Raw genomic sequence first — 44,523 nt, 5'->3', positions numbered from 1 at the left:
CGGCTGATCGAGGCGATCCGCCACCGGGAGAACCCCGCCGCCTCGGAAGCGCGCACGAGCGCCCTGGCCAAGCTCTGAGCGGATCGCTCCCGCGCGATCCGGGCGGGAGCCATCCCCAGGAGATTCAGCGGCCCCGGCTCGGTCACCCGTGCCGGGATGTAGAAGCATCGCGATGAAGACGATGCACACAGAACCGAGGAACAGGCCCATGCAGGTCGATGCCCGCCCGGATCGGGATCCGAACCGGCTCACCCTGTACATCATGGTCGGCTTGGTCCTCGGGATCATCTGCGGCTATGCCTGCCATGCCCTGGCTCCCGATGCCGCCGCGGCCAAGACGATCGCGGGTTACTTCTCGGTCCTGTCCGACGTCTTCCTCCGACTCATCAAGATGGTGATCGCGCCGCTCGTCTTCGCGACCATCGTGTCCGGCATCACCAGCCTCGGCGCCTCCGGGGGAGCCGTCGGGCGGATCGCCGCGAAGGCGCTGGGCTGGTTCATCTCCGCCTCGCTCGTCTCTCTGTTCGTCGGCCTCGTCATCGCGCATGTCGTGCAGCCGGGCCACGGTCTCGGCCTCGCGGTGCCGGAGGTGGGCACCAACCCGAACATCCAGGCCACCGGCCTGACGCTGAAGGGCTTCGCCTCGCACCTCGTCCCGAGCAGCATCGTTGAGGCGATGGCCACGAACGAGGTGCTGCAGATCCTGGTCTTCTCGACGTTCTTCGGCTTCTCCCTTGCCGGCCTGAAGGGGACGGTGGCCGGCACCATCGCGACCGCGATCGACGAGCTGGTCCCGGTGATGCTGCGCTTCACCGATTACGTGATGCGGTTCGCCCCGATCGGCGTCTTCGCCGCGATGGCCTCCGTCATCACCACGCAGGGTCTCGGCGTCCTGATCACCTACGGCAAGTTCATCGGGGCGTTCTACCTGGGGCTCGCGTTGCTCTGGGCGGTCATCATCGCGGCCGGGAGCGTCGTGCTGGGCAAGTCGATCGGCCGGCTCCTGCGCTTGTTGCGCCAGCCGATGATGATCGCCTTCTCGACCTCCAGCAGCGAGGCCGCATTCCCGAAGATGATCGAGCAGCTGATGCGGTTCGGCGTGTCCGAGCGCATCACCGGCTTCGTCCTGCCGCTGGGCTACTCGTTCAACCTCGACGGCTCGATGATGTACCAGACCTTCGCGGCTCTGTTCGTCGCCCAGGCCTACGGCATCGACATGCCGCTCTCGACCCAGATCACCATGCTGCTGGTGCTGATGGTGTCGAGCAAGGGGGTGGCCGGCGTGCCGCGGGCATCCCTGGTCGTCGCCGCCGCGACCCTGCCGATGTTCGATCTGCCGACCGCCGGCCTCGCGCTCCTGATCGGCATCGACCAGTTCCTCGACATGGGGCGGACCATGACGAACGTCATCGGCAACGGCGTGGCCACGGCGGCGGTGGCGAAATGGGAGGGCGAGCTCTCCGAGGGACCGGTCATGCCGGAGGCGCGCGAGCCCGCCGTCGCTGCCTGACGCCGGTCGCATCTCCCAACAGCAGTCGAAGGCTTTCACCAAGCGACGCCGGGCGTGCGGGTCACCCTCGGCGCGGGACTCTGTGCTGCCCGAGACGGAACGAACAGCATCGGGTTGGCGGCGCTCGGGCCGTCTGACTTCGGAGCCGCGAGCATCAGGCCGGTGTGCAGGCCGCACCGATCAACGGGAAGGTGTGCGCTCGCAGCGTCCCGGTTTATGACACGGCCCGACCCGCCGGCTGCGGCTCGGCGGCCGCGGAGGTCGCCGGGCCGGAGCGCCGACCAGCCAGGACCCTCACGATGACCCGGCAAGCCCCCGCGATCCACGGACGGCCCCTCGACGCGTGGCTCGCCACCCATCCCCTGATCGGCGACCTGATCGCCGGCCGGGAGACCGCGTGGTTCAACCCCGGCATCGCGCCCGCCGCGACCGGGCTCGCCGATGCCGGGCTCACGATATCCGACGTCGAGGATGCGAGCGCGCGATTGACGCGCTTCGCGCCGCTGCTCGTTCGGTTCTTCCCGGACCTCGCCGCGACCGCGGGGATCATCGAATCGGACCTCGTCGAGGTGCCGGCCTTCGCGGAGGCCCTCCGTCGGCGCTACGGCTATGCGGGCGGGGGCCGGCTTCTGCTGAAGAAGGACAGCCACCTGCCGGTCTCGGGCTCGATCAAGGCGCGCGGCGGCATCTACGAGGTGCTCAAGCGGGCCGAGACCCTGGCCCTCGGGGCCGGGCTGATCGCGGTCGGCGACGATTACGCGGCGCTCGGCGAGGACAGCGTGCGCGCCTTCTTCGGGGATTACAGCGTCGCGGTCGGCTCGACGGGCAATCTCGGCCTGTCGATCGGCATCATGAGCGCCAAGATCGGCTTCCGGACCACGGTCCACATGTCGGCGGATGCCCGGCAGTGGAAGAAGGATCGCCTGCGCGCCTCCGGGGTGACGGTGGTCGAGCATACCGGCGATTACGGGGCCGCCGTCGCCCAGGGCCGTGCCGAGGCCGAGGCCGATCCGAACTGCCATTTCGTCGATGACGAGCACTCCAAGGACCTGTTCCTCGGCTACGCGGTCGCGGGCCTGCGGCTGAAGCCGCAACTCGCCGCCCTCGGCGTGCCGGTCGATGCGCAGCATCCGCTCTTCGTCCACCTGCCCTGCGGGGTCGGCGGCGGTCCGGGCGGGGTCGCGTTCGGGCTCAAGCTGGTGTTCGGGGATGCGGTTCGCTGCCTCTTCGCAGAGCCCACGCCCTCGCCCTGCATGCTGCTCGGCGTCTATACGGGCTTGCACGACGAGATCTCGGTCCAGGATTTCGGGATCTCCAACGCGACCGTCGCGGACGGCTTGGCGGTGGGGCGGCCATCGGGCTTCGTCGGCCGGGCCATGCAGCGCCTCGTGGATGGCTATCTGACGATCACCGACCAGGAATTGCTCGACCTCCTGGCCCTGCTCAAGGCCAGCGAGGACCTGATGCTGGAGCCCTCCGCCGTAGCGGGCGCACCCGGCCCCTCCCGGATCGTGGCCGACGCCGCCTATCGCGCCCGCTTGAACCTCGACCGCGACCGCTTGGACGCCGCCACGCACATCATCTGGGCTACGGGCGGCAGCATGGTTCCCCCGGAGGAGGCGCACAAATACCTCCAGGGCGCCGGCCAGGCGGCAGCACGCTAGGGACACCCGGCTCAGTGCCGGTGATCGGCGAGCAGGCGGCACGGCGTTCGGAACGGAGAACGCCGACATCGACCGGCAGGGGCGGGTTCTGACGGTCCGCCGGTTCGCGCACGCAGACGACGGATGGCCGGGATGATCCGCTCGGCAGGGGCGATAGCTCCGCGAAGAGTCCCGGATGAGCCCTCGTACCCCTGCGCTGACCGTCGGTGACGTGCCGAGCCGGCTGGGCCGCGTGGTTCCGGGATGCTCGCAGGCTCGCAGGTCGGGATCGCACCTGGCCGTGATCGGAGCGTCGCGGCGGCGGTCCGAGGAATGCGCGATCGCTGAGGCGGACCAGGTCCGGCCGGCGATCGGATTCCGCCGACGCTCATCGCCCCGCGGGCGCCGGGGCCGTCTCACGCAGCCATGCGACCACGGCTTCCGTCCCGGCATCGCGCCTGCCCCCCTCGGGCAGGATCAGCGAGAGCGGCGGACCGCGCAGGGCAGCCCCATCGATCGGTGCCAGCAGACGCCCGTCCCCGAGGGGCGCCTGCAGGAGGCTGCTATGGCCGATCAGGATGCCGGCCTCCTCGATCGCCGCCTCCACGGCCATGCTGTAGAGCGAGAAGGTCGATCCGCGGCGGGCGTCGACCTGCCTGCCGCCGGCATGCCTCAGCCATCGTGCCCAGTCGTTGCGCCATCGCGCATCGTGCAGCAGCGTCATGTCGGCCAGGCCCGCCAGATCCAGGCTGCCCTCTCGGTCGGCCAGGAGTTGGGGCGCGCAGACCGGAAACAGCTCGTCCTCCACCAGCGTCTGGGTGCTGCAGTGGGGGACATCCGCGTCCGCGAAGAACAGGCCGAAATCGAAAGGGTCCCGGGCGAAGTCGGGGGGATTCTCCAGCGCGACCACCGAGAATGCGAGGTTCGGGAACGCCTTGCGCATCGCCCCGAGACGGGGCGAGAGCCACAGCTGCGCCACGCACGGGAGGGCCGCGATCTGGACCTCCTGGCGATCGGCATGCCGACGGAGCTCGTGCGCCGCGCCGGCCAGGGCATCGAACGCCGCGACCAGGCGCGGCAGCATCGCCCGGGCCTCGCTCGTGAGCTGCAGGCCCCGCGCCTTCCTGTGAAACAGCGGCTTGCCGACCCAGTCCTCCAGCGCGCGGACCTGCTGCGCGATCGCGGCCGCGGTGACGCAGAGTTCGTCCGCCGCGCCGACGAAGCCCTCGTGGCGGGCGGCCGCCTCGAAAGCGCGCAGGGCGTTGAGCGACGGGAGGGACGGCCGCGGCGGCGAGAGGGACATCGAAGGCCTAGCTGAGCTTGGTCTCGCCCGCAGGATATTTCGTTTGCGGGCCCTCGGCAAAACCCCCATCCCGGGGGCGATCACGGATCGCGGAGCGGCGGTCGCCGGCACGCCCTCGGGGCGCCGCGACGGATCGCCGACCCGCATCCTCCCCTGTTCCCGCGCAGCATGGGCTTGGCGACATGACATACCTCCACAAGGGCTACTTCACGGAAGGGCTCGACGCCGATCCCGAGCTCGCCGCCTCCATCCGCGGGGAGCTGCGCCGCCAGCAGGAGGGGATCGAGCTGATCGCGTCCGAGAACATCGTGTCCCGCCTCGTGCTCGAGGCGCAGGGCTCGGTCCTCACCAACAAGACCGTCGAGGGCTTCGCCTTCGCACGCTATTACGGCGGCGCGGAATTCGCCGACGCGGTCGAAGACCTGGCCCTCCGGCGGGCCAAGAAACTCTTCGGCGCGCGCTTCGCGAACGTGCAGTCGCATTCCGGATCGAACGCCAACGGCGGCGTCTTCCTCGGGCTTCTGAAGCTCGGCGACACCATCCTGTCGATGAACACCGCCGCCGGCGGCCATATCAGCCACGGCCACCCCGCGACCTTGACCGGGCGGGACTACAACATCGTCCGGTACGGCGTGAATCGCGAGACCGAGCTCGTCGACCTCGATGAGCTGCGCAGCCTCGCCCGTGAGCACAAGCCCCGGATGATCATCGCGGGCGGGTCCGCCTACGCCCGGGTCCTGGACTTCGCCGGATTGCGCGCGATCGCCGACGAGGTCGGCGCCTACCTGGTCGTCGACATGGCCCATTTCGCCGGGCTGGTGGCCTCCGGCATCTATCCCGATCCGCTGCCGCACGCGCACGTCGTCACCTCGACCACCTACAAGTCCCTGCGCGGTGCGCGCGGCGGCCTGGTGCTGTGGAACGACGCGGCGCTGAGCGACAAGATCAATTACGGCATCTTCCCGGGCGTCCAGGGCTCGGTGATGCTGCACATTGTGGCCGCCAAGGCGGCCTGCTTCGGCGAAGCCCTCCGGCCGGAATTCAAGGGCTACAACCAGGCGGTGCTCGACAACGCTCGTATGCTCGCCGCCACCCTGGCGGAAGCCGGCATCCGCCTGGTCGCCGGCGGGACGGATTGCGGGCTGATGCTCGTCGATCTCGTCAACCAGGGCATCACCGGCGACATCGCCGCGAAGGCGCTGGAGCATGCGGGGCTGGCGGTGAACAAGAACCAGATCCCATTCGACGAGCGCCCCCCGGAGGCACCGTCGGGCCTGCGCCTGTCCAGCAACGCCGGCACCGCGCGCGGCTTCGGGGCCGAGGAGTTCCGGGCAATCGGCACCTGGATCGCCCAGATCGTCAAGGCCCCGTCCGACGAGGCCCTCATCCGCTCGATCCACGGGCAGGTCTCGGATCTCTGCGCCCGCTTCCCGATCTACGCCTGATCAACCCGGCGCCCCGCGGCGTGCGAATCCGGGGGGCGCCGATCAGGGCCAGCGGTTGCTTCACGATGCGAGGTCAGCGCCCGACGACGCTCCGGATCGTGAAGCTGGATTGGATCCGGGACACGCCGGGCAGCTTCGATAGCACGGATCGATGGAGCCGCTCGTATTCCCCGGCATCGGCCACTCGGATCTTCAGCAGGTAATCCGAACTGCCGGTCATGAGGTAGCAATCCTGGATGTCCGGGCAGTGGCGGACGTCAGCCTCGAACCGGTTCAGGTCATCCTCCCGCTCCCGCTCCAGCATCCGCAGCCTGCACAGGCAGACGGACAGGCGATGCCGTTCGCTCGGAGCGGGACAGGCCGCTCGTGCTTGTCGGGCCGCCATATTCCCGGAGCCGGTCGGGGACGGCGCTCTCGGAGGAGAGCGGCCGGACCTCGTTGATCTGCACAATAAGGACCGCTTGCGCGTCCAGGCGCTCAGCGTTGCGATCGCCGCAAAGCGCTTAAGTTCGATCCGGAAGCCATCGTGCCAGCCGATCGCGCTGGCCGCCGCGGCACCGAAGCGTGGAGGCGCCCCCAAGCGCGATACACGGGCTTCGATGGCCGCCAGGACGTGACGGTGCGGAAGTGACCGACGGGCCTGAAGGCCTGGCCGACCTTCTCCGTAAACCCAGGCAGCGGCTCACACCCAATCCACACCGCCTACTCTGAGAGAAACAACCCACCCGGGCATGAGCCGTGCAACCATTCTCGGCTTCGCCTCGGAATCACTCGAGCCTGGTCGATCAAGCGATCCCCGCGATGGCGATGCCGAGGTTCTTCGGACCGCGCAGGGAAGCGCCGGCCCGGTAGGGCGGTGGATCGTCGAGGAGCCGCGGCGCGACGAGGCGCCGGCACAGGGTGACCAGGGCGATCTCGGCTTCGATGCGCGCCAGCGGCGCGCCCACGCAGTAGTGTAGGCCGCCGCCGAACCCGAAATGCTGGTTGTCGTTCCGGTCGGGATCGAACCGGTCCGGCTGCGTGAACCGCGCCGGATCGCGGTTTCCGGCCGCGAGCATCAGGACCACCGGGGATCCGGCCGGGATCGTCGCGCCCGCCACCGCGATGGCGCCGAGCGCCTTGCGGGTCCGGAAATGGACGGGGGGCTCGTAGCGCAGGATCTCCTCGATCACGCGGGGCGCCCGCTCGGGGTCGGCCTTCAGCTTCTCGAGCTCGTCCGGATGTCGGAGCAGCGTGAGCATCCCGTTGGTGATGAGGTTCACGGTCGTCTCATGGCCCGCGACGAGGAGCAGGATCGCCGTGGAGATCAGGTCGATGTCGCCCATGGCCGGCCTGCCCCGGCCGCCGCGGGCGGCGAGGCCGCTGAGCATGTCGTCGGCCGGATGGCGGCGCTTCTCGCGGATCAGCCGGCGCATGTAGTCCGAGATCGCGTCGAAGGTGGCGGCGATCTCGCGTCGTCCCGCCTCGTCGTGGCGCGCGTCGGGCTCCAGGGCCGTCGCGAGGCGTGTCGCCCAGGCATGGAATTGCCGCTCGTCGGCCTCGGGCACGCCGAGGAGTTCGCAGATGACGGCCACCGGCAGCGGATAGGACAGGTCGTCCACGAGGCAGACCGTGTCGCGGCCCCGGCACTTGTCGATCAAGGCATCCACGAGCGTCGCGACCTTGGCGTGGGCATCGCGCACCCGGGCGATCGTGAACTCCTTCATCACGAAGCCGCGCAGGGTGTCGTGGTCGGGCGGATCGCGGAAGATCAGCGGACGGTGGGCGTTCACCACGCGGTTCCGGATCGGGTTGAGGATCCAGTCCTTCAGGGGGTTGCCCGTGGCGGGCCGACGCGAGGGCGGCAGGTCTTCCGAACTCAGCCGAGGATCGAAGATCAGGCTCTTGAGCGCCCCATGGGTGCTGACGAGGTAGCTGCCATCCGCCTGCCGGGACACAGGTGTCTCGCGCATCCTGGCGTAGAGGGAATAGGGATCCGCCCGGTTTTTCGGGTCCAGCACCTGCGCGAAGAGCGTCTCGTCAGACATGGCTAGCCTCCAGCGCCGGCGCGGCGCGATGGGCAGGGGGCCGCGCCGCGGGGAAGCCCGGCTCCAGCCGCTCGACCCGCGGCTGGTCGATGGCATCGGGAAACGGAGGAAAGCGCGCCCCGGCGGCGACGGCCTCGGCATAGGCGGGCAGCCAGCGCGCCTCGTCGAAGGAGACGGCGGCAATGCTGCGACCGGCCTTGCCATACACGGCTAGGAACCGGTGCGAGGCCCGCGATCCCTGGACGACCGCGAGTGCATCCGCCCCCGCGGTGTGGCCGGCGAGCTTGATGTTCAGGCCGAACTGGCTCGACCAGAAAGCCGGCAGATGCCGGTAGGGCTGCTGGGCGGAGGGGGCGGCCATCATGTTGGCCGCCGCGTGCCGGGCCTGGTCCACCGCGTTGCCCCAATGCTCCACCGTCATCGGACGGTCGCCGTAGAGCGGGTTCGGCCAGCGCGCGACGTCGCCGGCCGCGTAGATGTCAGGGTCGGGCTCCCCCGCGATGGAGATCGCGCGGCAGGCTCCGTCGCAGGTCAGGCCACCCGCATCGGCGGCGAGGCCCGCCGCAGCGAGCCAGCCGGTGTCGCGCGTGGCGCCGAGGGCGACGATGACGAGATCCGTCTGGAGAACCTCTCCCCCTGCGAGGTGCGCGCGGCGGACCTGCCCGGCCTCGCCCGAGAGTGCGCGGACCGTCGTCTTCGGGCGGAAATCGACCCCGGCGCCGCGCATCCGTTCGGCGAGGGTGGCACCGATCGTGGTTCCGAGCAGGCGGGCGAGCGGCGTCGGGTTGGGATCGACGAGCGTCACCGCCAGGCCGAGGTCGCGGCAGCACGAGGCCGCCTCGCAGCCGATCAGGCCGCCGCCAACGATGATCACCCGGTTCGGCCGACACGCCAGCGCGCTCCACAGGGCGCGGGCATCCTCCAGGGTCCGGATCGTAAAGATCCCGGCCAGATCGGCCCCCTCGCCGGGCCATGTCCTCGCCCTCGCGCCGATGGTGATCAGGAGTTTCGCATAGGGAAGTGTCGCGCCGTCGGCGAGGTGCAGCACCCGGCGCTCCCGGTCCAGCGCGACGGCGGGCCGCCCGAGCCGCCACTGCGCCCGCAACCGGCTGAGCTGCGGAAGCGCGGTCGCCTCTGGGGGAAGCTCGCCCGCAAGGACGTGCTTGGACAGGGGTGGCCGGTCGTAGGGCCGATGCGGCTCATCCCCGACCAGGGTCAGGGGCCCGTCATAGCCGCGGTCCCGCAGCGCCTCCGCGCCCCGCAGCCCGGCGAGGGAGGCGCCCACCACCACGATGCCCGGTCGCTGAACCTCGGTCACGGTTCGCCCTCCTCGGAGAGGCCGGCGGGCTCGATCTCGATGGCGCGGACGGGGCAGGCCTGCTGCGCCCGCTCGATCTGCGACCGCTTCGCGTCCGGTGGCGCGGGGTCGTAGAACAGGATCTCGTGACCGCGCAGCTCGAAATGCTCAGGGGCGGCGTAGCAGCACTGCGCGTAGCCCTGGCAGCGATTGAGATCGACGACGACACGCATTCAGGGCCTCCAAAAAACCGTGCGGATGACCGGTCGATCGGGCGCCACACCGGCGCGAGGACCGGAGCGGCTCATGTCCAGGCTCGCAGACGGCCCGAGTCCAGCGCTTCCCGGGCGCAGCGATAGCCGAGCTCGGCCGTCGTCTCGAAGCTCGACCATGCCCGCAGGTCGACCCCGGCCAGGGCGGGCTTGAGCAGGACGGCGGCGCGGGTGACGGCTGCCATGGTCTGGGCGTCGCTCGACACCATGGCGGAGCGCAGGAGCAAGTGGGCGATGCCGGGGAGCTGGTCCGAGATGCCGAGGAAGCGGCGGAACGCCCGCGCGCCCCGGCCCTGCCGCGGCATGACCTGGAAGGCGGTGTCGCTGCCGACATCCACCGCGAGGACCGGCCCGCGGTCGAGATCGGCCATCACGTCGGCGGGCAGGTTGTTCATCATGCCGCCATCCACGAGGATGCCGTCCGCACTCGCCACCGGGGGCAGCAAGCCGGGAATGGCGATGCTGGCGCGGATCGCCCGGTCGAGAGGGCCGGCCCAGTGGACCATGGCCGTGCCGGTGCTGAGGTTCGAGGATACGCAGAAGAACGGGCGCCAGAGATCCTCGACGCGGGCATCCCCGAACCGCGCGGCCAGCCCGGCATCGACCTTGGCCCCGCGCGTCAGGGCGTGGAACGGCAGGGTGTAGTCGTCGAGGGGGTTGCGCCCGAAGGACGCGACCGTGTGGGTCTCGATGGCGTCGAGGCTCCAGTCCAGGGCGACGCTGGCGGCCAGGATCGAGCCCATGCTGGTGCCGCCTACGAGATCGATGTCGAGCCCCGCCTCGAAGAGCGCCCGCAGGACGCCGAGATGGGCGAGGCCGCGGGCCCCGCCGCCGCCGAGGACGAGGGCGCGGGCATGACCGGACGCGATCCGGGCCAGCCGGGCGAAGTCGCCATCATGGTTCTCGCGCGCCTGGAGCCGCAGGGAGAACGGGAGCGCGGCGACATCCGGATGCAGAGGGCGCGGAAGGCGCGCCCCGGCGGGCTGGGCCACCGCGAGGTCCATGCGGATCCAGTGGGAGCGAATCGAGGCTAAGTAGGCCGCAGCGCCGGGCCTCGGCGGCGCGCCGGGCTCGGCCAGCAGCAGGACGTGGTCGGCATGGCGCAGGCAGAGCTGGCACCATCGGCAATCGATCTGGTGGGCGACGAAGACCGTGCGGTCGTGGGCCTGCTCGTAGCGGTGGAACCAGGCCTCGTCGGCCTCGGGCGGCCATTCGGAGAGGCAGCCGGTCCGCCCCGGCAACGCGGCATCGAGGGCCTGCGCAAGCCGCTCGCCGAAAGCCGTCGCCTGACAGCCCTCGGTCGCCGCCAGGACAGCGAAGCTTCGCGGCGCGTGGTTCAGGGTCACGCCCGTATGGGCGGTGCGCAGCTGCGCGGCCAGGATCCGGGCGAAGTAGAGCAGCGTCCCGGGGTGGGTGGCGATCAGATCCGCGAACGCCGCGCGGGAGAGGCGCAGGAGGTGGGTGTCGCGCAGGGCCGTCGCCGTGATCGAGCGGGGCTCGCCGGTGAGCAGGGCAAGTTCGCCCACGGTATCCGGTGGTGACAGGCGGGTGAGGCGGCGAACGCTGCCGTCGCGCGGGTCGCGGGTCGAGAGGCCGACTGCGCCGCTGACCAGCGTGTAGAGCGCGTCAGCCTCATCCCCCTCCTCGAACAGCGTCCGCCCCCCGGCGACGGCGACCGAAGTCATCCGCGCCCGGATCGCGTCGGCTGCGTCCTCATTGAGGCTGACCAGGAACGGGATCTCCGGGCGCCCCGGGGTGATGACGGCCGGGACAGGCACCGGGTCGCAGATGTCGAGGCGTTCGGTGCTCATCGGCCGGCGCGCCTCAGCAGGTGATCCGCGAGGATCCCGAGCGCCGCGCTGCTGCCGACGCGGCCGAGGCCGAGGCGCAGGCGATCCGTGGGGATCGACGCCAATGCCGAGTGCCACAAGGTGGAGGGCAGCACGAGGACGCCGTCCTCGGACGCGAGGGTACGGGCGAAGGTGGTCGCCCCCTCCCGCCCGCGGAATCGGGGACAGGCGAAGGCCAGGTTGGTCGGCTCATCCGGATCGAACAGGTCCGGGTAGCGGTCGAGCAGCCTCCGCAGGCGGCGATGGTTGCTGTGCCCAATTCCGCGGGCGCGGCCGGTCAGGCGCGGTTCGGCCCGCAACGCTACATGCGCCAGGATCTGGCTCGGCACGGCGAGGCAGCTCGACAGCAGATTCTTGGCCGCGAGGATGCGGTCGAGCAGCACGCGGTCGCGACAGGCGGCCCAGCCGACGCGCAGGCCCGGAAGCCCGAATCCCTTCGACAGCCCGTTGATGGAGATCCCGCGCTCGTACAGGTCGACGACGGGCGGGACGGCGCGCTCTTGATCGAGATCCGTCTGGCGGTAGACCTCGTCGTTGACGAGCCAGAGCCCGTGCCGGCGGCAGAGCTCGATCAGACCGTCCAGGGTCGTCAGATCCAGCGCCGCACCGGTCGGGCTGTTGGGGAAATTCATCAGCACCAGCCGGGTGTTCGGTCGAATGGCCGCCGCGAGTCGGTTGAGGTCGAGCTTCCAGTGCCGGTCCGGGTGAAGAGCGATGCCATCGGCCGCGCACAGCCGCGTTACGACGAGTTCCGAGGGCTGGTAGATAGGCACGACCACCACCGCGTGGTCTGCCGGACCGAGGAGCGCGCTCAGGACGCAGGTCACCGCTTCCTGCGCGCCTGCACTGACGAGCGCGTCGTCCGCCTCGAGCCGGTGGTAGCGGGCGGCTACGGTGGCGCGCAGCCAGGAGGCGCCGCGCGGTTCGGCGTAGCCGAGATCGGCCTCCCGCCAGCGCAGACGATCCTCCGGGCCGGCAAGGCGTAGCAACGCGGTGAGCGTCAGCGGTTCCGAATCGGATGCGGCGAGGGCGTGGTGCGCACAGCCCGACCAGCGGTCCAGATACGCCGCCAAAGCGAACGTACGCGACGTAGCGATCCCGTAATCCTGCCCTGTGTCGGGGACGGCCTCCTCCGTCCGGGTGCCGGCCCACAGGCCCGGTCCGGCGTCATCTTCGAGCGCCATCGCCAACTCACGCTCCCCGCACTGGCCCTGCGGCGACGCGCAGGTAGGTCGCGCCGATCCGCGTGGCGGCCCGCAGCGTGCCACCGAGCGAGCCCGCGACCTTCGAGGATCCACCCAGCCGGCGCCGGTAGGGCATCGGCACCTCGCGGATGCGCAAGCCCGCACGCGCGGCCTGCATCTGCATCTCGATGTTCCAGCCGTAGGTCAGCTCGCGCAGGTCGAGACCGCGCAGCGCCGCGCGGTCGATGGCGCGGAAGGCGCACATGTCGGTGTACCGGACGCCGTAACGCAGGCCGATGCCGAGGCCGGCGAGGCGGCCGGCGAGCACCTGGTGCCAGAGCATTGATCCGGGCTCGCGGCTCCCAAGGGTGCGCGAGGCGAGGACGAGGTCGTGGCTGCCGGCGAGCACCGGCCCGGCGATCCGGTCGATCAGATCGCCACGATCGGCACCGTCCCCGTCGAGGTAGACGATCACCCGCGAGGCCGGGTCGGCGGCGGCCGCCCCAAGGGCGCAGGCCCGGCCGTAGCCGCGCACGGCCTCGATCACCCGGGCGCCCGCGGCCCGGGCAATAGCCTGCGTCCCGTCGGTCGAGCCGCTGTCGGCGACGATGATGTCGCCCGCGTAAGCCGGGGGGATCTCGCGGATCACCACACCGATCGCCTCGGCCTCGTTCAGGGTCGGGATGACGATGCTGACCGGATGCATCGCTCAGAGGCTCCAGCGCAGGCCGCAGTTGCGGCACGGCATCGGCGGCGCGTCGGAGAGGAGTTCGGAGCGGAAATCGCGATAGGCCGCGCCGTTCCAGATCTCCCGGAGCGTGGACTGCGTCGCGTCGCCCAGCGTGTAGTTGGCGTAGCCGCGCATCGAGAACGGCGCGATGCAGCAGGGCAGCGCCCGTCCGTGGGCGGTGACGTACATCAAGGACCAGGGTCGCCGACAGGTGGCCCAGGCGCGGTCCTCCTGCTGCTTCAGGCTGATCCCGGGCTCGGTCGCGCCCGAGGCGTCGAGCGTCACACCCAGCGCGCGGCCCAGAGCCTCGGCCTCCGCGATCGCCGCAGCTTCCTCGGTCTGCGCGCTCTCGAACAGCGACAGGTCGGCGCGTGCCATGCCGTACCCGGCCTCGTCGAAGACGAGGCGCTGCAGGTGCACCTCGGTCACGCCCATCTCGGCCGCGAGTCGGACGAAGGCCGGGAGCTGGTCCACGGTCTCCTTGAGGCCCGTCAGCCAGAGCGAGACCCGGGGCGTCGTGGCGCCGGACGCCTTCTGGAACGCGACGAACCTGCCGACGTCGCGCACGATCCGGTCGAAGAAATCCTTGCCGCGCACCCTGCGGTACGAGGCCCGGTCGGCAGCGTCGAGGGAGACGCGCAACTCGTCGAGCCCGGTATCGATCAGCTCCCGGAAGCGCTTCGGCTGCATCAGGGTGCCGTTGGTGTTGAACAGGACGTAGGTGCCGCGGTCCTTCAGGTAGCGGACCATCCGCGGCAGGTCCTTCACCAGCATCGGCTCGCCGACCCCGTGGAGCACGACCCGGGCGACGTTCGGCACCTGGTCGACGATCCGCGTAAACAGCGCCCAGCTCATGTCGGCCGGGGGTTCCAGGGCCTCGAAGGTGCGCGGGCAGGTCTCGCACAGCAGGTTGCAGCGGTTCGTGACCTCCAAATAGAGGCAGACCGGCGGCGCTACGGCCTCGGAGGCGCGGTCGGCGCCGATCGCCTCGAAGTAGCGGCGCGGATCCTTCAGGGCGGGTGAGGCCGTCATCGGGCGGTTCCTTGCGGGAGGGAGGCCTGAGGCGCGGTGCGGGTCTGCCACAGCGCGCGGACGGCCAGGACGAGGGCCGGGACGAAGACCAGCGACGGCCAGAGGAAGCGGTCGTTGAACGGATCGATCAGGAACAGGATCGGCGCCGCGCCGAGCCAGATCAGGGCCGGGGCCGGGGCGACCACCGCGGGCAGCGCCAGCCAGGGATAGTACCAAGCGTAATGCGGGCTCGCCGCGCAGGTGGTGAGGGCGGCCAGGAGCCCGGCATCGCCGCACAGCGCGACCGCGTCGGGCGCGGGTGCCCGGTCACGGCCGAAGGCGATCCAGAGCGCGAGCGCGGCGAGCGTCAGGCCGGCGCAGACCAGATAGGTCCGCAGCAAGCCCGGAAGACCGAGCCCCAGATGGCCGAGCCCGGCGAGCAGCCAGTAGCCCGCGCCGGTCTCGTACCCTTCCTCGGCCCCGTAGCCCCCGGCGAAGCCGAGCACGTCCCGGCCGGCGCCGAGATAGGGCAGGTAGAGGACGGCGATCACGGCGGCCCCGATGAGCATCGGCCGCCACAGCCGGCCACCGCGCACGAAGGCCGGCGCCACCGCGACGGGCAACAGCTTCACCAGCGTCGCCGCGCCGAGCAGCGCACCCGCGAGCCCGTACCGACGGCGGGTGCGAGCCAGCAGCGTGAGGCCGAGGAGGCCGATCGCCACCGCATCGACATGCCCGTCGCAGGCGAAGGACCACAGGGCCAGCGGGTTCCAGGCGTAGATCAGGATGCGGGCCGACGGCAGGCCGGCGCCCCGCAGGATCGCGAGCATGGCGAGCACGCCCAGGGCCTCGAAGCCCAGCATCGCCAGCTTCATCCCGGTGACGCCGTGCGAGACCTGGCCCACGGCGGCGAAGACCATTTGCGCCGCGGGCGGGTAGATCGTGCGTGCGTAGTCCTTGCGGTTGATCAGCGGGTAGACCGCCGCATCGCGCAGCCGTTCGAGAGCCGGATCGGCCGGGATGTAGCGGTAGGGGTTGATCCCGGCAGCCTGGACCTGCCCGTCCCAGACGTAGCGGTAGATGTCGCTCGACAGGAACGGCGGCGCCGGCAGCAGCGCGGCCCGCATCGCCACGGCGAAGCCGAGGATCGTCCACAGGGCCGCGGGCGGCAGCCGCTCCCGCAGCACCAAGCGCACGGCGAGGAGGTAGATTCCGAGACCAACCGCGACCACGCCGACGAAGACGTTGGCGCGGGCCACGGAGCCGACCGTGTCGGCGCCCGGCACGTGGATCGCGAGCGCGCCGACATTCACGACGAGCAGCCCGAGACCGAGAGCCGCGAGCCGGTGCGCGGGGCTGGCGAGAAGCCGGGTCATGCCGGCACGGCCTCCGACGTCTCCGTGAGCCGCGCCAGGACCGCGCGCGTCGCCGGCGCCGCGTAGCCGGACGTATCGGCGCAGAGCTGCGCGAGCGAGGCCGCGTCGTCGATGTCGTACCAGGGGTCCAGCTCGACGAGGGCGAGGCCGATCTCGTGCGCCCGGGCGCGAGTCGCGGCCGCGACGGTATCGGTGCTCCAGGCGATGTCGGCGAAGAGGCGGGCATGGGCCTGCTTGAGGCCGAGGATGTAGTAGCCGCCGTCGTCGCAGGCGCCGAGCACGGCCCTGTCCCCCGGCGCCAGCAGGATCCGGGCGGCCTGGACGAGGAGGCGCGTCGGCAGCGTCGGGATGTCGGCGCTGAGGACGCAAGCCGCTGCATGGCCCTCCGCGAGCATGCCTCCGACGGCCTGCAGCAGGCAGCGGCCGAAACCCTCGACTGCCGCCGGGGCCGGGATGTCGCCGTCCGCCGGGACGAGCTGTGTTCCGATGACCAGATGGGGGCTGACCAGCGCCTCGGCGCCGCGCGGCGCGTAGGCCGCGTAGGCGGCGATCGGCGCGGAGCGGGCCGCCTCCAGGATGTTGGCGGTCGTGTCGCGCAGGAAGGCACCGCTCAGGAGTGCGGCCTGGTCGGGCGTCAGCGGCGGGCACAGCCGCGTCTTGGAGCGGCCGCTGCGCGGCGCCTTGGCCATCACGCCGATCGCGCAGGTGGCGGACGATCCGGACGTCGGTCCTGGTGCCATCTCCAAGATTCCTCCGTGATCAATGGAAGGGCCGGACGATCCCGAGGCGGAGCGTCTCGTCTGGTTGAACCGCGGTGGCCGAGCCGGGCGCGAAGGCCGGCAGCGCGTGCAGGCGCTCCGGCGTCAGGCCCATGAGGGCGACGTGCTCGCCGAGCAGCGCCACCGCTTCGGCCGGCACGGCCACGAGGCGGGATCCGACCCCGCTCCAGGCGACCGGCTGGAGTCCGAGCCAGGTCAGCCCGAGGACGCCGTCGAGGCGCACGATCACGTCGGCGCCGCCGTCGTTGCGGCGGACGAGCCCCGTCACGCGGCCGAGCACGGGCTGTGATTCCTCCGGCTGAAGCAGGAGGCGGCCGGGGAGATCGCCGACGCGCACAGGCTGGGGAAACCGGCCGGCCGCGCGACCCGCCATCTCGGGGGCGGTCATGCCGGGCTTCGGCATGTGGTCGGGGGCCGGCGAGGGACCGGCCGTCTGCGCCTGACCCGGCCCGGCGAGGGCCAGCGTCAGCAGGACGACGCCCCGGGCGCACCGGATCGCGCGGGCACTCATAGGCCGGCGAACCAGTTGAAGCCGCGATTCTCCCAGTAGCCGCCGGGATAGGTGTTGGTCACCTCGATGGCCGTGATCCATTTCGGATTCTTGAAGCCGAGCTTGACCGCGGTGCGCAGGCGCAGCGGGTACCCGTAGGGGTCCGGCAGCTCCGCGCCGGCATAGCGGGTGGCGAGCAGCGTCTGCGGGTGCAGCGCGCTGGCCATGTCGATGCTGCTCGGGTAGTCGTCGGCCGTCTTGAAGGCGACGTACTTGGCGGTGAGGTCGGCGCCGACGCGCTCCAAGAAGGCGCGGAGCGGCACGCCCGACCACTGCCCGATATAATCCCAGCCCTCCACGCAGACGTGGCGGATGATGATCTCGCGCTCGGGCAATTCCGCGATCTGCCGACGCGTCCAGGGCCGCTTGTCGGAGATCAGACCGGCGAGTTCGAGCCGCCACGCCGCGCCGTCGATCGGCTTCACGTCCTCGACGTCGTAGTAGGCGTTGAAGCGCGGCGGCTTCAGGACCTGGGAGGCGGGATACTCGGGCGCGAGCTTGCGGGGATCGAACAGGGCGGCCTGGACGCCGTCGTTGAAGTCCGAGACCGCGCGCAGCGCCCGGCCGACCGCGGTCGTGTCGGTCACGTCGCAGCCGGTGAGCATGGTGAGCGCGCCCAGCGTCAGGCCGCCGCGCAGCAGACCGCGCCGCTCGATCCGCCGGACCAGGGGGCGGTGGTCGTCGAGGATGCCGGGATCCGGCACCGTGCGGGGGCGGAACGGCGACCTCATCGCGCCGCCTCCCGGGCCACGGCCGGGAGGGCCGGCTGGCGGACCGGGCCGCCGGTCAGCATCGCCCATAGCGTGCGCGGCACGAGCAGGGCGAGCACGACGTGGATGGCAAGGAAGCCCGCCAGCACCGCCATGCCGGCGAAGTGGACGAGGCGCGCGCCCTGGAAGCCGCCGAGCAGCGCGACGAGGCCGGAGAACTGGACCGGCTTCCAGATGGCCAGCCCGCTGACGACCTGGCTGATGCCAGCCAGGATGGCGACGATGTAGAGGATCTTCTGGACCGCGTTGTAGGTCGTCAGGTCCTCGTGCGCGAGCTTGAGCCGCAGCGTGTCGCGGACCGTCTGCACGATGTCGCTCGGGCGGATCGGCAGGAGGCGCTCGCGCAGGCGCCCGGTCGCGACGCCGTAGACGAGATAGGCGCCGCCATTGGCAACCAGCAGCCACATCGCGGCGAAGTGCCAGAGCAGGCTCTCGGCGGCCCAAGACCCAAGGCGGATCGCCTTGGGAAAGTACACGCCGTGAATAATGACGGAATCGTCGTAGATGCCCCAGCCGGAGCCGATCAGCACCACCATCGCCACGGCGTTCGTCCAGTGCATGATCCGCACCGGCCATGGGTGCAAGCGACGCCTGGATCTGATCGCGTTCATCTTCATGATAGCGGGCGCCCTTCGTGTGTTTTGATCCAATACGTGGTCGTACATTGATGAATTATGGGATCGACAAGCCATATGGGAAAAGCCAATCGCGAAGTTGCTTATCGTGATGACCTGGATCGTCGACTGAAGACGCTGACATTAGTTCACCATTAAGAGCGCACGGAGTGCCCATGTCCTGCGATATTCTTCCGCGCCTGTTCTCGACTTTGTCTGTGCAGGTCCATGCGTTCGCATTCTGTGAGATCCAGACCGGGTGGCAGCTGGCGAAGAACGGCATGACGGACGCGATTCTTGTCCATTACGTTCTTGCGGGCTCAGGAACGATCGTGGTCGAAGGTCAAGAACCGCTGCGTTTCGGGCCGAATTGTATGGTGATCCCACCGCGCGGCATGCGGCACTCAATTGGTTTCGCGGGAGCTACCCGAACGGTTACGGCCGAAGACGCGCGCAGAGTTCTTCCGGATGGCCTTATTGCGTTGACGGCGGGCGATGGAAGACGGGACATTTTACTGGCCTGCGGCTCTATCGCGGCGCGATATGCCGGCGCACTCGGTCTTTTCGACCGTCTGCACAACGCCTTGATTGAAGATTTATCCGGCAGCGACAGGCTGCGCCACGCCTTCGCTTTCATGATCGAGGAACTGGTCAATCCAAGTCTTGGTACGCAGGAGGTGACGAGTGCGCTGATGAAGCAGTGCCTGACGATCCTGCTTCGGATCCATCTGAAGGAGAAAGGCGCTGAATCGCCGATCTTCGAAGCGCTGCGCGATCCGAGGCTGGTCCCGGCGATCGCGGCTGTCCTCGACGCGCCTGGGGCGCAGCATACGGTCGATAGTCTGGCTGCGCTCTGTGGGATGAGCCGCTCCGGTTTCGCCGAGCGCTTCTCCGCCACATTCGGCGAGGGCCCGATCGAGTATCTGCAGCGGGCGCGTCTGCAACTGGCAGCCAAGCTGCTGACGTCCTCGCCCATGCCCGTGAAGGTCATCTCTGAGAGCGTCGGTTACGCAAGCCGCAGTTACTTCTCGCACGCCTTCAAGATCGCTTACGGGTGCGATCCGAGCGCCTACCGCGCTCAAGCCACGAGCCTGGTCAGATCGCTGGAGCCACAATCCGACCTCGGGATCGACGGCGCACGGCGGAAGTCCGAAAGGCCTTGAGCGTGCATGCAGGTGGATGTCTTCCGCGTTGGACACGAGCACCGAGGGTATTGCCATCATCAACGCCGGATAGTCTCGCCAAAAACTTGCGATCGTGGAACCCGCGCGGCGTGCGTTATCGTTCAAAACAGGTGCTGTGGTTCGAACTTGGTGGTTTCTGAAAATAAATCCGCATATAAGCGGTGCGTCGAAAAGACGGCCCGGATTTCCTCAGGGGGGCCTCATTCGTGAAACGCAGGACGGCCTTTCAAGCGTGAGGAATTTTGAGATTCCTGCTCTTCAGTATGCACGGCGCGACCCGAGAAGCGGCGCTTATCAAGGCCGAGAAACCTCGAAATCAGGATCGGCCACGCCGATCGATGATGCTTTTCGTGAACGAGGCACTGACGCTTGGCCTGGTGGGGTCGATGGCCAGCCCCGATGAAAGACTGGTCTGCTCGGCGAAGACCAGCAAAGAATGACGCATATCGACGACCTCGGCAGACGATCAAAGCGGGCCGCCTGAGGTTATGCTGCCCTTAGACATCACCCCGCTTCGGATATTCACCGCGTCCGCGTACGGATCGAGGCCCGCTGACGAGTCGAGAACGGAGTCGCACAGCACTCCTGGCACCATCTGAAGATCACAGACGCGAATCTGTGGGTACCATGTCCCGCCATTTGAGATGCGAAAGGATGTTCATGCCGTCGGTCCTAGCGCCTGGCACGCACAGCATCGCCGTGAACGGCGTGGCTCAACATTATCACGTCTCCGGCATCGGACCCTATTGCATCGCGCATGCCGGTGGCCCCGGCATAGACGCCAGCTACTTGCGATTGCCTCTGCTCGAAGAGAGCCTGACCATGGTGTATCTGGACCCGATCGGCACAGGATCGTCCGGACGCCTGGCGACCCATCCCCAGGGGTACAGCGTAGACCGCTTCTCCGAACAGCTGCTCGCGTTCATCGACGCGGCCGGTATCCCCGATCCTTACCTTCTCGGTCATTCGCACGGAGCCTTCGTGGTGCTGGAGGCAGCGCTCAAGCGGCCAGGAGGACTCGCGGGTCTGATCATGTATGCCGGCGCTGCCTACACAGGCGGCGCCTTCATGGCCGATGCGAGCGCTGAGATCGCCGCCTTCGTGGCACGCCACGCGGAGACGGCGGAAGCCAAAGCGGTCGAGAGGGCCTGGGCCTCGATCCCCACCATCCGCACAGACGCGGCCTATACCGCGGCGCTGCGCGACCTCCTTCCGGCCTATATGTCGGACTTCCGGCGCTGGCCCGACATGCTCGCGACCCTGCAGCGGCGGCTCCAGGCGACCCTGTTGGTCGGCGATGGCCAAGTCTTCGACGTTCGTGACCGTCTCGCCACCTTGCAGGTTCCGGCGCTCGTCGTCACCGGAACCGACGACTTCATTCTCGGCCCGCGCCACGCGGCGTTGCTGGCTGATCTGCTACCGCAGGCGCAAATGAGAATCTTCGAGCAGAGCGGCCACTTCGCCCATATCGAGGAGGCCTGCGCCTTCGCGGAGGCCGTCCTTCGCTTCACGGGACGTCCGGGCCGAGCGTTGTCCGGCATATGACGGCCGTACGCGCCTAAGATCCCCGACCTCAGGCGCTCCACCGAGGTGCTGCGTGGCTGTCTAGGGCAACGGCACACCGGACAGCGTCGCGCACCGGTCCAGCAGAGCCTCCTGCAGCCCGACGCGACGGGTGCTGGGCTCCGGCAATTTCTCGCGCTGGTGATAGAAGTACCGGCCCGTGACACGGGTTGCTGGGTCGTCCCCGACCGCCAGCCATGCCTGGGTCACGGGCGCGGCGGCCATATCATCCGGCGCACCGGGACCGCCCATACGGGTGGGTACCCAGCCCGGTTCGAGGGCGTTCGATCGCACCGCGGGCCAGCGTCGTGCCACGCCGAAAGCCAGCAAGACGTTCAGGAACTTCGTTTCCGCGTAAGCTTGCGATCCGCTCCAGCGCCGTCTGGTCCATTGCAGATCGTCCATGTCCGGGACACCGCCTGGATGCATGCCCGAGCTCAGGTAGACGAGGCGGTCTGGCCTCTCCATCAAGGCCGTGAGCACGTAGGGCGCCAAGACGTTAATTGCGAAGAGATGGCTCAGACCATCCCGGGTCTCCAGCCGGCGCGCTTCGCGATAGCCGATGCCGACATTATGGATGACGGCGTCGAAGCGCCCGATCGCGTTGGCCTGCTCGGCCACGGATCGCATGCCGGCGATCGTGACGACATCGCCGATGACGATCTGGGCGGCGTTCGGAAGCGCCCGTCGCGCGACCTCGCCGCGATCGGTGTTCCGCGCATGCAGCACGACATCATGGCCCTCGCGGGCCAGGTGCTGGCCCGCCATGAGCCCGAGGCCATCCGACGATCCGGTGATGAGGATACGGGCCATCGTCAGTCCTTCAGCAATGCTTCGGTCACGATCGGCGTTTGAGAGCGCTGCAACGACGCGGCCGCCCGTAGATCGTACGTCGCGAATCCCTGTTCGGGCAGCACCGCTCCAAGCGATGACGGGCGGCTCTGCGCGGCAACCGGAGCCGTTCCGGTCACCGTCGCCGATCTCCTCGGGTGGACGCTGCCTGCCGTGGTGCGTGGGTGGCGCATGTCCGGTTCGCCTCGCAGTCAGCCGGTCACCAGGGAAGCGGATTGTTGAACCGGTCGACGTAGCGCAGCCCGGCCAAGCCGCGGTTCGCCTCGATCATGTCGACCACGCGCGGGATGCTCTCCGCGACGGACAGAGCCGCATCGCCGCCGCCCATCTCGGTCCGCACCCAGCCGGGAGCGACGAGGAGCAGGGCGTGCCCGTCATCGAAGTGCGTCGCCGCATAGCCCTTCATGAGCATGTTGAGCGCGGCTTTGCTGGACGCGTAGAGCTGCCAGAAGCCGGTCGCGTTCGCGATGCTGCCGAGCTCGGAACTCATGATCCCGATGGTGCCGCCGGCCGGCACCAGATCCCGCAGGAGCTCGACCGCGCGCACGGGTGAGAAGGCGTTGGTCAGCATCATGTCGAGAAAGTCCGTCTCGTGCGCGCTGACCGGGCTCGCCTCGATTTCGCGGGCGATGCCGGCATTGATGAACAGGACGTCGACGCGTCGACCGCTCAAGCGCTCGCGCAGCGCGCGGACCGAGCTTCCATCGTTGATGTCGACCGGCTGGATCTCAAGGCTGTCGGGAAAGCGGTTCGCGAGCGTCTCAAGCTGGTCGGAGCGGCCGCGTGCCGTTGCGATCACGCGCCACCCGCGCCCGAGCCACTCCTCCGCGAGGGCGAAGCCCAGTCCGCGCGAAGCGCCGACGACGAGCGCCGTGGATTGCCCAGTCATGAGAGCCTCCTCTGAATTGCCACGGCTCTATGTGGCGTAGAGTCGGGACAGGAATTAGCGTCGTTCTGTCAGATCATTCCGGACTCGGAGTCATGGAACGATGCCTTACGATGGCCGACTGCTCGCCGGCGTGACGGTTCTGATGGCTGTGGTCGAGGCCGGAACCATGACCCGAGCGGCCGAGGCCCTCGGGCTCACCCAGTCGGGTGTGGGACGCGCCATCCAGCGTCTGGAGACCCGCGTCGGTGTGCGGTTGCTCGATCGCACGACCCGGACCTTGCGGCTCACCGACGAGGGACGTCGCTTCTGGGAGCGGGTCGGCCCGCATCTCGACGGGATCGAGGAGGCGGCCCTGGAAGCTGCGGGCAGCGCTCAAACGGTGCGGGGCCGCCTGCGGGTGAATGTCGATCCGTTTTTCTCGCGCCTCGTCCTGTCGCGCGAGTTGACGCGCTTCCTCGCGCTCCATCGCGAGCTGCGGCTCGAACTGATCATGCGCGATCAGATCGGCGACCTCGTCGCCGACGGGTTCGATATGGCGCTGCGGTTCGGGGATCCGCCGGTGGCGGGCTTCACCGCGCGCAAGCTCCTGGAAACAAGGATCCTGACGGTCGCAGCGCCGGCGTACCTGGCTGCGTACGGCCGCCCCGCGCACCCGCGCGACCTTCGCGACCACGCCTGCATCGACTATCAGGATCCGCTGACGGGCCGCCCCTTCGCGTGGGAGTTCCGCCGCGGCGACGAGGTCGTGCCGGTGCGGCAGCCGGCGCGCCTGATGGTGTCGGACGTCGAGACGATGATCGGCGCCTGTTGCGAAGGCGCGGGGATCGCGCAGGTCATGCAGCTCGGCAGCCGGAACTTCGTCGCGAGCGGCAGGCTCGTCGAGATCTTCCCGGATTGGCCTGACGAGACCTTCCCCCTGTACGCGATCTACCCGTCGCGGCAGCATCGCGCCGCCAAGGTCCGCGCCTTCACCGAATGGTGCCTGCAGCTGGTCGGCGGCGACAACGAGCTCGATGCCGCCGCGACACGGTGAGCCGCGTCCGGGGCTACAGCGCCGCCCGACCGATCGAGGCACCGCCGTCGACGTAGAGCGTCTGCCCCGTCATGAACGCCGCCCCGTCCGACATCAGGAACGCGATGGCTGCCGCGATCTCCTCCGGCCGTCCGAAGCGCCCCATCGGCACCCCGGCGAGGTAGCGCGTCTCGCCCGGGCTGCCCGGCGGGTTGTTGGCCCGGAACAGCTCGGTCTCCGTCGGTCCGGGCGCCACCGCGTTGACGGTAATCCCGGTGGTTGCGAGTTCGAGTGCCCAGGAGCGGGTGAAGCTGACCAGCGCCGCCTTCGCGGCCGCGTAGGCCGTGCGCTCGACGCTGCCGAGGACGGTCAGGCTGGCGATGTTGACGACCCGGCCCCAGCCGCGCCGGCGCATGCCCGGCAGGGTTGCCTGTACGGCCTGAAGCGCCGGGTGGAGGTTGATGCGCAGGACCTCGTCCAGCGCGGACATCTCAACGGCATCAAGTCGTTGTGGCCGCACCAAGCCCACATTGTTGACCACGCCGTCGAAGGCGAAGCGTCCGGTCAGGTCCGCGAGAACCGCGTCAGTGGCGTCGCCGTCGGCGAGGTCGACCGGCACGAGCGTGCCGGGGAAAGCGTCGAGGCCTCCGCGCGCAAGGCCGACGACGTGGTGGCCGTCGCCGGCGAGACGGTGGGCCAGCGCCAGCCCGATGCCCTTGCTGGCACCGGTCACGAGAAAGGTTTGGGACATCCTGGATCTCCTTGCGGCCGTGTCTTGTCAGGCGGGAACGGAGGCGGCGCGGCGGAGCGCCGGCAGCATGTCCTCGGGCTCGGGACGGCGGGTGTAGTCGGGGTTCACCTCGGCGTAGAGGATCACGCCGTCCTGCCCGACGACGAAGCGTCCGGGCATCGGCAGGGTCCAGCTCGCGTCGCCGTTGAACGCCGGCAGGTCGTTCTTCAGGCTCATGTAGAGATCGACCAGATAATCGGGCAGCGCGAAGCGCAGGCCGAACGCGGCCGCGACGGCGTTGTGCGGGTCCGACAGGATCGGGAATTCAAGGGCATTCTGGCGGACCGACTTCCGGCTGTTGGCCGCCGTCTGCGGCGAGAGGGCAACGAGGCTCGCCCCGAGCTTCTCAAATTGTGGCAGCGCCTCCTGAAGCGCCCGGAGCTCCATGTTGCAGTAGGGGCACCACACGCCGCGGTAGAAGCTGATCACGAGCGGCCCGCGCGCCAGCAGTGCGTCTGAGGAGACGGTCTGCCCCTCCGGGTCGTTGAGCGTGAACGCCGGCGCCCGGTCGCCGGCCCTGAGGGCACGGGTCGCGGCGCCGGTGGCGATCAGTTCCGCGGTGGCCCGGTGCATCGTCCGGATCACCGAGGGCGGGACGTTGTAGGGGGGCTTGCCGGCCTCGAAATCGGCTTTGAACGCGTCGAGCTTGGATTGCAGGGTCATGGGTTTGTGCCTCGTGCGACAGGCTGGCGAGCTGGCTTGCGCTGCTACTGGCTTGCGGGAATGGACCGGCCCGGAGCGCGTCCGGTGGCGTGCGACCGGTCAGGCCTGCGGCACGAGCGCGTTCACCCGCTCGATCGCGCGTTGGACAGCGGGACGCGCGGCCATCGCGTCGTACCAGCGGGCGACATGCGGCGTGTTCTCGAAGCTCACGCCCGCGAAGTCGCGTCGCCAGAGCCAGCCGAAATGGGCGATGTCGGCCACCGTGAAGGCGTCGCCGGCGACGTAGCGGCGTTCGGCCAGGACCCCGTCGAGTACACCGAGCGTCCGGTTCGCTTCCGCCGAGAAGCGGGCGATGGCGAGCGGCTGCGGCTCGGCGGCCTGGCGTTGAAAGAAGCCCGCCTGCCCGAAGGCCGGGCCGAGCCCGGAGGCGTGGAAGAACAGCTGCTCGAACACGCGCGCCCGGCCTTCGCCGTCCGGCGGCATCAGGCGGCCGCTCGTCTCGGCGAGGTAGACCAGGATCGCCGCGGACTCGGTCAGGACCAGCCGGCCATCGGCCGCCGCCGGGTCGATCAGCACCGGCACCTTCGCGTTCGCGTTCAGCGCCAGGAATTCGGGCGCCTTCTGCTCGCCCTGACGCACGTTCACGCCGTGGAGGCGGTACGGGAGACCAAGTTCCTCCAGCGCGATGAGGACCTTGATGCTGTTGGGCGTGGCGAAGGCATAGACCTCGAACATGTCCGCGTTGCTCCGGCGGGGCCACCGCAGTTGCGCGGTGAAGACGGCCGGATTGATGCGCCTCCCGCGATGGACAGGGCAGAAGGCCCGAGGCGATAACGCTCATTCCAGGGAGGCATGGCGTGGACCGGTATCAGGCGATGGCCACCTTCGTGCAGGTCGTGGAATCGGGCTCCTTCTCGGGGGCCGCCCGACTCCTGAATGTCGGCCAGCCCGCCGTCTCCAAGACGATCGCGCAGCTGGAGAACCGGCTGCAGGTCAGCCTGCTCGTCCGCTCGACGCACGGCCTGAGCCCCACGGAGGCGGGCCTGCGCTTCTACGAGCGGGCGCGGGCGGCCATCGCGGAGGCGGACGAGGCCGAGCGCGCCGCCCGCGGCGCGGGGGCCGGTCTCTCGGGACGGCTGCGCGTCTCGGCAGCGACCACCTTCGCCCGGCTCCACGTGGTGCCGATGCTGCCGCGCTTCCTCGCCGAGCACCCGGACCTCGACATCGAGATCGTCCTCGACGACCGGGTGATCGACCTCGTCGGCGAGGGGATCGACCTGTCCCTGCGCATGGGGACTTTGCCGGACTCGGCCGCCGTCGCGCGCAAGCTCGCCACCGGGGGCCGTTCGGTGCTCGCAACGCCCGCCTATCTCGCCCGCGCGGGCGAACCGCGCAGTCCCGCGGACCTCGCCGGGCATGAGGCGGTGGTCTACAGCCGGCAGCCCGATGCCTGGTCCTTCACCCGGGACGGCGCCGAGATCTCGGTTGCGGTGCATGGCCGCGTCCGGGTCAGCGCGGCCGAAGGCCTGCGTGCGGCCGTGCTGGCCGATATCGGGCTCACCATCGCGTCAGACTGGATGTTCGCCCCCGAACTGGCGAGCGGCGCGGTCCGGCGGCTGCTGCAGCCCTGGGCGTTGCCGATGATCGATCTCTGGGCGGTCTTCCCTACCGGCCGCATGGCCAGCGCCAAGGCGCGGCTCTTCGCCGGCTTCGTCGAGGCGGTGATGGCCGAGACCCGGGAGCCCCATTCCGCGACGGCATAAGTCTTATCGCTGCGCGCCGTCATCCGTCGCCGGGCGGCGCCGTCTACCTCGTCCTCACGCCGACCAACGGGGCCGGCCACCACGAGGACAGCACCGATGGCCCGTTTCGAGACCTACCGCGACGCGTTCCCCAACGCCCGCCTGACCCGGAAGCCGAACGGCGTGCTGGAGGTCATGCTCCACACCGAGGGCGGCAAGCTCATCTTCAACGGTCACACCCACGAGCAGTTCGTCGACCTGTTCCACGCGATCGGCGAGGACCGCGACAACCGTGCGGTGATCCTGACGGGGGCGGGGGACGCCTTCATGGACGCGATCAGCCCCGAGGGCTTCGATTTCTTCGCGCCGCGGGGCTACGACAAGATTCTGCGGGAGGGCCGCAAGGTGCTCAGCAACATCCTCGACATCGAGGTGCCGATGATCACCGCGCTCAACGGGCCGGTCCTGCTGCACAGCGAATACGCGCTGCTCACCGACATCGTGCTGGCCACGCCCGAGACGGTGTTCCAGGACAAGCCGCATTTCGAGTTCGGGATCGTGCCGGGCGACGGCATGCACATCCTGTGGCCCGACGTGATCGGCTCGATCCGCGGGCGATACTTCCTGCTGACGCGGCAGGTGCTGGATGCCCAGACGGCCAAGGATTGGGGCGTGGTCAACGAGATCGTGCCGCAAGACCGGCTGCTGGCCCGGGCGCACGAGATCGCGGACGGGATCGCAGCCCTGCCGCCGCTCACCGGCCGCTACACGCGGATCGCGCTGACACAGCGCCTGCGCCGGCTCGTCGAGGAGGGCACCGGCTACGGCCTCGCCCTGGAGGGCATCAGCGCCGCCGACGTGGCCCGGACCATGGCCGCCCAGAACTGAGTGAGCGCCCGATCCGAACCATCCCACGGCGTGTCGGGCCCGCGACGATGGCCCGGCGCGCCGGAGGCTCAGAAGTAGGCCCGGATCTCTCGGGCGATGTCGTCCCCGTTCGTTTCAAGGGCAAAGTGGCCGGTGTCGAGGAAGCGGACCCGTGCGTCCGGGATATCGCGCTTGAACGCCTCGGCTCCGGGCGGGATGAAGAAGGGGTCGTTGCGCCCCCAGACAGCGAGGAGCTTCGGGCGGCGCTCCCGGAAGAAGGCCTGGATCAGCGGGTAGCGTTCCAGGTTGCGCTTGTAGTCGAGCTTGAGCTTGACTTGGCGGTCCGCATTGCCCGGTCGCGCCAGAATGGCGGCGTCGAGCGTGTACGACTCGGGCTCAATGACCGACGGGTCGGGCACCCCGTGGAAGTAGGGTGCCTTGACGCCGTCGAGGGTCATGCGGGCGCGGATGGCCTCCACGGCGGCCTCGTTCGGCTTTTCCCAATAGGCTCTGAGGGGCGCCCAGGCCGCCTCGCCGAGCCCCTCGAGATAGGCGTTGCCGTTCTGGGACACGATGCCGGCGATGCGGTCGGGATGCGCGAGCGCCAGGTCCCAACCCACCGGAGCCCCGTAGTCGAACGTGTAGAGGCGGTAGCGCCGGAGGCCTAGGACGTCGACGAAGGCCTCGATCGTTCGCGACAGCGACGCGAAGTCGTAGACGTAGCCGCGGTCGTCCGGGACCACCGTGAAACCGAAGGACGGGAGATCCGGCGCGATCAGGCGAAACCGGTCCGCGAGCCTCGGCATGAGATGGCGGAAGTAGAAGGATGAATTCGCGAAGCCGTGCAGCAGCAGGAACACCGGGGCGTCGGGCCGGCCGGCCTCGCGATAGAAGACGTCCACGCCGTCGGCCCGGACCGTGCCGTGGCGGACCTCTGCGACCTCGGCCGGCCGCGTTTCCGCCGCGACGGCGCCGACCGGGCCTAAGCCTGCCGCCATGACGCTGCAGGCGAGAAGACTCCGCCGCGTCGCCCTGGCAGGCCCGTCTTGGAATGCCGTGTCCTGTCTCATCGCTCCACTCGCATCTGTGCGGGCCGGGGAACGTCCGGATTGCTCGCCTCGCGACCGTGAATGTCGCGCACGTCGGGGCGGATGCACCGGCCTTCGCCGCGAGCCCTCCGACCGTGCCGCGGCTTTCAGGCTCGAGACCGGACAGTGTGATCACGATGAACTCTCTCGGCACTCGCTAGAACACAGAGTTTGCGAAACTCAGCCTTACGGATTTCGAGAGGGAGGTGGCCCGGCCTTTTCTTACCCGGCGGACGCTCGTCCCAAGCCGGCGGGCGCCTCGGCCTTCATGGGGGTGGGATAACGGCACTCAGGGATGCGCGAATGCGCGGCGTCGCGAAATCGAGGAACGCCCGCAGCTTGAGCGGGAGGCGTCCGTGGCCGACATGGACCATGCTGACCGGGACGGGGTCGAGCTCGAACGACCGCAGGACGAGAACCTGGCTCCCGGCGGCGACGAGGGGGGCCGCCTGGTACGACAGCACCTGCGTGAGGCCCACGCCGGCCGCCGCCGCGTCGAGCGCCGCCTCGGCGGTGTTGACCTGCAGACGCGAGCGTACCCGGACCACTTGGACGGCCTTCCGGTCGGACGCGGCGAAATGCCAGGCCGGGCCGGCGGCCAGGTCGCTGAAGGTCACGCACGGGATCTCGGCGAGGTCGGATAGCGTGTGGGGCGTCCCGTGGCCGGCGAGGAAGTCCGGACTGCCGCAGACCACGCGGGTGACCGTGCCCAGCCGCGCCGTTACCAAGTCGCTGTCCGGCAGGTGCGAGATGCGGACCGCCAGATCCACGTGATCCTCCACGAGGTCCAGGGCCCGGTCGGTGAGGATCAGGCGCACGGTGATGTCCGGAAACCGGGACAGGAAGGCCGAGACCACCGGCAGGACGTGCAGCCGCCCGAAAACCAGCGGGGCCGTCATCGTCAACGCGCCGCGGGGCTCGGTGTACTCGCCCTTGACCGCACGCTCGGTCTCCTCGACCTCGCCGAGCAAGCGTCGGCACGCCTCGATGTAGGCGGCCCCCGCGTCGGTCGGGGTGAGCTTGCGCGTCGTGCGGACGAGGAGCCTCGCGCCGAGATGAGCTTCCAGGTCCGCGATCTTGCGGCTGACGCTCGGCAGGGGGATGCCGAGCCTGCGCCCGGCGGCCGACAGGCTCCCGGCCTCCACGGCAGCGACCAGCAGGCTCATGGCCTCCAACCGGTCCATCGCACCCTCTCGTTTTCAGCAACGGTCACTCTCGGAGTGGTCAGATTATCCCGCAGCGTGCAAGTCGGTACCCATGCCTCACCGATGGCGTGCAGCACGGGCTGCATCGCCGGCACCGGAGGGCGAACGATGACCCAGACCACCTACCGCACCGTCGACGTCGACGGCCTCAAGGTCTTCTACCGGGAGGCCGGCGACCCTGCGAAGCCGACGCTCCTGCTGCTGCACGGCTTCCCCTCGTCCGGCCACATGTTCCGCGACCTAATCCCGCTGCTCGCGGACCGCTTCCACCTCGTCGCCCCCGACCTGCCGGGATTCGGGCTGTCCGAGATCAAGCCGCGCGCCGCCTTCACCTACACCTTCGACGCGCTGGCGCAGGTCATCGGCCGCTTCACGGAGGTCATCGGATTGAAGACCTACGCGCTCTACGTCTTCGACTACGGCGCGCCCACCGGCTTCCGGGTCGCCATGGCGCATCCCGAGCGAGTGACCGCCATCGTCTCGCAGAACGGCAACGCCTATGAGGAAGGACTGAGCGAGGGCTGGAACCCGATTCAGCGTTACTGGCGGGACCAGAGCGACGCCAACCGGCAGGCGCTGCGCGAATTGCTGACCCCGGCCTCGATCCGCTGGCAATACGAGCACGGCGTTCCGGACACCTCGCTGGTCTCGCCGGACGGGAGCGCCCTCGACGCGTGGTACATCCAGCGGCCGGAGGTCGACGAGATCCAGCTCGACCTGTTCGGCAACTATGCCAGCAACGTGGCGCTCTACCCTGCCTTCCAGCGCTATTTCCGCACGCACCGCCCGCGGCTTCTGGCGATCTGGGGGCGGAACGACCCGTTCTTCCTGCCGGCCGGTGCGGAGGCGTACCGGCGCGATATCCCGGATGCGCAGATCCGGTTCCTCGATACGGGGCATTTCGCCCTGGAAACGCATGCCAACGAAATCGCCGAGGCCATCACGGAATTCCTCAAGGCCTGACGTGGAGATTGCTAAGGGCCCGCGACGGCCTGAATGACGGAAGGTACAGAAGGACCGGCCGGCCCTGACTGGGCGGCCGTTCTTTCGAAACGTGCTTGATGCAGGAGGAAGCCATGAGAGACTTCGCATTCAAGCGACGTCCGATGGCCGCGGAATGTCCGGTGTGGGCGCAAAGTCGAATGTCTGATTTTTGAGAGAAGAGTTGCAGCTCGGTGCAGACACAACGGCCATGAGATGCCTGGCTACTAGCCTGGCCCTTAAAATTATCTCGCGAGCTCAATGACATAGGTGTTCGCAGTTTCATTCTGTCTGGCGCGCCAATCTCCTCAACGATTGAGAAACACTCGGCCCGGAGACCGGCGGTGCCACCGCATGGGATCTCTGGGTAGCCGTTCACGACCCGTCCGCCACCTTATGTCCGCGGCCGCGATCCTCGGCACCGTCGTGCGCTGGCTTAGGTCCAGCGCGAAGCCTCCGACCATCCCGCCGGGCTCGATCGCCGCGGCAGGGAGACGAGCGCTCGATCGTGCTGGGCCAAACCGCGCGCTTCCACACCACCGCGAAAGCTGGCATCCTAGGCCCGTGATCCTCTGGTTGGCCCTTCGGCGGCTGCTTCCGCTTCTGGCGGTTCTGAGCCTTGCCCTGACGCCGGTCGCCGCGCCTGCGGCGGTCGCCGGCATGCATGCACCGATGGCCCAGGCGGCGGCGCCGCACGGGCACGACCACGCGATGGCCATGGCCGAGGACGCCATGGCGGCCATGCCGTGCTGCCCGCCCGAGGCGGCGCCGGCCGATCCGCCGGCGGAAGGCGCCAAGGGCTGCCTCAAGGGCTGCCCGCTGATGGCCCTGTGCCTGGGCAGCCTCGCCTCCCTGCCGCCCTCCGGGATCGGCCTGCCGATGCCGCGCGCCGCTGGGGCGACCGCCTTCGCGCTCAGCGCCGAAGGGTTCGCCAGCGTCACCGGGACGCCGCCGCCCGAGCCGCCCCGAGCCTGACCCCGATGAAGCGGGCCGCCGCGCCCGCGTGAGGCCGCACGCCCGTGCGGCCGGCCATCGTGTTCAGGAGATTCTGCGTGACCCTTCATTCTGTTGCCCAATCCTGGGCGCGCGCCTGCGCGGCCGCGCTCGTCGGCGTCGCCTTGACGGTCCCGGCCCGGGCCGCACCCGCGGATTACCGGTTCGAGCTCGTCACCCAGGAGGCCAAGGTCGGCGAGGCCGTCCTGACGGTCCGCCTGGTCGACACGCGCAGCGGCCAGCCGGTCACCGATGCGGTGATCTTCGCCAAGCGCATCGACATGGCCCCCGACAGCATGGACGAGATGACCTCGACCCTGGCGCAGCTCCCGTCCACGGAGCCGGGCCTCTACCGGTTCAAGACCAAGCTCACCATGGCGGGCGGCTGGCGGCTGTCGCTCGGGGCCAAGGTCCAGGGCGAGACCGGCACGGTGAGCGACAGGCTCGTCTTCCGGGCCGTGCCGTGAGCCGCGCGGCCTGGCTGGCCGGGACCCTCGCCGCCCTGGCGGCGGGGGGCGCCGGCTACGGGGCGGGGCGCATGGGCGGCCCCGATCCGATCCCGCTCTTCGCGCGGGCCTGGGCGGGCTTCGCCGCCGGGCCGGAGGCCCCGCCGGAGGCCGCCACCGGGCCGGTGGTCTATTACCAGGATCCGGACGGCAAGCCGGTCTACTCGCTGTCGCCGATGATGACCGAGGACGGGCGCCTGTTCCGGGCCGTCCAGGCCAGCGAGGATCTGCGCTTCGACCGGCCCGCCGCCGAGGACGGTTCGGGTCAGGCCGGGCCGGGGGCGGGCGACGGGCCCAAGAATTCCGGCCGGACGGTGCGCTACTACCGCAACCCGATGGGCCTGCCCGACACCTCGCCGGTACCCAAGAAGGACTCGATGGGGATGGACTACATCCCCGTCTATGACGGCGACGATCCGGACCCGAGCACCGTCACGGTCTCGCCGGGCCGGGTCCAGCGCACCGGCGTGCGCAGCGCCGTGGTCGAGCGCCGGGTCGTGTCCCGGCCGGTCCGGGTGCCCGGCACCGTGGCCCTCGACGAGCGCCGGGTCACCGTGGTGGCGACCCGGGCCGACGCCTATGTCGACCATGTCGAGGACGTCACCACCGGCGACCGGGTCCGGCAGGGGCAGCCCCTGGTCTCGGTCTACGCGCCGGAGATCAACGCCGCCGCCGCGCAGCTCATCGCCAATCCGGGCTTCGACGGCGCCCGCCGGCGCATCCGCAACCTCAACGTCTCGGAGGCGGTGATCGCCGAGATGGAGCGGACCCGGACGGTGCCCCGCGCCATCACCTGGGCCGCGCCCCGCGACGGGCTGGTGCTCGAGCGCCGGGCGGTGGAGGGCATGAAGGCCGCGGCCGGCGACACCCTGTTCCGGATCGCCGACCTGTCGCGGATCTGGGTCCTGGCCGACGTGCCGGAGCACGATCTCGCCGGCATCCGCGTCGGCCAGGCCGCCACCGTGCGGGTACCCGGCCGCAGCCTCACCGGCCGTGTGGAGGTGATCTACCCGCAGGTGAACCGGGAGACCCGTTCGACCCGCATCCGGATCGAACTGCCGAACCCGGACGGGCTGCTCCTGCCCGACATGTATGCCGACGTGGAGATCGCTACGGGCGCCACCGAGCCGGTGGTGGCGGTGCCCGAAGGAGCCGTGCTCGAGACCGGCGCGCGCCAGGCGGTGCTGATCGAGGCCGGGGAGGGCCGGTTCGCGCCCCGGGCGGTCGAGATCGGGCGGCGCGGCGACGGCTATGTCGAGATCCGCGCGGGCCTCCGGGCCGGCGAGCGGGTCGTCACCGCGGCGAATTTCCTGATCGACGCCGAGAGCAACCTGAAGGCGGCGCTGGCGAGCCTCGCCGCCCCGCCGACGGACGGGGAGGGCGGCCGATGATCGCCCGGCTGATCGCCTGGTCGGCGCGCAACCGCGTGCTCGTCCTGATCGGCACCGTCTTCGCGGTGGCGGCGGGCCTCCAGGCCCTGCGCACCCTGCCGCTCGACGCCATCCCCGACCTCTCGGACGTGCAGACCATCGTCTACACCGAGTATCCGGGCCAGGCCCCGCAGGTGGTCGAGGACCAGGTCACCTACCCGCTGACCACCGCCATGCTGACCGTGCCGCGGGCCAAGGTGGTGCGCGGGGTCTCGATGTTCGGGGTCTCCTTCGTCTACGTGATCTTCGCGGACGGCACCGACCCGTACTGGGCGCGCTCGCGGGTGCTCGAATATCTCAACGGTCCGGCGAGCCGCCTGCCCGCCGGGGTGATCCCGACGCTGGGGCCCGACGCCACCGGGATCGGCTGGGTCTACCAATACGTGATCCAGGCCCGGCAGCGGACGCTGGCCGAGCTGCGCTCCCTGCAGGATTGGGTCGTCCGGTTCGCGGCCGCGCGCGGGGAGGGCGTCGCCGAGGTCGCCCCGGTGGGCGGCTTCGTCAAGCAGTACAGCGTCGTGGTCGATCCGAACCGCCTGCGGGCGCTGGGCATCAGCCTGAACCGCCTGCGCGACGCCATCCGGGCGAGCAACGCCGATGTCGGCGGCCGCACGGTCGAGCTGTCCGAGTTCGAGGTGGTGGTGCGCGGCCGGGGCTACCTCAGGAGCACCCAGGATATCGGCGCCGTCGTGCTCAAGACCGATGCCGGCACGCCGGTGCGGGTGCGCGACGTCGCCCAAGTGGAGATCGGGCCCGACGAGCGGCGCGGGATCGCCGAGCTCGACGGGGCGGGCGAGGTCGCCGGCGGCATCGTCGTGCAGCGCTTCGGCGCCAACGCCCGCGCGGTCATCGCCAGCGTCAAGGATCGGCTGGCCGATATCGCCAGGAGCCTGCCCTCGGGAACCGAGATCGTGCCGGTCTACGACCGCTCGCAGCTCATCGACGCGGCGATCGCCACGCTGACCCACACCCTGGTCGAGGAATGCGCGATCGTCGCCCTGGTCTGCGTGGGGTTCCTGCTGCACCTGCGCAGCGCGCTGGTGGCGATCCTGATGCTGCCGGTCGCGATCCTGATGGCGTTTTCGGCCATGCGGGCGCTCGGGCTCAGCGCCGACATCATGAGTCTGGGCGGCATCGCCATCGCGGTGGGGGCGATGATCGACGCCGCCATCGTGATGATCGAGAACGCCCACAAGCACCTGGAGCGCGCGCCCCCGGACCGGCCCCGGGCCGAGATCCTGGTCGGGGCCGCCGCCGAGGTCGGGCCGTCGCTGTTCCTGTCGCTCCTGGTGATCACGGTCTCGTTCCTGCCGATCTTCACCCTAGAGAGCCAGGAGGGCCGGCTGTTCGGGCCGCTCGCTTTCACCAAGACCTTCGCGATGGCGGCGGCCGCGCTGCTGTCGGTGACCCTGGTGCCGGCGCTGATGATCCTGTTCGTGCGCGGCCGGATCGTGCCGGAGCACCGCAACCCGGTGAACCGGCTGCTGGTCGGGATCTACCGGCCGCTGATCGCCGCGGTGCTGCGGGCCCGGGTCGCGACCCTCGTCCTGGCCCTCGGGGTGCTCGTCGCCACGATCTGGCCGGCCCGCCAGCTCGGCTCGGAATTCATGCCCGAGCTCAACGAGGGCACGCTGCTCTACATGCCCACGACCCTGCCGGGCCTCTCCGTCACCAAGGCGGCGGAGCTGCTGGCGACCCAGGACCGGATCATCAAGACGTTTCCGGAGGTCGCCGCGGTCTACGGCAAGGCGGGCCGTGCCGGCACCGCGACCGATCCGGCGCCGCTCGAGATGTTCGAGACGATCATCCGGTTGAAGCCCCCGGAGGCGTGGCGGCCCGGCGTGACGCTGGCGAGCCTGCGGGCCGAGATGGACAAGGCGCTGCAATTTCCCGGCGTGTCCAACGCCTGGACCCAGCCGATCCGCGCCCGGATCGACATGCTCGCCACCGGCATCCGCACCCCCGTGGGCGTCAAGCTGTTCGGCCCCGATCTCGCCGCCCTGGAACCGGTCGCCCGGGCCGTGGAGGCGGCGATCCGCACGGTTCCGGGCACGACGAGCGCCTATGCCGAGCGGGTCATGGGCGGCACCTTCCTCGACGTCACCCCGGACCGGGAGGCGCTCGGCCGCTACGGGCTCACCGTCGGCGACGTCCAGGACGTGGTCGCTACGGCGCTCGGCGCGGCCACCGTCACCACCACCGTGGAGGGCCGCGAGCGCTACGGCGTCACCGTGCGCTACCCGCGCGCCCTCCGATCCGACCCCCAGGCCATCGCCAACGACGTCCAGGTGGCGCTGCCCGCCGGCGGGACCGTGCCGCTCGGCGCGGTCGCGTCGATCCAGCTCGCGCGCGGGCCGACCGCGATCCGCACCGAGAACGGACGGCCCGTCCTCTACCTCTACGTCGACATCGCCGGGCGCGACCTCGGCGGCTATGTCGGGGAGGCGCGGGACGTGGTGGCGCGCGCCGTGCCGCTGCCGGAGGGGATGACGCTGCAGTGGAGCGGTCAGTTCGAGGCCCTGGAGCGGGCCGAGGCCAGGCTGCGGCTCGTCGTGCCGGCGACCCTGATGGTGATCGTCCTGCTGCTCTACCTGGTATTCCGCCGGGTGACCGAGACGCTGATCGTCCTGCTGTCGCTGCCCTTCGCGCTGGTGGGCGGCGTCTGGCTGATGTGGGGGATGGGCTTCCACCTCTCGGTCGCGGTGGCGGTGGGCTTCATCGCCCTGGCCGGCGTCGCCGCCGAGACCGGGATCCTGATGCTGGTCTATCTCGACCAGGCGCTCGCCGAGCGGCGCGGCGAGGCCGCGCGGGCCGGGCGGCCCCTCACCCGGGAGGACCTGCGCGCCGCCATCATGGTCGGGGCGGTGGAGCGGGTCCGCCCGAAGATGATGACCGTGGTGGCGATCATGGCCGGCCTGGTGCCGATCCTGTGGAGCACCGGCGCGGGGTCCGAGGTGATGCAGCGGATCGCCGTGCCGATGATCGGCGGCATGGCCTCCTCGACCCTCCTGACCCTGATCGTGATCCCGGCGGTCTACGCCCTGATCAAGGGCCGAGGCCTGCCCGCGGAGGCCGAGCTGGCGGCTGCGGAGCCGGTCCGGGCCGCGGCGTGACCGCGATGCAGGCGGAGTGGGGGCCAAGGCCGGAACCCGGCGCGTCTCCCCCCTGCGGACCCGTGGAGAGTCACACATTGAGTCCGGCCGCCAGCCTGTGAAGCACACCGCGCTTTCCCCTCCTGGCAAAGCGGAGGCGGGAAGGCGGTGCCTCGCCCCGCGCCATGTGTGGACATCGCAGCCGACAGAGGGGCGGGGAAAGGCGTGATGTTTCAGTGACCTGCTCTGGAACGGCCGGCCGGATGAAGACGCCGGCCTTCAGGCCGCCTGGATGTCCCGCAGGAAGTCGTCGACTTCCCGCTTGACCTTCAGGGATTGCGCGGCCAGCTCGGCGGCGGCGTTCAGCACCTGCGCGGCGGCGCTGCCGGTCTCGCCCGAGGAGGCGAGCACCCGCGCCACGTTGGACGACACGTCCTGCGTGCCCCGGGCCGCCTCGCCGGCATTGCGCGAGATCTCGCTGGTCGCGGCGGTCTGCTGCACCACCGTCGAGGCGATCGCCCCGCTGATCTCGTTCACCGTCGCGATGGTGCGGGCGATCTGCTCGATCGCCTCCGCGGCCTGGCCGGTGGCCATCTGGATCGCCGCGATCTGGCCGCCGATCTCCTCGGTGGCGCGCGCCGTCTGGCCGGCGAGCTCCTTGACCTCGGCGGCGACCACCGCGAAGCCGCGCCCGGCCTCGCCGGCGCGCGCCGCCTCGATCGTGGCGTTCAAGGCCAGCAGGTTGGTCTGCCCGGCGATCCCGGAGATCGTCGTCACCGCCGCGCCGATCTGCTCGGCGGCCATCCGCAGGCTGGCCATGGCGGCGTTCGTGGTCTCGGCCTCGTGGGACGCATGGCCGGCGACCTCGTTGGAGCGGATCACCTGCCGCTCGATCTCCTGCAGCGACGAGACCATTTCCTCGGCGGCCGCCGCCACGGTCTGAACATTGGTCGAGGCCTGCTCGGCGGCGGCGCTGGAGGCCACGGCCTGGCTGTTGGTGTCGTCGGCGACCTGGGTCATCGAGCGCGCCGTGGCGTCGAGCTCGTCGGCGGCCCCGGTGACGATGTCGAGCGAGGCCGCGACGTTCTGCTGGAAGGTCCTGACCAGCTGGTCGACCCGCTCGACCCGGCTGAGCCGGGCGGCCTGCTCGGCCGCCTGGGCGGCCTCCAGCTCGGCCCGGGCGATGGCGTTCTGGCGGAACACGTCCACCGCCTTGGCCATGGCGCCGATCTCGTCGTTGGCGTCCTGGGACGGCACCGCCACGCTGGTGTCGCCCTCGGCCAGGCGCTTCATCGCCCCGGTCATGGCGGTGACCGGCCGGACGATGCTGCGGGCGATCAGGAAGGCCAGCAGGCAGCCGAGCATGCCGGCCACGCCGATCAGGCCGATCTGCACCCACCAGGCATACGCCACTGTTGTGGTCGTCTCGCGGGCGATCTTGTCGACCGCGACGTTAAGCAACTCGCGCACCTTGCGGAGGAGCTGATCGATCGCCTCCATGTGCGGCTTGATGCCGGTCTCGAACACCGTCCTCGCGGTCTCCATCGCCCGGACGGTCACGTCGAAATTGCGGGCATAGGCCTCGAGCGCCTCGGCGACGGCCTGGACCTGCGGCGCGAAGGCGGTGGCCCCTTCGGCCGCCTTGAACGCCGCAAGCGCGGCCTTGGCCTTCTCGACATTCGTGGCGAAGGTGGCCGGTCCCTTCGGGTCGAAGGTGGCGAGGAACCGCCAGTTGGCGACGCGGACCAGCAGGATGGCGCTCTCGACGCTCTGGGCCTCGCCGAGCGTCGCGCCCCCGGCCTGCGCGCGCACCGCCGCCACCAGGACTTTCGTCGCCTGGGTCAGGGTGTCGCCACCCGTGAACAGGGCGTCCTTGGCCGCGCTCAGGCTGGCGCCGGCGGCAGCCAAGCGATCCAGCTCCGGCTTCAGCGCCCGGGCGTGATCGCGCGTTCCCGTGTAGAGCCGCCGCCCCTCGTCCGAGATCGCCAGGGCGCTCAGCTGGTCAGCGATGTCCTCGGCCTCGCGCCGAACGGGCTCCAGGGCGGCGATCCGCTCGGGCTTGGGCGTGACCTGGTTCTGCTCGACTTCGCCGGCCAGCTTTACCGCCAGGCTGTTCAACGTGAAGACCTGGCGGGCGAGCATATCCAGTCGGCCCCGCAGCGTGTATTGATCGTTGACGACGCCCTGTTGATAGAACGAATAAACTCCAACGACGCCGCCAAGCAGCATCATGATTATAAAACCGGCATATATCCGGAAACTAATTCCAAATCTCATCACAGAAGTCCCGACAACGCATAAAATCGTCTTCCCATATCGCAATCAAGAATGTCATACCAGCTTTGACATGTGTCAACGCCCGCATACATTCTGGCGCAATCATCATTCAGATTTGAATGATCGATCAACAAGACGCGCCGATAAGATTATTCCGTCGGATGTACTGATTTCCTCTGCGAGCGCTCAAGCATCCGGCACATCCTTTTGCGGCCGCGAAGCGGGGCCGGGCGGCGGAGCGCGTCTTCAGCCGCCGCTCCCCCTCCGGTCGGGGACCGGATCCCCGCGGCGGCGCGGATCATCCGGAACCCGCCCCGGGAAAGGCCGCCGCGGATCAGGCCGCCCGCCGGGGCCGATCCTGTGCCGGCGCCGCGGCGGGACCGGCTTTCCCGAACCGGGCGTAGAGCGCCGGCAGCACCACCAGGGTCAGCAGGGTCGCGCTGATCAGGCCGCCGATCACCACGGTGGCGAGCGGCCGCTGCACCTCCGCGCCGGTGCCGGTGGCCAGCGCCATCGGGACGAAGCCGAGCGAGGCGACCAGCGCCGTCATGGCCACGGGCCGCAGCCGGGTCAGGGCCCCCTCCAGGATCGCCGCCCGCAGCGGCCGGCCCTCGGCGACCAGCTGCTTGATGAAGCTCAGCATCACGAGGCCGTTCAGCACCGCCACCCCCGAGAGCGCGATGAACCCGACCGCGGCCGGCACCGACAGCGGCATCCCCCGCAGCCACAGGGCCGCGATGCCGCCGGTGAGCGCCAGCGGCACGGCGGAGAACACCAGGAGCGCGTCGCGGACGCTGCCCAGCGCCGAGGTCAGCAGCAACAGGATCAGGACGAAGCAGGCCGGCACGACCAGGGTCAGGCGCCGCCGGGCCGAGGCGAGGTTCTCGAACTGGCCGCCCCAGGTCACGTAGGAGCCCGCCGGAAGCGCGACCTGCCCGGCGACCTTGGCTTGCGCCTCCGTCACCAGCGAGCCGATATCCCGGCCGCGGACATTGGCGGTGACGACGACGCGCCGCTGGCCGTTCTCCCGCGAGATCTGGTTGGGCCCCTCGGTCACCGAGAAGCGCGCGACCTGCCGCAGCAGCACGGAGGCGACCTTGCCGTTGGCCCCCGGGGGCAGGGGGACCGGCAGGTTCTCCAGGGCCTCGCGGTCCTCCCGGACGGCGTCGGTCAGGCGCACCACGATCGGGAAGCGCCGGTCGCCCTCGAACACGAAGCCCGCCTCCCGGCCGCCAATCGCCGCGCCGATCACCTCCTGGATCGCCCCGGTGCTGAGACCCAGCCGCGCCGCCTCGGTCCGGTCGATCCCGATCTCGAAGACTGGCAGGCCGGCGATCTGCTCGACCTTCACGTCGTCCGCGCCGTCGATGCCGCGCAGGATCGCGGCGATCTGGTTGGCGGTCTTCAGCATCGGCTCGAAGGCGTCGCCGAACACCTTGACGGCGAGGTCGCCCCTTGTCCCGGCGAGCAGCTCGTTGAAGCGCAGCTGGATCGGCTGGGAGAACTCGTAGACGTTGCCGGCGAGCGCGCCCACGGCCGCCTCGATCTGCGCCTGGAGCGCCGCCTTGGTCAGCGCGGGATCGGGCCATTCCGCCTGGGGCTTCAGGATCACGAAGGTGTCCGAGGCGCTGGGCGGCATCGGGTCGGAGGCGATCTCGGCGGTGCCGGTCTTCGAGAAGACGGTGGCCACCTGCGGGAAGGCCGCGACCGCCTGCTCGACCTTGAGCTGCATGGCCTGCGACTGGGTCAGGGCGGTCGAGGGGATCCGGCTGGCGTTGAGCGCGATGCTCTTCTCATCGAGGAGCGGGATGAACTCGGTCCCGAGCCGGGTGGACAGGAGCGCCGCCCCGGCGAGCAGCAGCGCCGCCGCCGCCAGGACCGGCGCCGGCGCCCGGATCGCCCCGGCGAGCAGCGGCCGGTAGGCGGCCTTGAGGCCCCGGATCAGCCGGTTGTCGGCCTCGGTGACCCGCCCGGTGATCACGATGGCGATCAGGGCCGGCACGAAGGTCAGCGACAGCAGAAACGCGCAGGCCAGCGCGAGGATCACGGTCAGCGCCATCGGCTCGAACATCTTGCCCTCGACCCCCGTGAAGGTCAGGAGCGGCGCGTAGACCAAGATGATGATCGCCTGCCCGTAGAGCGACGGGCGGATCATCTCCTCGGCCGAGGCCCGGACCGTCTCCAGGCGCTCCGCCAGGTCGAGCCGGCGCCCCAGCGCGTGCTGGCGCTCGGCGAGGTGGCGGAGCGCATTCTCGGTGATGATCACCGCCCCGTCGACGATCAGCCCGAAATCCAGGGCGCCGAGGCTCATCAGGTTGGCCGAGATTCTGGCCTCGACCATGCCGGTGACGGTCATCAGCATGGCGACCGGGATCACCAGGGCCGCGACCAGGGCGGCCCGGACGTTGCCGAGCAGCAGGACCAGCACCGCGATCACCAGGGCCGCGCCCTCGGCGAGGTTCTGGCCGACCGTGCGGATCGTGGCCTCGACCAGAACCGTCCGGTCGAGCACCGTCTGCACCACGATCCCGGGGGGGAGGGTGCGGCGGAGCTGGGCCATGCGCGCGTCGACCGCGGCCGCCACCGTGCGGCTGTTCTCGCCGATCCGCATCAGGGCGGTGCCGATCACGGCCTCCCGGCCGTCCGCGCTGCCCGAGCCGGTGCGCAACTCGCGCCCGAAGCGCAGGGCTGCGACGTCCCGGACCCGCACCGGCACGCCGCCGCGGGTGGCGACCACCACGTCGGCGATCGCCTCCATGCTCTCCAGGCGACCGGCGGCGCGGACCACGTAGCCCTCGCCATTGTCCTCCAGGTAGCGGGCGCCCTGGTTGGCGTTGTTGGCCTGGAGCGCCCGGACCACGTCCCCGAAGGACAGGTCGAGGGCGGTCAGCTTCGTCGGGTCCGGCTGGACATGGTACTGCTTCTCGTAGCCGCCGATGCCGTCGACCCCGGCCACCCCCGGCACAGTCCGGATCTGGGGCCGGATGATCCAGTCCTGGACGGTGCGCAGATAGGCGTTCCGCTCCAGCTCCGTGGCGAGGCTCTGGCCCTCCGGGGTGCGGAAGCTGCCGTCCGGCTGCCAGCCCGGGCTGCCGACGGGCACGACATTCCGCTCATCCGGCTCCGCGTAGCGGACCGACCACATGGTGATCTCGCCCAAGCCGGTCGAGATCGGGCCCATATGCGGCTCGGCGCCGGGTGGCAGGTCGCCCTTCACCTGGGCCAGGCGCTCGGCGACCTGCTGGCGGGCGAAGTAGATGTCGAGCCGCTCGTCGAAGATCGCGGTGACCTGCGAGAAGCCGTTGCGCGAGAGCGAGCGGGTGTGATCGAGCCCCTTGATGCCGGCCAGCGCGGTCTCGACCGGGTAGGTCACCTGGCGCTCGATATCGACCGGCGACAGCGACGGCGCGAGCGTGTTGATCTGCACCTGGTTGTTGGTGATGTCCGGCACCGCGTCGATCGGCAGCCGGGTCAGCGCCGTGGCGCCGAAGCCAGAAGCCAGCAGCACGAGGAGCAGGACCAGCCAGCGCTGGCGGATCGAAACGTCGAGGATGCGGCTGAGCATGTCCGGCGCCTCAATCGTCGTGGCCGGCTTCGGCCTTGCCGAGCTCGGCCTTCAGCAGGAAGGTATTGCCGACCGCGATCGCCTCGCCGGGGGCGAGCCCGGCTTTGACCGCGTAGGCTTCATCGTCGGAGCGCCCCAGCTCCACCGGGCGCATCGCGAAGCCGTCCGGGGTCCGGACGAACACCACCCGCGCGCCCGCGACGGTCTGGAGCGCGGCCTTGGGCACCCGGACCGGCACGTCGTCCCGGGCGATCTCCAGCTCGGCGGTGACGAAGGTGCCGGGCCGCCAGGCGAGGTCGGCATTGGGCAGGGCGACCACGACCCGGGCCGAGCGGGTCTCCGGGTTGAGGAACGGGCTCACGAAGATCACCCGCCCCTCCGCGCGGCGGTTGTCGCCCTCCCGGCTCGGGGTGACGGTGACCCGCGCGCCCTCCTGGACCTGGGCGAGGTCGAGGGTCGGCACCGACAGCTCGATCCAGACCGTGGTGAGGTCGGCCAGCAGGTAGAGGTCGGCCGGGTCGCCCTCCTTGCCCACCGCCGAGCCGACATCGACCCGGCGCTCGACCACGCGGCCGGCGAGCGGCGCACGCAGCTCGTAGCGGCGCAGGGTCGAGAGGGTCGGGGTCGCCTCGTCGCGCCTCTGCGCGGCCGCGACCTCGGCGGCGTCGAGCCCGAGCGCCGACAGCTTCTGGCGGGCGAGGTCGGCCCGCAGCCGGGTCTCGAGATACGCCGCCCGGGCGCTCTGGAAGGCGGATTCCGAGGCCGAGCGCGAGGCCAGCAGCTTCTGCTGGCGCTCGAAGTTGATGGTCTGGAGTTCGACCTGGACCAGGGCGGTCAGGTACTCGCTCTTGGCGTCGGCGACCTCCCGGCTGTCGAGCACGGCGACGACCTCGTCCTTCCGGACGGAATCGCCCAGGCGCTTGCGCATCTCCACCACGGTCCCGACCACCCGGGCGGGGACCCGGGCGATCCGGTCGGTGTCGGGGGTGATGGTGCCGGGCACGAGGAGGTGGCGCGCCAGGATCCCGCCGGTGACGGGCGCCACCGTGATGTCCTGCGCCGCGACCTGCTCGGGGCTCATCCGGATCACTCCCGCCTCGGCCTGCTCCGCGTGATCGTGGTCATGGTCGTGCCCGGCCTTCTCGGGCGCGGGGCCGGGGGCGGGCCCGGCCAGGCCGAGCGCCGCGAGGCCGTCCCGGACGAGCCCGGACGCGGCGGGAACGGCGGCGCCGATGACGATGCCGACGGCCAGGACGGCCGCGGAGACGAGGATGCGCATGGTGAGCCTGCTCGGCCGGGACCGCGGCGCGGCCGTGCGGCGGCTCCGGGGATTCCCGTTCAGGGGACGCGTGAGGGCGAGCCGGGCGCCGCATGGGCGGCCCGGCGAGGACGCGGGCCGACGCGCGGCCGCGTCGGCTCAGGCGCGGGGAGGCCGGGGCAGGCGGTCGGGGGCGATGGAGGGG

At 70.2% G+C, this 44,523-nt stretch carries 39 protein-coding genes; 14 read left to right on the top strand and 25 right to left on the bottom strand.

What is annotated here, in order from left to right; all coding sequences use genetic code 11:
- Positions 1–208 precede the first annotated feature (208 nt).
- Together WYO_RS19115 and WYO_RS19110 are read left to right on the top strand one after the other, a co-directional pair.
- Positions 209–1,510 (top strand): dicarboxylate/amino acid:cation symporter, encoded by a 1,302-nt coding sequence (locus tag WYO_RS19115; protein WP_007565509.1) that lies wholly within the window; start codon positions 209–211, stop codon positions 1,508–1,510.
- A 299-nt stretch (positions 1,511–1,809) separates the two neighbouring features.
- Complete coding sequence (locus WYO_RS19110; protein ID WP_007565508.1) at positions 1,810–3,174, top strand: D-serine ammonia-lyase; 1,365 nt, start codon at positions 1,810–1,812, stop codon at positions 3,172–3,174.
- A gap of 367 nt (positions 3,175–3,541) precedes the next feature.
- Here WYO_RS19110 and WYO_RS19105 read toward each other — a convergent pair whose 3' ends face one another.
- Positions 3,542–4,456 (bottom strand): LysR substrate-binding domain-containing protein, encoded by a 915-nt coding sequence (locus WYO_RS19105; protein ID WP_007565507.1) that lies wholly within the window; start codon positions 4,454–4,456, stop codon positions 3,542–3,544.
- Between the two features lie 182 nt (positions 4,457–4,638).
- Between WYO_RS19105 and glyA the strand changes: the two genes are divergently transcribed.
- Positions 4,639–5,901, top strand: a complete 1,263-nt coding sequence (gene glyA / locus WYO_RS19100; protein ID WP_007565506.1) for a serine hydroxymethyltransferase — start codon at positions 4,639–4,641, stop codon at positions 5,899–5,901.
- A gap of 73 nt (positions 5,902–5,974) precedes the next feature.
- Here glyA and WYO_RS19095 read toward each other — a convergent pair whose 3' ends face one another.
- The 13 genes from WYO_RS19095 to WYO_RS19035 all read right to left on the bottom strand — a co-directional run bounded on the left by WYO_RS19095 (position 5,975) and on the right by WYO_RS19035 (position 18,358).
- Positions 5,975–6,205, bottom strand: coding sequence for an Lrp/AsnC ligand binding domain-containing protein (locus tag WYO_RS19095; protein ID WP_007565505.1), 231 nt, complete (start codon positions 6,203–6,205; stop codon positions 5,975–5,977).
- A gap of 481 nt (positions 6,206–6,686) precedes the next feature.
- On the bottom strand, positions 6,687–7,928 hold the full coding sequence (locus tag WYO_RS19090; RefSeq protein WP_007565504.1) for a cytochrome P450: 1,242 nt from the start codon (positions 7,926–7,928) through the stop codon (positions 6,687–6,689).
- Entirely contained in the window at positions 7,921–9,246 is a 1,326-nt protein-coding gene (locus WYO_RS19085) for an FAD-dependent oxidoreductase (protein ID WP_007565503.1), read from the bottom strand. The genes WYO_RS19090 and WYO_RS19085 overlap by 8 nt, the downstream gene beginning before the upstream one ends.
- Positions 9,243–9,458: a ferredoxin gene (locus tag WYO_RS19080; RefSeq protein ID WP_007565502.1), complete on the bottom strand. Its 216-nt coding sequence runs from the start codon at positions 9,456–9,458 to the stop codon at positions 9,243–9,245. Before WYO_RS19080 ends, WYO_RS19085 begins: the two co-directional genes overlap by 4 nt.
- Positions 9,459–9,529: 71 nt before the next feature.
- Complete coding sequence (locus WYO_RS19075) at positions 9,530–11,308, bottom strand: patatin-like phospholipase family protein (RefSeq protein ID WP_007565500.1); 1,779 nt, start codon at positions 11,306–11,308, stop codon at positions 9,530–9,532.
- A complete protein-coding gene (locus WYO_RS19070) occupies positions 11,305–12,531 on the bottom strand; it encodes a pyridoxal phosphate-dependent aminotransferase (RefSeq protein ID WP_007565498.1) in 1,227 nt (408 codons plus the stop codon). Before WYO_RS19070 ends, WYO_RS19075 begins: the two co-directional genes overlap by 4 nt.
- A 7-nt stretch (positions 12,532–12,538) precedes the next feature.
- Positions 12,539–13,237, bottom strand: a complete 699-nt coding sequence (locus WYO_RS19065) for a glycosyltransferase family 2 protein (RefSeq protein WP_007565496.1) — start codon at positions 13,235–13,237, stop codon at positions 12,539–12,541.
- A gap of 3 nt (positions 13,238–13,240) precedes the next feature.
- On the bottom strand, positions 13,241–14,293 hold the full coding sequence (locus WYO_RS19060) for a radical SAM protein (RefSeq protein ID WP_007565495.1): 1,053 nt from the start codon (positions 14,291–14,293) through the stop codon (positions 13,241–13,243).
- Positions 14,290–15,648 carry a glycosyltransferase 87 family protein gene (locus WYO_RS19055; protein WP_007565494.1) on the bottom strand — a complete coding sequence of 453 codons (1,359 nt, stop codon included), beginning with the start codon at positions 15,646–15,648 and terminating at the stop codon, positions 14,290–14,292. The genes WYO_RS19060 and WYO_RS19055 overlap by 4 nt, the downstream gene beginning before the upstream one ends.
- A complete protein-coding gene (locus WYO_RS19050) occupies positions 15,645–16,388 on the bottom strand; it encodes a DUF2064 domain-containing protein (RefSeq protein WP_007565493.1) in 744 nt (247 codons plus the stop codon). The genes WYO_RS19055 and WYO_RS19050 overlap by 4 nt, the downstream gene beginning before the upstream one ends.
- 19 nt (positions 16,389–16,407) lie before the next feature.
- Complete coding sequence (locus tag WYO_RS19045) at positions 16,408–16,938, bottom strand: hypothetical protein (RefSeq protein ID WP_007565492.1); 531 nt, start codon at positions 16,936–16,938, stop codon at positions 16,408–16,410.
- A complete protein-coding gene (locus tag WYO_RS19040; protein ID WP_007565490.1) occupies positions 16,935–17,708 on the bottom strand; it encodes a molybdopterin-dependent oxidoreductase in 774 nt (257 codons plus the stop codon). Before WYO_RS19040 ends, WYO_RS19045 begins: the two co-directional genes overlap by 4 nt.
- Positions 17,705–18,358 (bottom strand): cytochrome b/b6 domain-containing protein, encoded by a 654-nt coding sequence (locus tag WYO_RS19035; protein ID WP_128755058.1) that lies wholly within the window; start codon positions 18,356–18,358, stop codon positions 17,705–17,707. Before WYO_RS19035 ends, WYO_RS19040 begins: the two co-directional genes overlap by 4 nt.
- Before the next feature lie 179 nt (positions 18,359–18,537).
- Here WYO_RS19035 and WYO_RS19030 point away from each other — a divergent pair, with 179 nt between their 5' ends.
- From WYO_RS19030 to WYO_RS19025, 3 genes are all read left to right on the top strand, one after another.
- Positions 18,538–19,524 (top strand): AraC family transcriptional regulator, encoded by a 987-nt coding sequence (locus tag WYO_RS19030; protein ID WP_007565487.1) that lies wholly within the window; start codon positions 18,538–18,540, stop codon positions 19,522–19,524.
- A 263-nt stretch (positions 19,525–19,787) separates the two neighbouring features.
- Complete coding sequence (locus WYO_RS31060; protein ID WP_128755057.1) at positions 19,788–19,985, top strand: hypothetical protein; 198 nt, start codon at positions 19,788–19,790, stop codon at positions 19,983–19,985.
- A 214-nt stretch (positions 19,986–20,199) separates the two neighbouring features.
- On the top strand, positions 20,200–21,090 hold the full coding sequence (locus WYO_RS19025) for an alpha/beta hydrolase (protein WP_039903378.1): 891 nt from the start codon (positions 20,200–20,202) through the stop codon (positions 21,088–21,090).
- 60 nt (positions 21,091–21,150) lie between these two features.
- On the opposite strand, the gene WYO_RS19020 is transcribed toward WYO_RS19025, so the two are convergent.
- The 3 genes from WYO_RS19020 to WYO_RS19015 all read right to left on the bottom strand — a co-directional run bounded on the left by WYO_RS19020 (position 21,151) and on the right by WYO_RS19015 (position 22,849).
- Entirely contained in the window at positions 21,151–21,921 is a 771-nt protein-coding gene (locus WYO_RS19020) for an SDR family NAD(P)-dependent oxidoreductase (protein ID WP_007565483.1), read from the bottom strand.
- 2 nt (positions 21,922–21,923) lie between these two features.
- Entirely contained in the window at positions 21,924–22,079 is a 156-nt protein-coding gene (locus tag WYO_RS31700) for a hypothetical protein (RefSeq protein WP_165486569.1), read from the bottom strand.
- Positions 22,080–22,159: 80 nt separating this feature from the next.
- Entirely contained in the window at positions 22,160–22,849 is a 690-nt protein-coding gene (locus WYO_RS19015) for an SDR family NAD(P)-dependent oxidoreductase (protein ID WP_007565482.1), read from the bottom strand.
- A 100-nt stretch (positions 22,850–22,949) separates the two neighbouring features.
- On the opposite strand from WYO_RS19015, the gene WYO_RS19010 reads away from it, so the two are divergent.
- Positions 22,950–23,882 (top strand): LysR family transcriptional regulator, encoded by a 933-nt coding sequence (locus WYO_RS19010; RefSeq protein ID WP_007565481.1) that lies wholly within the window; start codon positions 22,950–22,952, stop codon positions 23,880–23,882.
- Positions 23,883–23,895: 13 nt separating this feature from the next.
- On the opposite strand, the gene WYO_RS19005 is transcribed toward WYO_RS19010, so the two are convergent.
- The 3 genes from WYO_RS19005 to WYO_RS18995 form a co-directional block, all read right to left on the bottom strand.
- Positions 23,896–24,612 carry an SDR family oxidoreductase gene (locus WYO_RS19005; RefSeq protein WP_007565480.1) on the bottom strand — a complete coding sequence of 239 codons (717 nt, stop codon included), beginning with the start codon at positions 24,610–24,612 and terminating at the stop codon, positions 23,896–23,898.
- Positions 24,613–24,639: 27 nt separating this feature from the next.
- Positions 24,640–25,314 carry a peroxiredoxin-like family protein gene (locus tag WYO_RS19000; RefSeq protein ID WP_007565479.1) on the bottom strand — a complete coding sequence of 225 codons (675 nt, stop codon included), beginning with the start codon at positions 25,312–25,314 and terminating at the stop codon, positions 24,640–24,642.
- Positions 25,315–25,413: 99 nt separating this feature from the next.
- Positions 25,414–26,049, bottom strand: coding sequence for a glutathione S-transferase family protein (locus tag WYO_RS18995; RefSeq protein WP_007565478.1), 636 nt, complete (start codon positions 26,047–26,049; stop codon positions 25,414–25,416).
- A gap of 122 nt (positions 26,050–26,171) precedes the next feature.
- Between WYO_RS18995 and WYO_RS18990 the strand changes: the two genes are divergently transcribed.
- Both WYO_RS18990 and WYO_RS18985 read left to right on the top strand, forming a co-directional pair.
- Positions 26,172–27,077, top strand: a complete 906-nt coding sequence (locus WYO_RS18990) for a LysR family transcriptional regulator (protein WP_007565477.1) — start codon at positions 26,172–26,174, stop codon at positions 27,075–27,077.
- A gap of 96 nt (positions 27,078–27,173) precedes the next feature.
- Complete coding sequence (locus WYO_RS18985; protein WP_007565475.1) at positions 27,174–27,944, top strand: enoyl-CoA hydratase-related protein; 771 nt, start codon at positions 27,174–27,176, stop codon at positions 27,942–27,944.
- A 68-nt stretch (positions 27,945–28,012) separates the two neighbouring features.
- Here WYO_RS18985 and WYO_RS18980 read toward each other — a convergent pair whose 3' ends face one another.
- Both WYO_RS18980 and WYO_RS18975 read right to left on the bottom strand, forming a co-directional pair.
- Entirely contained in the window at positions 28,013–28,921 is a 909-nt protein-coding gene (locus WYO_RS18980; protein WP_165486568.1) for an alpha/beta hydrolase, read from the bottom strand.
- Positions 28,922–29,277: 356 nt separating this feature from the next.
- A complete protein-coding gene (locus WYO_RS18975) occupies positions 29,278–30,195 on the bottom strand; it encodes a LysR family transcriptional regulator (RefSeq protein ID WP_007565471.1) in 918 nt (305 codons plus the stop codon).
- A gap of 129 nt (positions 30,196–30,324) precedes the next feature.
- Here WYO_RS18975 and WYO_RS18970 point away from each other — a divergent pair, with 129 nt between their 5' ends.
- From WYO_RS18970 to WYO_RS18950, 5 genes are all read left to right on the top strand, one after another.
- The gene (locus WYO_RS18970) at positions 30,325–31,179 is read left to right on the top strand and encodes an alpha/beta hydrolase (RefSeq protein ID WP_007565469.1); all 855 of its coding nucleotides are present in this window, start codon (positions 30,325–30,327) and stop codon (positions 31,177–31,179) included.
- Between the two features lie 582 nt (positions 31,180–31,761).
- Entirely contained in the window at positions 31,762–32,172 is a 411-nt protein-coding gene (locus tag WYO_RS18965; protein ID WP_039903375.1) for a hypothetical protein, read from the top strand.
- 77 nt (positions 32,173–32,249) lie between these two features.
- Entirely contained in the window at positions 32,250–32,657 is a 408-nt protein-coding gene (locus tag WYO_RS18960; RefSeq protein WP_039903371.1) for a FixH family protein, read from the top strand.
- The gene (locus WYO_RS18955; RefSeq protein WP_007565462.1) at positions 32,654–34,087 is read left to right on the top strand and encodes an efflux RND transporter periplasmic adaptor subunit; all 1,434 of its coding nucleotides are present in this window, start codon (positions 32,654–32,656) and stop codon (positions 34,085–34,087) included. Before WYO_RS18960 ends, WYO_RS18955 begins: the two co-directional genes overlap by 4 nt.
- Complete coding sequence (locus WYO_RS18950; RefSeq protein ID WP_007565460.1) at positions 34,084–37,239, top strand: CusA/CzcA family heavy metal efflux RND transporter; 3,156 nt, start codon at positions 34,084–34,086, stop codon at positions 37,237–37,239. The genes WYO_RS18955 and WYO_RS18950 overlap by 4 nt, the downstream gene beginning before the upstream one ends.
- 258 nt (positions 37,240–37,497) lie before the next feature.
- Here the strand turns inward: WYO_RS18950 and WYO_RS18945 are convergent, their stop codons facing one another.
- The 3 genes from WYO_RS18945 to WYO_RS18935 all read right to left on the bottom strand — a co-directional run bounded on the left by WYO_RS18945 (position 37,498) and on the right by WYO_RS18935 (position 44,339).
- Positions 37,498–39,450, bottom strand: a complete 1,953-nt coding sequence (locus tag WYO_RS18945; RefSeq protein ID WP_244424233.1) for a methyl-accepting chemotaxis protein — start codon at positions 39,448–39,450, stop codon at positions 37,498–37,500.
- Positions 39,451–39,829: 379 nt separating this feature from the next.
- Positions 39,830–43,060, bottom strand: a complete 3,231-nt coding sequence (locus WYO_RS18940) for a CusA/CzcA family heavy metal efflux RND transporter (protein ID WP_007565456.1) — start codon at positions 43,058–43,060, stop codon at positions 39,830–39,832.
- A gap of 10 nt (positions 43,061–43,070) precedes the next feature.
- Positions 43,071–44,339, bottom strand: a complete 1,269-nt coding sequence (locus WYO_RS18935) for an efflux RND transporter periplasmic adaptor subunit (protein ID WP_007565454.1) — start codon at positions 44,337–44,339, stop codon at positions 43,071–43,073.
- Positions 44,340–44,523 lie beyond the last annotated feature (184 nt).

The sequence above is a fragment of the Methylobacterium sp. GXF4 genome, assembly GCF_000272495.1.
In the GTDB taxonomy this organism is placed as follows: domain Bacteria; phylum Pseudomonadota; class Alphaproteobacteria; order Rhizobiales; family Beijerinckiaceae; genus Methylobacterium; species Methylobacterium brachiatum.
This window is presented reverse-complemented; position numbering and strand designations above follow the sequence as displayed.

Coding starts and splice junctions, on each gene's coding strand:
- WYO_RS19035 (WP_128755058.1), bottom strand. CDS start 18,358: ATGAACGCGATCAGATCCAGGCGTCGCTTGCACCCATGGCCGGTGCGG.
- WYO_RS18935 (WP_007565454.1), bottom strand. CDS start 44,339: ATGCGCATCCTCGTCTCCGCGGCCGTCCTGGCCGTCGGCATCGTCATC.
- WYO_RS19110 (WP_007565508.1), top strand. CDS start 1,810: ATGACCCGGCAAGCCCCCGCGATCCACGGACGGCCCCTCGACGCGTGG.
- WYO_RS18985 (WP_007565475.1), top strand. CDS start 27,174: ATGGCCCGTTTCGAGACCTACCGCGACGCGTTCCCCAACGCCCGCCTG.
- WYO_RS19025 (WP_039903378.1), top strand. CDS start 20,200: ATGTTCATGCCGTCGGTCCTAGCGCCTGGCACGCACAGCATCGCCGTG.
- WYO_RS18940 (WP_007565456.1), bottom strand. CDS start 43,060: ATGCTCAGCCGCATCCTCGACGTTTCGATCCGCCAGCGCTGGCTGGTC.
- glyA (WP_007565506.1), top strand. CDS start 4,639: ATGACATACCTCCACAAGGGCTACTTCACGGAAGGGCTCGACGCCGAT.
- WYO_RS18980 (WP_165486568.1), bottom strand. CDS start 28,921: ATGGCGGCAGGCTTAGGCCCGGTCGGCGCCGTCGCGGCGGAAACGCGG.
- WYO_RS19040 (WP_007565490.1), bottom strand. CDS start 17,708: ATGAGGTCGCCGTTCCGCCCCCGCACGGTGCCGGATCCCGGCATCCTC.
- WYO_RS19055 (WP_007565494.1), bottom strand. CDS start 15,648: ATGACCCGGCTTCTCGCCAGCCCCGCGCACCGGCTCGCGGCTCTCGGT.
- WYO_RS19000 (WP_007565479.1), bottom strand. CDS start 25,314: ATGACCCTGCAATCCAAGCTCGACGCGTTCAAAGCCGATTTCGAGGCC.
- WYO_RS18975 (WP_007565471.1), bottom strand. CDS start 30,195: ATGGACCGGTTGGAGGCCATGAGCCTGCTGGTCGCTGCCGTGGAGGCC.
- WYO_RS19005 (WP_007565480.1), bottom strand. CDS start 24,612: ATGTCCCAAACCTTTCTCGTGACCGGTGCCAGCAAGGGCATCGGGCTG.
- WYO_RS18945 (WP_244424233.1), bottom strand. CDS start 39,450: ATGATGCTGCTTGGCGGCGTCGTTGGAGTTTATTCGTTCTATCAACAG.
- WYO_RS19045 (WP_007565492.1), bottom strand. CDS start 16,938: ATGAGTGCCCGCGCGATCCGGTGCGCCCGGGGCGTCGTCCTGCTGACG.
- WYO_RS19020 (WP_007565483.1), bottom strand. CDS start 21,921: ATGGCCCGTATCCTCATCACCGGATCGTCGGATGGCCTCGGGCTCATG.
- WYO_RS19075 (WP_007565500.1), bottom strand. CDS start 11,308: ATGAGCACCGAACGCCTCGACATCTGCGACCCGGTGCCTGTCCCGGCC.
- WYO_RS19050 (WP_007565493.1), bottom strand. CDS start 16,388: ATGGCACCAGGACCGACGTCCGGATCGTCCGCCACCTGCGCGATCGGC.
- WYO_RS19060 (WP_007565495.1), bottom strand. CDS start 14,293: ATGACGGCCTCACCCGCCCTGAAGGATCCGCGCCGCTACTTCGAGGCG.
- WYO_RS19105 (WP_007565507.1), bottom strand. CDS start 4,456: ATGTCCCTCTCGCCGCCGCGGCCGTCCCTCCCGTCGCTCAACGCCCTG.
- WYO_RS18970 (WP_007565469.1), top strand. CDS start 30,325: ATGACCCAGACCACCTACCGCACCGTCGACGTCGACGGCCTCAAGGTC.
- WYO_RS19030 (WP_007565487.1), top strand. CDS start 18,538: ATGTCCTGCGATATTCTTCCGCGCCTGTTCTCGACTTTGTCTGTGCAG.
- WYO_RS18950 (WP_007565460.1), top strand. CDS start 34,084: ATGATCGCCCGGCTGATCGCCTGGTCGGCGCGCAACCGCGTGCTCGTC.
- WYO_RS18995 (WP_007565478.1), bottom strand. CDS start 26,049: ATGTTCGAGGTCTATGCCTTCGCCACGCCCAACAGCATCAAGGTCCTC.
- WYO_RS19080 (WP_007565502.1), bottom strand. CDS start 9,458: ATGCGTGTCGTCGTCGATCTCAATCGCTGCCAGGGCTACGCGCAGTGC.
- WYO_RS19010 (WP_007565481.1), top strand. CDS start 22,950: ATGCCTTACGATGGCCGACTGCTCGCCGGCGTGACGGTTCTGATGGCT.
- WYO_RS19015 (WP_007565482.1), bottom strand. CDS start 22,849: ATGACTGGGCAATCCACGGCGCTCGTCGTCGGCGCTTCGCGCGGACTG.
- WYO_RS19090 (WP_007565504.1), bottom strand. CDS start 7,928: ATGTCTGACGAGACGCTCTTCGCGCAGGTGCTGGACCCGAAAAACCGG.
- WYO_RS19070 (WP_007565498.1), bottom strand. CDS start 12,531: ATGGCGCTCGAAGATGACGCCGGACCGGGCCTGTGGGCCGGCACCCGG.
- WYO_RS19095 (WP_007565505.1), bottom strand. CDS start 6,205: ATGCTGGAGCGGGAGCGGGAGGATGACCTGAACCGGTTCGAGGCTGAC.
- WYO_RS19065 (WP_007565496.1), bottom strand. CDS start 13,237: ATGCATCCGGTCAGCATCGTCATCCCGACCCTGAACGAGGCCGAGGCG.
- WYO_RS19115 (WP_007565509.1), top strand. CDS start 209: ATGCAGGTCGATGCCCGCCCGGATCGGGATCCGAACCGGCTCACCCTG.